This is a genomic window from Novosphingobium aerophilum, from assembly GCF_014230305.1.
Classification (GTDB): domain Bacteria; phylum Pseudomonadota; class Alphaproteobacteria; order Sphingomonadales; family Sphingomonadaceae; genus Novosphingobium; species Novosphingobium aerophilum.
The window spans coordinates 1-54171 of record NZ_JACLAU010000020.1; the positions used below are offsets into that span (position 1 = coordinate 1).

61 protein-coding genes (1 of these 61 only partly in view) are annotated in these 54171 nt (G+C 69.7%); 31 read left to right on the top strand and 30 right to left on the bottom strand.

Annotated elements, in window-relative coordinates; all coding sequences use genetic code 11:
* From H7F49_RS12060 to dksA, 3 genes are all read right to left on the bottom strand, one after another.
* The coding region (locus H7F49_RS12060; protein WP_185683854.1) for an ABC transporter substrate-binding protein at positions 1–1144 on the bottom strand (1144 nt) is incomplete at its 3' end.
* A gap of 170 nt (positions 1145–1314) precedes the next feature.
* Positions 1315–1689, bottom strand: a complete 375-nt coding sequence (locus H7F49_RS12065; RefSeq protein ID WP_185683855.1) for a PilZ domain-containing protein — start codon at positions 1687–1689, stop codon at positions 1315–1317.
* A gap of 163 nt (positions 1690–1852) precedes the next feature.
* The gene (dksA, locus tag H7F49_RS12070; RefSeq protein ID WP_185683856.1) at positions 1853–2311 is read right to left on the bottom strand and encodes an RNA polymerase-binding protein DksA; all 459 of its coding nucleotides are present in this window, start codon (positions 2309–2311) and stop codon (positions 1853–1855) included.
* A gap of 291 nt (positions 2312–2602) precedes the next feature.
* Between dksA and H7F49_RS12075 the strand changes: the two genes are divergently transcribed.
* From H7F49_RS12075 to H7F49_RS12105, 7 genes are all read left to right on the top strand, one after another.
* On the top strand, positions 2603–2941 hold the full coding sequence (locus H7F49_RS12075; RefSeq protein WP_235982120.1) for an SEL1-like repeat protein: 339 nt from the start codon (positions 2603–2605) through the stop codon (positions 2939–2941).
* Between the two features lie 153 nt (positions 2942–3094).
* Positions 3095–4684: a bifunctional phosphoribosylaminoimidazolecarboxamide formyltransferase/IMP cyclohydrolase gene (gene purH, locus H7F49_RS12080; protein WP_185683857.1), complete on the top strand. Its 1590-nt coding sequence runs from the start codon at positions 3095–3097 to the stop codon at positions 4682–4684.
* Between the two features lie 177 nt (positions 4685–4861).
* Complete coding sequence (locus tag H7F49_RS12085) at positions 4862–5020, top strand: hypothetical protein (RefSeq protein WP_185683858.1); 159 nt, start codon at positions 4862–4864, stop codon at positions 5018–5020.
* Between the two features lie 101 nt (positions 5021–5121).
* Positions 5122–5757 carry a peptide-methionine (S)-S-oxide reductase MsrA gene (gene msrA, locus H7F49_RS12090; RefSeq protein WP_328806715.1) on the top strand — a complete coding sequence of 212 codons (636 nt, stop codon included), beginning with the start codon at positions 5122–5124 and terminating at the stop codon, positions 5755–5757.
* A 38-nt stretch (positions 5758–5795) separates the two neighbouring features.
* A complete protein-coding gene (locus tag H7F49_RS12095) occupies positions 5796–6308 on the top strand; it encodes a Fur family transcriptional regulator (protein ID WP_185683859.1) in 513 nt (170 codons plus the stop codon).
* A gap of 10 nt (positions 6309–6318) precedes the next feature.
* Positions 6319–8253, top strand: a complete 1935-nt coding sequence (gene dxs / locus H7F49_RS12100; protein ID WP_185683860.1) for a 1-deoxy-D-xylulose-5-phosphate synthase — start codon at positions 6319–6321, stop codon at positions 8251–8253.
* A complete protein-coding gene (locus H7F49_RS12105; RefSeq protein WP_185683861.1) occupies positions 8253–8570 on the top strand; it encodes a hypothetical protein in 318 nt (105 codons plus the stop codon). Before dxs ends, H7F49_RS12105 begins: the two co-directional genes overlap by 1 nt.
* Before the next feature lie 37 nt (positions 8571–8607).
* On the opposite strand, the gene H7F49_RS12110 is transcribed toward H7F49_RS12105, so the two are convergent.
* Positions 8608–8898: a hypothetical protein gene (locus tag H7F49_RS12110; protein ID WP_185683862.1), complete on the bottom strand. Its 291-nt coding sequence runs from the start codon at positions 8896–8898 to the stop codon at positions 8608–8610.
* A 179-nt stretch (positions 8899–9077) separates the two neighbouring features.
* Here H7F49_RS12110 and H7F49_RS12115 point away from each other — a divergent pair, with 179 nt between their 5' ends.
* From H7F49_RS12115 to H7F49_RS12130, 4 genes are all read left to right on the top strand, one after another.
* Positions 9078–9506 carry a CBS domain-containing protein gene (locus tag H7F49_RS12115; protein WP_185683863.1) on the top strand — a complete coding sequence of 143 codons (429 nt, stop codon included), beginning with the start codon at positions 9078–9080 and terminating at the stop codon, positions 9504–9506.
* An 87-nt stretch (positions 9507–9593) separates the two neighbouring features.
* Positions 9594–9926 (top strand): iron-sulfur cluster insertion protein ErpA, encoded by a 333-nt coding sequence (erpA, locus tag H7F49_RS12120; protein WP_185683864.1) that lies wholly within the window; start codon positions 9594–9596, stop codon positions 9924–9926.
* On the top strand, positions 9926–10717 hold the full coding sequence (gene xth, locus H7F49_RS12125; RefSeq protein WP_235982121.1) for an exodeoxyribonuclease III: 792 nt from the start codon (positions 9926–9928) through the stop codon (positions 10715–10717). Before erpA ends, xth begins: the two co-directional genes overlap by 1 nt.
* A gap of 25 nt (positions 10718–10742) precedes the next feature.
* Positions 10743–11225, top strand: coding sequence for a hypothetical protein (locus tag H7F49_RS12130; protein ID WP_185683865.1), 483 nt, complete (start codon positions 10743–10745; stop codon positions 11223–11225).
* On the opposite strand, the gene H7F49_RS12135 is transcribed toward H7F49_RS12130, so the two are convergent.
* From H7F49_RS12135 to H7F49_RS12175, 10 genes are all read right to left on the bottom strand, one after another.
* Positions 11216–11824, bottom strand: coding sequence for a cell wall hydrolase (locus H7F49_RS12135; protein ID WP_185683866.1), 609 nt, complete (start codon positions 11822–11824; stop codon positions 11216–11218). The two genes, H7F49_RS12130 and H7F49_RS12135, sit on opposite strands and share 10 nt — an antisense overlap.
* A 194-nt stretch (positions 11825–12018) precedes the next feature.
* Complete coding sequence (locus tag H7F49_RS12140) at positions 12019–12378, bottom strand: DUF1491 family protein (RefSeq protein ID WP_185683867.1); 360 nt, start codon at positions 12376–12378, stop codon at positions 12019–12021.
* The gene (locus H7F49_RS12145; RefSeq protein ID WP_185683868.1) at positions 12371–12853 is read right to left on the bottom strand and encodes a PaaI family thioesterase; all 483 of its coding nucleotides are present in this window, start codon (positions 12851–12853) and stop codon (positions 12371–12373) included. Before H7F49_RS12145 ends, H7F49_RS12140 begins: the two co-directional genes overlap by 8 nt.
* A 58-nt stretch (positions 12854–12911) precedes the next feature.
* Positions 12912–13373, bottom strand: coding sequence for a PTS sugar transporter subunit IIA (locus tag H7F49_RS12150; RefSeq protein ID WP_185683869.1), 462 nt, complete (start codon positions 13371–13373; stop codon positions 12912–12914).
* Between the two features lie 152 nt (positions 13374–13525).
* Positions 13526–14092 (bottom strand): ribosome hibernation-promoting factor, HPF/YfiA family, encoded by a 567-nt coding sequence (hpf, locus tag H7F49_RS12155; RefSeq protein ID WP_185683870.1) that lies wholly within the window; start codon positions 14090–14092, stop codon positions 13526–13528.
* An 18-nt stretch (positions 14093–14110) separates the two neighbouring features.
* Positions 14111–14800, bottom strand: a complete 690-nt coding sequence (dnaQ, locus tag H7F49_RS12160; protein WP_185683871.1) for a DNA polymerase III subunit epsilon — start codon at positions 14798–14800, stop codon at positions 14111–14113.
* An 88-nt stretch (positions 14801–14888) separates the two neighbouring features.
* Positions 14889–15479 (bottom strand): dephospho-CoA kinase, encoded by a 591-nt coding sequence (gene coaE / locus H7F49_RS12165; RefSeq protein ID WP_328806705.1) that lies wholly within the window; start codon positions 15477–15479, stop codon positions 14889–14891.
* 46 nt (positions 15480–15525) lie between these two features.
* Positions 15526–16401 carry a shikimate dehydrogenase family protein gene (locus H7F49_RS12170; protein ID WP_328806707.1) on the bottom strand — a complete coding sequence of 292 codons (876 nt, stop codon included), beginning with the start codon at positions 16399–16401 and terminating at the stop codon, positions 15526–15528.
* Positions 16398–16982 (bottom strand): Maf family protein, encoded by a 585-nt coding sequence (locus tag H7F49_RS19565; RefSeq protein ID WP_235982122.1) that lies wholly within the window; start codon positions 16980–16982, stop codon positions 16398–16400. Before H7F49_RS19565 ends, H7F49_RS12170 begins: the two co-directional genes overlap by 4 nt.
* Before the next feature lie 53 nt (positions 16983–17035).
* Positions 17036–17881, bottom strand: coding sequence for a pyruvate, water dikinase regulatory protein (locus H7F49_RS12175; RefSeq protein WP_185683874.1), 846 nt, complete (start codon positions 17879–17881; stop codon positions 17036–17038).
* 341 nt (positions 17882–18222) lie between these two features.
* Here H7F49_RS12175 and hemE point away from each other — a divergent pair, with 341 nt between their 5' ends.
* From hemE to H7F49_RS12230, 11 genes are all read left to right on the top strand, one after another.
* A complete protein-coding gene (gene hemE, locus H7F49_RS12180; protein WP_185683875.1) occupies positions 18223–19251 on the top strand; it encodes a uroporphyrinogen decarboxylase in 1029 nt (342 codons plus the stop codon).
* Positions 19252–19273: 22 nt separating this feature from the next.
* Positions 19274–19504 (top strand): hypothetical protein, encoded by a 231-nt coding sequence (locus tag H7F49_RS12185; RefSeq protein WP_185683876.1) that lies wholly within the window; start codon positions 19274–19276, stop codon positions 19502–19504.
* Positions 19505–19511: 7 nt separating this feature from the next.
* Entirely contained in the window at positions 19512–19955 is a 444-nt protein-coding gene (locus tag H7F49_RS12190) for a CopD family protein (RefSeq protein WP_185683877.1), read from the top strand.
* A gap of 183 nt (positions 19956–20138) precedes the next feature.
* Positions 20139–21395, top strand: a complete 1257-nt coding sequence (gene rho, locus H7F49_RS12195) for a transcription termination factor Rho (RefSeq protein WP_185683878.1) — start codon at positions 20139–20141, stop codon at positions 21393–21395.
* Positions 21396–21401: 6 nt separating this feature from the next.
* A complete protein-coding gene (locus H7F49_RS12200) occupies positions 21402–22532 on the top strand; it encodes an aspartyl/asparaginyl beta-hydroxylase domain-containing protein (RefSeq protein ID WP_185683879.1) in 1131 nt (376 codons plus the stop codon).
* Between the two features lie 96 nt (positions 22533–22628).
* A complete protein-coding gene (locus H7F49_RS12205) occupies positions 22629–22871 on the top strand; it encodes a DUF6489 family protein (protein ID WP_185683880.1) in 243 nt (80 codons plus the stop codon).
* Between the two features lie 39 nt (positions 22872–22910).
* The gene (gene mnmE, locus H7F49_RS12210; RefSeq protein WP_185683881.1) at positions 22911–24179 is read left to right on the top strand and encodes a tRNA uridine-5-carboxymethylaminomethyl(34) synthesis GTPase MnmE; all 1269 of its coding nucleotides are present in this window, start codon (positions 22911–22913) and stop codon (positions 24177–24179) included.
* 87 nt (positions 24180–24266) lie between these two features.
* On the top strand, positions 24267–26114 hold the full coding sequence (gene mnmG / locus H7F49_RS12215) for a tRNA uridine-5-carboxymethylaminomethyl(34) synthesis enzyme MnmG (RefSeq protein ID WP_185683882.1): 1848 nt from the start codon (positions 24267–24269) through the stop codon (positions 26112–26114).
* On the top strand, positions 26111–26770 hold the full coding sequence (gene rsmG, locus H7F49_RS12220; RefSeq protein ID WP_185683883.1) for a 16S rRNA (guanine(527)-N(7))-methyltransferase RsmG: 660 nt from the start codon (positions 26111–26113) through the stop codon (positions 26768–26770). Before mnmG ends, rsmG begins: the two co-directional genes overlap by 4 nt.
* 7 nt (positions 26771–26777) lie before the next feature.
* Positions 26778–27554 carry a ParA family protein gene (locus tag H7F49_RS12225; protein ID WP_185683884.1) on the top strand — a complete coding sequence of 259 codons (777 nt, stop codon included), beginning with the start codon at positions 26778–26780 and terminating at the stop codon, positions 27552–27554.
* Positions 27551–28534 (top strand): ParB/RepB/Spo0J family partition protein, encoded by a 984-nt coding sequence (locus H7F49_RS12230; protein WP_185683885.1) that lies wholly within the window; start codon positions 27551–27553, stop codon positions 28532–28534. Before H7F49_RS12225 ends, H7F49_RS12230 begins: the two co-directional genes overlap by 4 nt.
* Positions 28535–28607: 73 nt before the next feature.
* On the opposite strand, the gene H7F49_RS19340 is transcribed toward H7F49_RS12230, so the two are convergent.
* The gene (locus H7F49_RS19340; RefSeq protein WP_214647794.1) at positions 28608–29330 is read right to left on the bottom strand and encodes a glycine zipper 2TM domain-containing protein; all 723 of its coding nucleotides are present in this window, start codon (positions 29328–29330) and stop codon (positions 28608–28610) included.
* Positions 29331–29490: 160 nt separating this feature from the next.
* Positions 29491–29973, bottom strand: coding sequence for a GAF domain-containing protein (locus H7F49_RS12240; protein ID WP_185683886.1), 483 nt, complete (start codon positions 29971–29973; stop codon positions 29491–29493).
* Positions 29974–30035: 62 nt separating this feature from the next.
* Here H7F49_RS12240 and H7F49_RS12245 point away from each other — a divergent pair, with 62 nt between their 5' ends.
* The gene (locus H7F49_RS12245) at positions 30036–31505 is read left to right on the top strand and encodes a PQQ-dependent sugar dehydrogenase (RefSeq protein ID WP_185683887.1); all 1470 of its coding nucleotides are present in this window, start codon (positions 30036–30038) and stop codon (positions 31503–31505) included.
* Between the two features lie 47 nt (positions 31506–31552).
* On the opposite strand, the gene H7F49_RS12250 is transcribed toward H7F49_RS12245, so the two are convergent.
* Complete coding sequence (locus H7F49_RS12250; RefSeq protein WP_185683888.1) at positions 31553–32395, bottom strand: DUF815 domain-containing protein; 843 nt, start codon at positions 32393–32395, stop codon at positions 31553–31555.
* Positions 32392–34128, bottom strand: coding sequence for an acyl-CoA dehydrogenase (locus H7F49_RS12255; protein WP_185683889.1), 1737 nt, complete (start codon positions 34126–34128; stop codon positions 32392–32394). Before H7F49_RS12255 ends, H7F49_RS12250 begins: the two co-directional genes overlap by 4 nt.
* Positions 34129–34191: 63 nt before the next feature.
* On the opposite strand from H7F49_RS12255, the gene H7F49_RS12260 reads away from it, so the two are divergent.
* Entirely contained in the window at positions 34192–35139 is a 948-nt protein-coding gene (locus tag H7F49_RS12260; protein ID WP_185683890.1) for an L-threonylcarbamoyladenylate synthase, read from the top strand.
* 81 nt (positions 35140–35220) lie between these two features.
* Here the strand turns inward: H7F49_RS12260 and H7F49_RS12265 are convergent, their stop codons facing one another.
* The 4 genes from H7F49_RS12265 to H7F49_RS12280 all read right to left on the bottom strand — a co-directional run bounded on the left by H7F49_RS12265 (position 35221) and on the right by H7F49_RS12280 (position 39500).
* On the bottom strand, positions 35221–35754 hold the full coding sequence (locus H7F49_RS12265; protein WP_185683891.1) for a CarD family transcriptional regulator: 534 nt from the start codon (positions 35752–35754) through the stop codon (positions 35221–35223).
* A 339-nt stretch (positions 35755–36093) separates the two neighbouring features.
* Positions 36094–36432, bottom strand: coding sequence for a ferredoxin FdxA (gene fdxA / locus H7F49_RS12270; RefSeq protein ID WP_185683892.1), 339 nt, complete (start codon positions 36430–36432; stop codon positions 36094–36096).
* Positions 36429–36764, bottom strand: coding sequence for an RNA-binding S4 domain-containing protein (locus H7F49_RS12275; RefSeq protein ID WP_185683893.1), 336 nt, complete (start codon positions 36762–36764; stop codon positions 36429–36431). Before H7F49_RS12275 ends, fdxA begins: the two co-directional genes overlap by 4 nt.
* 6 nt (positions 36765–36770) lie before the next feature.
* A complete protein-coding gene (locus H7F49_RS12280; protein WP_185683894.1) occupies positions 36771–39500 on the bottom strand; it encodes a helicase-related protein in 2730 nt (909 codons plus the stop codon).
* Positions 39501–39680: 180 nt separating this feature from the next.
* On the opposite strand from H7F49_RS12280, the gene H7F49_RS19900 reads away from it, so the two are divergent.
* The 5 genes from H7F49_RS19900 (at position 39681) to H7F49_RS12305 (ending at position 43735) form a co-directional block, all read left to right on the top strand.
* A complete protein-coding gene (locus tag H7F49_RS19900; protein ID WP_185683895.1) occupies positions 39681–41234 on the top strand; it encodes a M23 family metallopeptidase in 1554 nt (517 codons plus the stop codon).
* 61 nt (positions 41235–41295) lie between these two features.
* Complete coding sequence (hemB, locus tag H7F49_RS12290; RefSeq protein WP_185683896.1) at positions 41296–42291, top strand: porphobilinogen synthase; 996 nt, start codon at positions 41296–41298, stop codon at positions 42289–42291.
* Positions 42284–42871, top strand: a complete 588-nt coding sequence (locus H7F49_RS12295) for a GNAT family N-acetyltransferase (RefSeq protein ID WP_185683897.1) — start codon at positions 42284–42286, stop codon at positions 42869–42871. Before hemB ends, H7F49_RS12295 begins: the two co-directional genes overlap by 8 nt.
* Positions 42868–43455, top strand: a complete 588-nt coding sequence (locus tag H7F49_RS12300; protein ID WP_185683898.1) for a gamma carbonic anhydrase family protein — start codon at positions 42868–42870, stop codon at positions 43453–43455. The genes H7F49_RS12295 and H7F49_RS12300 overlap by 4 nt, the downstream gene beginning before the upstream one ends.
* Complete coding sequence (locus H7F49_RS12305) at positions 43436–43735, top strand: DUF167 domain-containing protein (protein ID WP_235982123.1); 300 nt, start codon at positions 43436–43438, stop codon at positions 43733–43735. The genes H7F49_RS12300 and H7F49_RS12305 overlap by 20 nt, the downstream gene beginning before the upstream one ends.
* 45 nt (positions 43736–43780) lie before the next feature.
* Here H7F49_RS12305 and H7F49_RS12310 read toward each other — a convergent pair whose 3' ends face one another.
* Positions 43781–44092 carry a P-II family nitrogen regulator gene (locus H7F49_RS12310; protein WP_185683900.1) on the bottom strand — a complete coding sequence of 104 codons (312 nt, stop codon included), beginning with the start codon at positions 44090–44092 and terminating at the stop codon, positions 43781–43783.
* Between the two features lie 2 nt (positions 44093–44094).
* Entirely contained in the window at positions 44095–45054 is a 960-nt protein-coding gene (locus tag H7F49_RS12315; protein ID WP_185683901.1) for a sodium-dependent bicarbonate transport family permease, read from the bottom strand.
* A 386-nt stretch (positions 45055–45440) separates the two neighbouring features.
* On the opposite strand from H7F49_RS12315, the gene H7F49_RS12320 reads away from it, so the two are divergent.
* Entirely contained in the window at positions 45441–46316 is an 876-nt protein-coding gene (locus H7F49_RS12320; RefSeq protein ID WP_185683902.1) for a nucleotidyltransferase domain-containing protein, read from the top strand.
* Positions 46317–46338: 22 nt separating this feature from the next.
* On the opposite strand, the gene H7F49_RS12325 is transcribed toward H7F49_RS12320, so the two are convergent.
* From H7F49_RS12325 to H7F49_RS12350, 6 genes are all read right to left on the bottom strand, one after another.
* The gene (locus tag H7F49_RS12325) at positions 46339–47010 is read right to left on the bottom strand and encodes a YoaK family protein (RefSeq protein WP_185683903.1); all 672 of its coding nucleotides are present in this window, start codon (positions 47008–47010) and stop codon (positions 46339–46341) included.
* Positions 47011–47091: 81 nt separating this feature from the next.
* A complete protein-coding gene (locus H7F49_RS12330) occupies positions 47092–47499 on the bottom strand; it encodes a group II truncated hemoglobin (protein ID WP_185683918.1) in 408 nt (135 codons plus the stop codon).
* Between the two features lie 68 nt (positions 47500–47567).
* Positions 47568–49166 carry a cisplatin damage response ATP-dependent DNA ligase gene (locus H7F49_RS12335; protein ID WP_185683904.1) on the bottom strand — a complete coding sequence of 533 codons (1599 nt, stop codon included), beginning with the start codon at positions 49164–49166 and terminating at the stop codon, positions 47568–47570.
* 156 nt (positions 49167–49322) lie between these two features.
* Positions 49323–50327: a ligase-associated DNA damage response exonuclease gene (locus tag H7F49_RS12340; protein WP_185683905.1), complete on the bottom strand. Its 1005-nt coding sequence runs from the start codon at positions 50325–50327 to the stop codon at positions 49323–49325.
* A gap of 505 nt (positions 50328–50832) precedes the next feature.
* The gene (gene clpA, locus H7F49_RS12345) at positions 50833–53205 is read right to left on the bottom strand and encodes an ATP-dependent Clp protease ATP-binding subunit ClpA (RefSeq protein ID WP_185683906.1); all 2373 of its coding nucleotides are present in this window, start codon (positions 53203–53205) and stop codon (positions 50833–50835) included.
* Between the two features lie 207 nt (positions 53206–53412).
* On the bottom strand, positions 53413–53643 hold the full coding sequence (locus tag H7F49_RS12350; protein WP_185683907.1) for a DUF1192 domain-containing protein: 231 nt from the start codon (positions 53641–53643) through the stop codon (positions 53413–53415).
* A 167-nt stretch (positions 53644–53810) separates the two neighbouring features.
* On the opposite strand from H7F49_RS12350, the gene H7F49_RS12355 reads away from it, so the two are divergent.
* A protein-coding gene (locus H7F49_RS12355) for an NAD(P)H-quinone oxidoreductase (protein WP_185683908.1) crosses the window boundary here: on the top strand, positions 53811–54171 show its 5' portion. Its footprint extends 638 nt past the window's final position; 361 of the gene's 999 nt are visible here — the first part of the coding sequence; it begins with the start codon at positions 53811–53813; the stop codon falls past the right edge of the window.

Below are 54171 nucleotides of genomic sequence, written 5' to 3' on the forward strand. Positions count from 1 at the left end.
AAGCCTCGGCCCGGCGCGCCTCGAGCGGCCAGCCGGTCCAGACCGGCGGAGCGGCAGTGGGCGGCGGCGCGCCGCCGGTTGAGGCCGCGCCGGCCGCCCCGGCAAGGGCGCCGACGGTCGCCGCCGGAGCGGGCACGATCCGCGCCGCAGCGGTCCAGCCGGCCAGGCCGATCGCCCCGGCCAGGGCATCGCGATCGATCGCCATGCTCAGCGCCTCGCGGAACTCGGGCGCGGCGAGCGGTCCGGTGTCACTGACCACCGCCAGCCCGAACAGTCCCGCCGCCGGATCGATCTGCAAGGCCCGCCGCGACAGTCCGGCCGCCGCCTGACCCAGCGGCAGATCGGCAAACCGTCCGCCCAGGACCACGGCCACATCGCCGCGCGTGAAGGCCTCGGTCGCGGCGCGGGCGGTCAGGGCATGCAGCCGCACCGCGCGGCTGGGCGCGTCCTCGTCACTGAGCGGGGGCAGTCCGAGCCGCCGGGGCGGGATCTCGACCAGCCGGAGGACTCCGGTTCCGGACGGGCGGCCCGAGCCGTCGCCCCGCGTCGCACCCTCTCCGCGCTTGCTATCACTCCCCTGGCCGGGACGGCCCCGGACGATTTCGAACGGGCCGCTCCCCTGCTGGCGCAGGCGCAGCGCAAGTTCCGGCTGGGCCAGCAGCTGGAGCAATTCGGGGACGGGCCGGGCCAGGCGCAGTTCCAGCACCCGGTCGGTCATCACGCGCACCTCGGCGATGTCGGCCAGATCGAGACCCAGGGTGGTGCCTTGCAGGCCGGCCAGGGCCTGGCGCAGCGCGCGGGCGACGTTCTGGCTGTTCAGCGGGGCCCCGCCGGGCCAGGTGCCATCGCGCAGGCGAAAGATGTAGCTGTCGCCATCGTCGGTCACGATCCAGCGATCGGCCAGGGCGGGAACCACCTGGCCCTGGGCATCGAGCGCCACCAGACCCTGGGCCGTGGCGGCCTGGACCAGTTGCGCGGCCGGCCCCAGTCGCCCGCCCTGGTCCAGCAGGGCCGACGGCGCGCCGATCACCGCGACATCGAGCGCGCGATCATCATCGGACTGACAGGCGCCCAGCAGGGCGGCGAGGGACAGCAACGGTCCCATTCGCCGGACGGCACCGCTGAACCCGGGGTGGAAGCGCATGACGCATGGGGTAGGCGGGGGCGCGGCAGGGGGCAAGTCCGAAGCGGCCACGGCAGGGACCAAGCGGTCATGGCGGGGGCGGCGGGCTAGCCGGCTTGGGAACGCGGGAATGGGGAAACGGAGGACCGGGGGAACGGGGGACCGGGGCCGCGCGCGGCCGGACCGTCGGGTCAGATGACCTTGCGCACCGGCCCGCTGGACATCTGCGGCACGCCCGACAGGAGCTTGCGGCGGAAGGCTTCGTCGGGATCGGGCTGGGCCGGAAGCGGGGCGCGCGCTTGGGTGACGTCGATCTCTCGGACAAAGGCCACGCCGAAGCGGTTGCCCTGGACCCAGGCAACCGAGCCATCGACCCAGCCGACCTTGCGCAGGCTGACGCAGATCGCATCGCCACGGCCGACCGGTACGTCGCCTTCGGCCATCATCCCGCCGGAGGACAGATTGCGGACCTTGACCCGGTAATCCACCGGCTGACCCGCCAGGCGCAGGTCTGCCAGGATGAACAGGCTGTCACGCGAGATATGTCGGTTGTCGCCGTCGCCCATCGTACCACTTGCGTCCCATGACCTGATCACGTGTCGATTGCCGACATCGTGCGCATCGTTGTGACGGGAATACTGCTGGAAAGCAAACAAGCGGTTAACGATTGTAGCCGTTTGTACCCGGGCTTTTGCCGCGGCCGGCGGGCCGGATCACCGGCAGGCCGAATCAGTCGTCGCGCGAGATCTTCTCGCGCCGCTCGTGCGCTTCCTGCGCCTCGACGGTCATGGTTGCGATCGGACGGGCGATCAACCGGCCCAGACCGATCGGTTCGCCGGTGACCTCGCAGTAGCCGTATTCGCCCTCCTCGATCCGGCGCAGGGCCGAGTCGATCTTGGCGATCAGCTTGCGCTGGCGGTCGCGGGTGCGCAGTTCGATGCCCCAGTCGGTTTCGCTCGAGGCGCGGTCATTCAGATCGGGCTCGCGAATCGGGCCATCCTGCAATTGCTGCAGGGTATCGGCCGATGATTCGTGGATCGCCTTCTTCCAGGCCTGCAGCAGGCGCCGGAAATAGTCGAGCTGGGCATCGTTCATGTAGGGCTCGTCGGCCTGGGGCGAATAGTCCCCCGCGATCGACCGCTTCGCCTTGACCAGAATGTCGATGTCGTCAGCGACCGAAGTGGGCATGGGAATCGTGTGCTCCAGACCAGAAACCGCGGGCCTGCCGATGGCCCCGGATGCTTCGGACGGGGCCGCCAGCCAAGTTGAGCGCGCCTATAAGAGCCGCGCCCGTTCCGCACAAGCGCAATGATCCCGCCCCGGTGCCGCCCTGCTCCCGCTGGTCTCCCGGCTCGCAGCAACCAGGGGCGGCAGGACATCGATGGTCTTAACCTTTTGTTGACCATCCTCCTTCAGCTTGCCTCCAGAGGGCCGATGATCGGGGGACCGATCGGCCGCAGTTTCTTGGGGGTAATCACTATGGGTGCAAACTGGATCAGGCCGGTCGACGTCGCACCGGCGGTCGTGTCCGTCACACCGGAGGCCGATCTGCTGGTCGCCACCTGCCTCGCCGCGGCTTCGGCCGGCGAGATCAGCGCCTACTTCGATCTGGGCGTGGCCTATTCGACCGGCAGCCACGGGGCCCCGGTCGATCTGGTCGAGGCGCACAAGTGGTTCAACCTGGCGGCCGTGGCCGGCTACGAGGATGCCGCCCAGTGCCGCGCCGACGTGGCCGAGGAAATGACCGCGCGCGAGATCGCCGAGGCCCAGCGCCGGGCCCGCGAGTGGATCGCCGCCGGATCGCGCGCCGCCGCCTGATCCGGCCACCGGCTGATCCGCCTACCAGCCGACAGGCGCCGCCACGGCGGGCGCAATCCGCAGGTTTGACTGCGGACAGGGCGTGGCCAGCTTGGCCTCGCGCCACGATTTCCCTAAGGGGCCCCGGTCGAAACCACCGCAGGGACCCTCCACATGACCGCCATCACCCTTCGCCGCGCGCTGCTCTCCGTTTCGGACAAGGCGGGGCTGGTCGATCTGGGGCGGGCCCTGGCCGCCCGCGGGGTCGAACTCGTGTCGACCGGCGGCACCGCCGGGGCGCTCCGCGAGGCCGGACTGGCGGTCAAGGACATCTCCGAGCTGACCGGCTTTCCCGAGATGATGGACGGCCGGGTCAAGACCCTTCATCCCAAGGTCCACGGCGGGCTGCTGGCCGTGCGCGACAACCCCGAACATGCCGCCGCCATGGCCGAGCACGCGATCGGCGCGATCGATCTGGTGGTGGTGAACCTCTATCCGTTCGAGGCCACCGTGGCCAAGGGCGCCGCCCGTGACGAGATCATCGAGAACATCGACATCGGCGGGCCGAGCATGGTCCGCTCGGCGGCGAAGAACCACGCCTACGTGACAATCGTCACCGATCCGGCCGACTACCCGGCGCTGCTGGCCGAGCTGGAGGCGGGCGACGGTGCGACCGGCTACGACTTCCGCCGCCGCATGGCCGGCAAGGCCTATGCCGCCACGGCCGCTTACGATTCGATGATCTCGCAGTGGTTCGCCTTCGCCGATCAGGGCGAAACCTTCCCCGAGACGCTGGCGATCACCGGCCGCCGGGCGACGACGCTGCGCTATGGCGAGAATCCGCACCAGGCCGCGGCGCTCTACACCCCGGTCGGCCCGCACAGCCGCGGCATCGCCCAGGCCGAACAGGTCCAGGGCAAGGAGCTGTCCTACAACAACTACAACGATGCCGATGCCGCGCTGGAGCTGTGCGCGGAATTCAGGGGCCAGGACCCCGCGGTGGTGATCGTGAAGCACGCCAACCCCTGCGGCGTGGCCCAGGGCGCCAGCCTGCTCGAGGCGTGGCACGGCGCGCTGCAGTGCGATTCGGTCTCGGCCTTCGGCGGCATCGTCGCGGTGAACCGCGAACTGGACGGCGCGACCGCCGCGGCGATCTGCGAGATCTTCACCGAGGTGGTGGTCGCACCCTCGGCCACGCCCGAGGCGCTGGCCGCCTTCGCCCGCAAGAAGAACCTGCGCCTGCTGCTGACCGGCGATCTGCCCGATCCGCGGCGGCCGGGCCTGCAGGTCAAGCCGATCACCGGCGGCCTGCTGGTGCAGACCCGCGACAATGGGGCTATCTCAGCCTCCGATCTCAAGGTCGTCACCCAGCGCGCGCCGACCGAACAGGAACTGAAGGACTGCCTGTTCGCCTGGACCGTGGCGCGCCACGTCAAGTCGAACGCGATCGTCTATGCCAAGGACGGGATCACCGCCGGTATCGGGGCCGGGCAGATGAACCGCCGCGACAGTTCGCGCATCGCGGCGACCAAGGCGGCCGAAGCGGCGCAGACCTATGGCTGGGCGCAATCGCGCACGGTCGGCTCGGCCGTGGCGTCGGACGCCTTCTTCCCCTTTGCCGACGGCCTGCTGGCAGCGGCGGAAGCGGGCGCCACCGCCGTGATCCAGCCGGGCGGATCGATCCGCGACGACGAGGTCATCGCGGCGGCCGATGCGGCGGGCCTGGCGATGGTCTTCACCGGGATGCGCCATTTCCGCCACTGATCCCGCCCCCGGAGCGCGAGGAGGACGCGGGGAGGACGCGGGAAGCAAGCGAGGCCCAACGGTTCGTCGCACCCAACCCGCGCTTCGCCGCAACGCAGCATGGCGGTCACACTCCGGAAACCCTATGTTCCCCACGCGGCGCATTCCCGTTCCGCATCCTCGCGAGTTGCCGCCACCATGGGCCTGTTCCAAGCCGACCTGATCCGCTCCTTCGCCGTGGGCTTTGTCCTGGGCGCCATCGGACTGTTCGTGGCAATGGGATCGGGCGCCGAGGACATGGGCAATGCGATGGTGCCGCATGCCGTGGCGGCCCCCGCCCAGCCCGACCAGCCGTGACGCGCCGGACGGCTCAAACGCCATCCGCTCCCGGGCGCCGCCTGGCTGCCCTGACCACCATCGCTGCCGCCACCGCACCGGCCCTGATCGGACTCGCCCTCATCGCACTGGCCCTGATCGGGGCGCGACCCGCCGCGGCCGAACCCTATGCGCCGGCGGCGCGGGTTGTCGCGGACGAGGGCCCGGGCCTGCAGACCGCGCTGTTCGCCGGCGGATGCTTCTGGGGCATCGAGGCGGTGTTCAGCCATGTCCGCGGCGTACAGAGCGTGGTCTCGGGCTATCACGGCGGCACGGTTCGCGCGCCCGGCTACGAGGACGTGTCGAGCGGACGCACCGGCCATGCCGAAACCGTCAGGGTCCGCTACGATCCGCGGGTGGTCCGCTATGACCAGTTGCTGCGGGTGTTCTTCTCGGTCGGGGCCGATCCGACCCTGCTCAACCGCCAGGGCCCGGACGTGGGCACCCAGTACCGCTCGGCGCTGATCCCGCTCAACGAGGCCCAGCGCCGCATGGCCCAGGCCTATCTCGCCCAGCTGGGCCAGTCCGGCCTGTGGCAGAATCCGATCGTCACCCGGATCGAGCCCTATCGCACGTTCTACCCGGCCGAGGCCTATCATCAGGACTTCGCCGCCGAAAACCCGCTGCACGGCTACATCCGCCGGTGGGACGCGCCCAAGATCGAGGCGCTCAAGCGCCAGTTCCCGCAACTGTACAAGTCGGCCTTCACCCGCGGCTAGGTCGTGACTATCTTGCCGGGATGAAGCATCATCGCGGCATGACGGGACATCATCATCACGAACACTCGGGCACGGGCCTGATCGAGGCCGCCCGCGGCGCCCTGCTGGCGGCCGACGAGCAGTGGACCGACATGCGCGCCGATGTCTTCACGGCGCTGGCCGGGCAGACTCGGCCGGTGTCCGCCTATGACGTGGCGGACCGGGTCACGGCCACGCGGGGCAAGCGGGTGGCGGCCAACAGCGTCTACCGCATCCTCGACCTGTTCGTGCGGACCAACCTGGCCCGCCGGATCGAGAGCGCCAACGCCTATGTCGCCAATCCCCATCCGGGTTGCCGGCACGATTGTATGTTCCTGATCTGCGACGCCTGCGGCAGCGCCACCCATGTCGACGACGACCGGCTGGCCGCCACGCTGCACGAGGCGGCGCAGCGCGCCGGCTTTGCCGAGGTGCGCCCGGTGATCGAGCTGCGCGGCATCTGCGCGCACTGTTCAGGCGAGGGAATCACACCAAGGGTCGAGGCAATCGACTCGCCGGGATCGAGCGTGTAAGCCCCGTTCGATGAATGCCAACTCGTCCCCCGCTCCGGCGACTCCGCTGCTCGATACCGTCACCCTGCCGGAGGATCTGCGCAAGCTCCCCGTCGGCCAGCTCAAGCAGCTTGCCGACGAGTTGCGGGCCGAGATGATCGCCGCCGTCGGCCAGACCGGCGGACACCTCGGTTCGGGCCTGGGCGTGGTCGAGCTGACCGTGGCGATCCACTATGTGTTCGATACGCCGCGCGACCGGCTGATCTGGGACGTCGGCCACCAGGCCTATCCGCACAAGATCCTGACCGGGCGGCGGGACCGCATCCGCACGATCCGCCAGGGCGGCGGCCTGTCCGGCTTCACCAAGCGCAGCGAAAGCGAATACGATCCGTTCGGCACGGCCCATTCGTCCACGTCGATTTCGGCCGCACTGGGCTTTGCCGTGGCCAACAAGCTGGCCGGACAGCCGGGCAAGGGCATCGCCGTGATCGGGGACGGGGCGATGAGCGCGGGCATGGCCTATGAGGCGATGAACAACGCCCATGCCGCGGGCAATCGCCTGATCGTGATCCTGAACGACAACGACATGTCGATCGCCCCGCCGGTGGGTGGGCTGTCCGCCTATCTCGCGCGGCTCGTCTCGTCGCGGCCGTTCCTGGGCCTGCGCGACACGCTGCGGCGCCTGTCGCGGCGCCTGCCCGGACCGCTGCACAAGGCCGCGAAGAAGACCGACGAGTTCGCCCGCGGCATGGCGATGGGCGGCACCCTGTTCGAGGAGCTGGGCTTCTACTACGTCGGCCCCGTGGACGGTCACAATCTGGAGCACCTGATCCCGGTGCTGGAGAACGTGCGCGACGCCGCCGAGGGCCCCTGCCTGATCCACGTGGTGACCAAGAAGGGCAAGGGCTATGCCCCGGCCGAGGCGGCCGCCGACAAGTACCACGGGGTGCAGAAGTTCGATGTCATCACCGGCGAACAGGTGAAGAGCGCCGGCGGCCCGCCGAGCTACACCAACGTCTTCGCCCAGGCCCTGGTCGCCGAGGCCGAGCGCGATCCGACGGTCTGCGCGATCACCGCGGCCATGCCTTCGGGGACCGGGATCGACAAGTTCACCAGCCGCTTCCCCGATCGCAGCTTCGACGTGGGCATCGCCGAGCAGCACGCGGTGACCTTCGCCGCCGGCCTGGCCGCCCAGGGCATGCGGCCGTTCTGCGCGATCTATTCCACCTTCCTGCAGCGCGCCTATGACCAGGTGGTGCATGACGTGGCCATCCAGAACCTGCCGGTGCGCTTCGCGATCGACCGCGCCGGGCTGGTCGGGGCCGACGGTGCGACCCATGCCGGATCGTTCGACGTCACCTACCTCGCCTCGCTCCCCAACATGGTGGTCATGGCCGCGGCCGACGAGGCCGAACTGGTGCACATGACGCATACCGCCGCCCTGCATGACAGCGGCCCGATCGCCTTCCGCTACCCGCGCGGAAACGGGGTGGGGGTGCCGATGCCGGCGGTGCCCGAGCGGCTGGAGATCGGCAAGGGCCGGATTGTCCGCCAGGGCAGCAAGGTGGCGCTGCTGTCGCTCGGCACGCGGCTGGCCGAGGCGCTCAAGGCGGCCGACCAGCTCGATGCCCGCGGGCTGTCGACCACGGTGGCCGACCTGCGCTTTGCCAAGCCGCTCGACGAGGAGCTGATCCGCCGCCTGATGGCCACGCACGAGGTGGTGGTGACGATCGAGGAAGGATCGATCGGCGGGCTCGGGGCCCATGTCCTGACCCTGGCGAGCGACGAGGGGCTGACCGACGCGGGCCTCAAGATCCGCACCATGCGCCTGCCCGACCTGTTCCAGGACCACGACAGCCCCGACAAGCAGTACGACACGGCCCGGCTCAACGCGCCGCACATTGTCGAGACCGTTCTGGCCGCGCTGCGGCACAACAGCGCGGGGGTCGAGGAGGCCCGCGCCTGATGGCGCCGCCCGACCCGGTTGCTCCCGCTTCAACCCCGCCGGTCGGGGCCGCAGCCCGGCCCGTTCTGCCCCACTGGCAGGCCGCGCTGCTGCGCGGGCTGGTCCTGGTCGGCGCGGTCTTTGCCTTCGGCGGGGCGCTGACGCTGTTTTCGCTGGGCTTGCTGGCCAACGGCCGGGGCATTGCGGCCCTCAATTTCAGCTGGACGATGTTCGGCTTCAGCCTGGCCGCCGGGCTGGCCCAGGCCACGCTGTCGTGGCTGGGCTGTCGTTCGGCCTGGCGCTGGATCGGCGAACGGGAAGGGGCGCGGGGCAACTGACCCGGCCGCGCCGCCGCGCGATCAGGCGTGCTCGGGCTCAGGTATCGTCGGAGAGGGGATCGATCACCGCGGCATCGTGCCCGGTCCCGCTCGACAGGAAGACCAGCCCCATCAGGGCAACGGTCAGCATGATGGTGCCACCGATGCCCAGCGCGGTGGCGATGTAGAGGTTGATCGAGACCAGGCCGTTCTCCGCGAACAGCCAGGCCAGGATGACCGCAATCACCGCCAGGGTGATCCACCCGGTCAGCCGCATCATCCGCTTGTAGCGGGCCCAGGCGTGGGCCGCGTTGCGGGGATCGTCGAGCGGGGACGGCGGGATGGTCATGCCTGCGCCAATGGGCCAGCCCGCGGCGCCGTGCAATGCCCCTTTCGGGCCGCGCCGCGCCGGACGCGACGAAGCGGGAGCGGCACCGGTTGGGGGTGGCGCTTTGCCGGGGGCCATGGCATCCTTGCCCGGGCAAGGTCCGGCGGAGCTGCGCCGGATCAACAGGGGGAGAGCTGTCCATGACGATTTCCCGTATCATCAGCGGCCAGACCGGATCGCTGGTTTCCGCCACTCCCGACATGAGCGTCCGCGCGGTGATCGCGCTGCTCGCCGAACGGCGGATCGGTGCCCTGCCGATCATGGAGGGCACCCGCGCCGTGGGGATCTTTTCCGAACGCGACGTGCTCTATTGCCTGGCCCGCGACGGGGCCAGCGTGCTCGACCAGCCGGTGCGCGAGGTGATGACCTCGCCGCCGATCACGGTGACGCCGGATACGGCGATCCTGGCGGCCCTGTCGCTGATGACCCGGCGCCGCATCCGGCACCTGCCGGTGGTCGAAGGGGAGCAGGTGGTCGGCTTCGTGTCGATTGGCGATCTGGTCAAGCACCGGATCGACGCGATCCAGCAGGAGGCCGAGGCCATGCGCAGCTATATCCAGATGGCCTGACGCCCCGGGCTGGGCCGAAGGCGCGCGGGACCTTCCGGGGACGGACGGCGTCTTGTCGCGGTCCGCCCCAGGCCCTACATCGGGAGGATGGACCGCACCCCCCTCACCCTCAGCCCCAGTGCCGCGCAGCGCGTGGCCACCATTGCCGCCAAGCAGGGCAAGCCGGCGATCCTCCGGCTCAGCGTGGAGGGCGGCGGCTGCTCGGGCTTCCACTACAAGTTCGGCCTGGCCGACGCCCCCGAGGGCGACGATCTGGTGGTCGAGACCGACGGGGTGCGCCTGGTGGTCGATCCGATGAGCCACGAATTCATCGCCGGTTGCGTGGTCGATTATGTCGAATCGCTCGGCGGCGCGGCGTTCCGGGTGGAAAATCCCAATGCCGCCGCCTCGTGCGGATGCGGATCGAGCTTCGCCGTCTGATGCCGGGACCGACGCTGCGGCTCGCCTCGTTCAACATCAACGGGATCAAGGCGCGGCTGCCCCGGCTGCTCGAATGGCTCGATGAGACGCGCCCGGCGGTCGCCTGCCTGCAGGAAATCAAGACCGCCGACGAGGGCTTTCCCGCGGCCGAGTTCGAGAAGATCGGCTATGGCGCGATCTGGCACGGGCAGAAGGGCTTCAACGGCGTTGCCATGCTGGCCGATGGCCAGCAGCCGGTCGAGGTCCGGCGCGGTCTGGCCGGCGAGCCCGAGGACGAGCATTCGCGCTATCTGGAAGCCGAGGTGTTCGGCCTGCGGATCGCCGGGATCTACCTGCCCAACGGCAATCCGGTGCCCGGCCCCAAGTTCGATTACAAGCTGCGCTGGATGGAGCGTCTGCGCCGCCGCATGGCCGAGATCGCGGCCGAGGAGGTCCCGGCGGCGGTGCTGGGCGATTTCAACGTGATCCCCGAGGACAAGGATGTCTGGGCACCGGCGGCCATGGCCAGCGACGCCCTGATGCAGCCCGAATCGCGCGATGCCTATGCCCGTCTGCTGGGGGATGGCTGGACCGACGCGCTCGACACGCTCAACCCGCGCGGCGGGGTCTGGACCTTCTGGGACTACCAGGCCGGGGCCTGGCAGCGCGACCACGGCTTCCGGATCGACCACGCCCTGCTCTCGCCCGAACTGGCCGACCGGCTGGTCGCCGCCGGGGTCGACAAGGACCACCGCGGCCGCGAAAAGGCCAGCGACCACGCCCCGGTCTGGGTCGAGGTGCGCGCCGACTAGGGCCTTGCCGCCGGAAGGGGGGACGATGTTCGAGGAAACGCAGCGGTTTTCCGCCGTCCTGATCGGAAGCCTGACGGCCTTCACGGGAGGTCTGAGCCTCACCGTCAATCTGGTGGCAAGCCCGCTTCCCTGGTGGGAAGCCGCAGGCGTCGCTGTCCTGCTGTCCCTTGCCGTGTTGGGGTTGCTCGCCCTGTTCCGGCTGCGGACGGTGGTGGATCACACTGCCATCGACATCCGCTTCCAGCCACTCGGGTTGGGGCGACGGATCGCCCGCGATCAGATCGCGACCGCCGCGCCTATCACCTACCGCGCCCTGGCTGATTTCGGCGGCTGGGGCGTCCGTCTGGGCCGCGAGGGATGGATGTACAACATGCGCGGCAACCGGGCCGTCCGGATCGAGAGTCGGGACGGCACGGTCACCTTCATCGGGTCGGGACAACCCGAGGCGCTGCTGGCTGCCCTGCGGGCCGAGCCGTCACCCGACCCCCGCAGCAGCGATCAGCGATAGAAGATGTGGCTGTCGACCCGGGCCACGCGGGTCAGGTTCCAGCCGGGCGAGACGCGCGCGGCGTGGAAGTAGAGCGCGCCTTCGGCGGCGCTCTGCCAGGTGCCTTCGTGCGCGATGCGCGCCACGGCGGCGGCGGTCTTCCAGCCGCGCGAGGTGCGGCTGACCACCGGCATGGCGTTGCCACGGACGAACGAGAACTGCGCGTGCTGGAACACCACGCCGCAGTACGAGGCGGGGAAGCGGCCCGAGCGGGCGCGGTTGACGATCACCCGGCCGACGGCAAGCTGGCCTTCCAGGGTTTCGCTCTTGGCTTCGAAATAGATCGCGCCGGCCAGGCATTCGAGCTCACGCGGGAGTTCGGCGACCGGCTGTGCGGCGACCAGTTCGGCCAGGGTGTCACGATCGAGTGCGGTATCGGCACCCAGCGGAGCCTCCGCCGTATCGGGTGCGGTGATTTCGGGTTCAGCCGCGAGAGCCTGAGCTGCGATCTGCGGGGTTCGGTCTTGGGCGACCGCGCCGGAACCTTCGGCGCCAATCAGCATGAAGGAAAGGGCCAGCACCGTGCTGAAGGCGCCGGACATGCGAAGCGAATAACTCATCTAACCGTCTTTATCGGCGGTTGACAGACCTGCACGGGCGCGGCGGTGATCTGGTCAGGCCTTGGCCCGATCTGTCCCACCCCGGAAAACCCGCCGGTTGTCCCCCGTCTGCGTGCCAGCCGGTGAGCCCTGTGCCCCCATGGCCGCCTGCGCGTGAAAAGGTCCGGGGCCTTTGATGTTGCAATGCAGCAGTGTCAACCCGTCGCGATAGACGATCCGATGAACCGTTCGCCGTTCGGGATATCCAGTTCAACTATCCACAGGTCCGGATCCTGTTGACGACGCCGATCGAGCCAGTCCGCGAAGTCCTGTCGATTGTCTGTCGACTCCCGCCGCGCAACTGTCCAGACGCGACCGCCATCGGGACTGGGCATTCGCTCCATTGCTTTGGAATCATTGCCTTTATTAGTAAGAACGACCAGCAGGGACCCGCTGTCGGGCTCACCCTTGGCCAGGACTATGGCGAAGCCGCCCTCGGCCTGGACCCGGCGCAGCAGGCCGCTCACCTCGAGCTGGGTGGGCAGGCGCGGCGCCGGTTCGGCCCGATCAGTCAATCCGGTAGCCCGGCAGGCCGGACAGGGCGATGCGGCTGCGCATGAAGGTGCCGGTGCCGCGGCCGATCTCCTCGCCCGTGTGATCGACCAGCCGCGATTCGGCCACGAGCACGCGCCGCCGGCCGCTGATCCAGCGTCCTTCGGCCACGACGCGGCCGGAGCGGACCGGTCGAACGAAGTGGAGGTTGAACGAGGTGGTGAGCAGGAAGCGGTCGGTCACCAGGGTGTTGGCGGCATAGAACGCCGCATCGTCGAGCATCTTGAAATAGATCGTGCCGTGCGCCGCTCCGGCGGCATGATGGACCTGACGATCGATCGTGAAGGCAATCCGGGCCGCGCCCTCGCCCAGCACGGTCAGGCGGGATTCGAACAACTGGTTGATCGGAGCCGAGGCATAGAGGCTTTCCAGCGCCCGCCAGTGCACCGAGGCACCCGGGACCGCCCCACCGGACTCCCCGCCGGACGCCCCGGTCATCGCGCCCGTGGCCTCGTGGTCACGGTCCGGATGATCGCCGTCCGGCTCCGCCCCTGGTTCAGGCGGCGTCGCGATCGATGACATTGCAGAGCAGCCCGTAAAGCGCCTCGGGGCCCGGCGCCTGGATCAGGGCCTGGTGCATCCGTTCGTCGCGCATCATGCGCGAGATCGCCGCCAGCGCGTGGAGATGGGCGGCCCCGGCCTGATCGGGCGAGAGCAGCCCGAACACCAGATCGACCGGCAGACCATCAGCCGCGTCGAAGCCGACCGGGGTCTCCAGCCGGAAGAACACGGCGACCGGCCGGGTCAGCCCGTCGATCCGCGCGTGGGGAATGGCCACGCCGCGCCCGAACCCGGTGCTGCCCAGCCGTTCACGTTCCTCGATACGCTCGAGGACATGGGACTGCGGGAGGTTGTAGACCCCGGCGAAGCGGTCGGCGAGCATGCGCAGAATCGCGGGCTTGTCATCGGCACGAACGGTCGCGACCGCGGTGGGATCAAGGGTGAAGAGAGCCGTCATTGCGTGATCGTGTCGCCTGTCTGCGGTCCCGGGCATCATCGCGATGCCCCGGACAGCCATGGTTGGCCGGCCCGTGGTGAGCCGGTCCTCATCCCCCTAGAAAGTGCCCTGACCCTGCCAAGGTCCCGGGCCAACGGACAACGTGGCGCCCGTCAGGACGGTTCGACCCAGCCGATCGACCCATCGCCGCGGCGGTAAACCATATTATGCCGGCCCGTGCCAGCGTTTTTGAACAGCAGCGCATTGGTGTTGCGCAGGTCAAGCATCATCACCGCGTCCGACACGGTCGCCTCGGGCACGTCGACCCGGGTCTCGGCGATGACCAGCGGGGCATCGACGTGAACCTCCTCTGCCTCCGGCTCGGGCTCGGCGAAGACCACGTAGGCGGCCTCTTCCTCGCGCGCGGCGTGGCTCGCCGGAATGTGGTGATCGTGCAGCCGGCGCTTGTAGCGGCGGATCTGCTTGTCGATCTTCTCGGCCGCCTGATCGAAGGCGACATGGGCATCGGGGGCGATTCCCGCACCCTTCAGGATCAGGCCCTGGGTGACGTGGGTGACGATGTCGCAACGAAACATCGAGGCCGGCGCGCGGTTGAAGGTTACCTGGCTCGACAAGGCCCGACTGAAGTACTTGCCGACAATCGCGGTCAGGCGTTCGGAGGCGTGCGTCTGCAGCGCGGCGCCGGTTTCGACCTGGTGACCCGATACGCGAATGTCCATTTCGTCCTTCTCCTTTGCTTACGCGCCGCCGGTCCACAACGGGGTCTTGATCCCTTCGAGGAACGCGGCATGCGCGGCCAGTTCCGCCTCGCTCGCCGCATGCGGACGGGCGGGACGGTAAACGCGCTCGCGGGTGACCACGGTCACCGCGGCAACGATCGGATCGACGGGGCTGCCGGCCAGTTCGAGGCCGATCTGCCGCCCGCCGGTCAATTCGACATAGACCTGGGCCAGCAATTCGGCATCGAGCAGCGCACCATGACGGGTGCGGTGGCTGCGATCGATACCGTAGCGGGTGCAGAGCGCATCGAGCGAGAGCTTGGCGCCGGGATGGCGCACCCGGGCCAGCTTCACCGTATCGATCATGCGCGTCAGGCAGACCGGGGCAAGCCCGCACAGTTCGAGCTCGGCATTGAGAAAGCCGAAGTCGAACCCGGCGTTGTGCGCGACCAGGGGGCTGTCGCCCAGGAAATCGAGCAGTTCGTCGCACGTGTCGGCAAAGCGCGGCTTGTCGGCCAGGAAAGCGGCAGACAGGCCATGGACCGCCTCGGCCTCGGCCGGCATGTCGCGATCGGGATTGAAATAGGCGTGAAAGACGGCCCCGGTCGGCACCCGGTTGACCATTTCGATGCACCCGATCTCGACCAGCCGGTCCCCCTTGCGAGGGTCTAGCCCGGTGGTCTCGGTATCGAAGATGATCTCACGCATTGCTGTTCATATCGGCCTGCCCGGGCCGCTGCGCAAGTGGGTAGTTGGCGAAAGTCGCGTCGTCGGGAGCCCCGCCCGGCGCGCGCGATCAGGCCGGGCCCGCCGCCCCGCGCAGGCGATGGACCAGGGCCTGGACCGCATGGCGGGTTTCGGCCAGCGAGGTGCCGGTATCGATGATGTGATCGGCCCGGGCGCGCTTGTCCGCATCGGGAAGCTGCAGGGCCAGGATCCGGGCGAACTTCTCCTCGGTCATGCCTGGGCGCGCCAGGACCCGGGCGCGCTGGGCCGCCGCCGGGGCCGAGACCACGACCACGGCATCGACCAGATCGGATCCGCCCTTCTCGAACAGCAGGGGAATGTCGAAGACCACGATGGGCGCCCGGGCATGCTCGGCCAGGAAGGCGCGGCGCAGGCGGGCCACTTCCGGATGGACGATCGCCTCCAGGGCGGCCAGGCGGGCCGGATCGCCGAACACCTGGGCGCCCAGCCGGGCGCGATCGACCCCGTCCGGCCCGGTCGTGCCGGGAAAGGCCGCCTCGATCGCCGGCAGCAGCGCCCCGCCGGGCCCCTGCAGCCGGTGGACCGCGGCATCGGCATCGAAGACCGGCACCCCAAGCCCCTGAAACATGGCGGCAACCGCCGATTTGCCCATGCCGATCGAGCCAGTCAGGCCCAACACGAACGGACGCTCCGATCCGGCCGGCGTGTCGCCGGGAAGCACCCGGTCAGACACCGATGATGCTCTGCCGCAGATCGGCATCCCGATCGCGCGGGGGGCGCTGCCCGAAGAAATGGGCAAAGGCATGGTCGGCCTGCCCGATCAGCATGGCCAGACCGTCGATCGTGGCAAAGCCCGCCGCGCGCGCGTCCTGCAGGAACGGCGTGTCGAGCGGGGCCGTGACGATGTCATAGGCGATGCTCCCCGGGGGGGCATGGCTCCAGTCGAAATGCAACGGCGGTTGGCCCGCCATGCCGAGCATGCTGGCATTGACCACCAGGTCGCAGCAGCCCTTGCGGTCATCGAAGGCGAAATCGGTGGGCTGGGCGAAATGGGCGATATCCACCGCGTGATGATCCCGCCCATCGGGCGCATCGGCCGGTGCCAGTTCGTCAAGCAGGGCGCGGGCCTTGCCCGGATCGCGCCCGGCCAGGACGATGACGAAGCCGTGCCCGGCCAGCCCGGCGACAATGGCCCGGGCCGCGCCGCCCGTGCCCAGCACCCGCGCCATGCGGAACAGGTGGCTCGCCGCCAGCACCGGGGCCAGCGGCTCGAGAAAGCCGGGCACGTCGGTGTTGTGGCCCTCGAGCGCCCCGTCCGGCGCGCGCACCACGGTGTTGACCGCGCCGACGCGCCGCGCCAGCGGGTCGATCCGGTCCAGCAGCGGCATGATCGCCTGCTTGTGCGGCATGGTGACGTTGCAGCCGCGCCAGGCGGGATCGGTCCGCCGGGCGGCCAGGTAATCGGCCAGCCCGGCCGGGACGACATGGGTCTGGCGATAATCCGCCGCGATGCCCAGTTCGGCCAGCCAGAACCCGTGAATCAGCGGCGACTTGGACTGGGCGATGGGATCGCCGATCACCTCGGCATAGGGCCGCGTCACGGCACGAGGATTCCGTGCTGGCGCAGCGCCGAGAGCACCGGCAGCAGCGGCATGCCGAGCACGGTGAAGTGACTGCCGTCGATCGCCTCGAACAGTTGCACCCCCAGCGCCTCGATCCGGAACACCCCGACACAGCCGGCGACGGCGGGCCATTCGCGATCGAGATAGCCGGCCAGGAAGTCCTCGCTCAGCCTCCTGACCACCAGCCCGGCCCGGTCGGCATGATCCCACAGCACCTCGCCATCACGCACCAGCGCAGCGGCGCTGTGCAGCTCCAGGGTCCGCCCGGAAAAGAACCGGAGATGCTCGGCCGCCTCGGCCCGGTCGCGCGGCTTGTCGAAGCGGCGCCCGGCGCAGACCACCAGGCTGTCACTGCCGAGCACCGCAGCGCCGGGCCGCCGGGCAGAGACCGCCGCCGCCTTGGCGCGAGCCAGGGTCAGGGCCACGGTGGCGGGGGCGGAATCGGTCAGCGCGGCCTCGATCGCGCGCTCATCGACGGAGGCAGGCTCGGCCGCGTGCGGCACCCCGGCGGCGTCCAGCATGGCGCGGCGCGAGGCGCTCTGACTCGCCAGAATCAGCATGACGGGATCAGCATGGCAGGATCGGCATCACAACGATGGTCCCCGGTTGGACGTCAGATCGGCTTGGCACCGATGTCGGTGCTTTCGCCCCGCGAGCGGTGTTCCTGGTGAAGCCGGATCACCGCCGCGGCGGTCTCTTCGATCGAACGGCGGGTCACGTCAATCACCGGCCAGCCGTTGTCCGCGAACAGCCGCCGGGCAAATTGCACCTCGCGCGAGACGCGGTCCTCGTCGACATAGTCGGTGGTGGGCGCCTGGCTCAGCGACAGCAGCCGGTTGCGTCGGACCTGGATCAGGCGGTCCGGCGCCGTGGTGAGGCCCACCACCAGCGGGCGACGCAGCGAGAACAGCTCCGGGGGAGGCGGGCTTTCCACCACGATCGGAATGTTGGCAACCTTGTAGCCGCGATTGGCAAGGTAGATGCTGGTCGGGGTCTTGGAGGTGCGCGAGACTCCGGCCAGGACGATGTCGGCGTCCTCCCAGTCCTCCCAGGCGATGCCGTCATCGTGCGCGATGGTGAACTGGATCGCATCAACGCGGGCGAAGTAGGCGTCGTTGAGCATGTGCTGGCGTCCGGGTCGCGCCTTGGCCTGCTGGCCCAGCATGTCCTCGAGCACGGCGGTGACCGCATCCAGCGCGGGCACGGTCGGCAATCCCAGCGCGCGGCAGCGCTCCTCCAGCCGCCGGCGGATCTCGGCATTGACCAGGGTGAACAGGACCAGGCCCGGGTTGGCGGCGATTTCCGCCATGATCCGGTCGAGGTGCTGCTGCGAGCGGACCATCGGCCAGAAGTGGCGGATCACGTCGGCATCGTCGAACTGGGCCAGGGCGGCCTTGGCGATCATCTCCAGCGTCTCGCCGGTCGAATCCGACAGCAGATGGAGATGAAGGCGGGTCATCGGCGGCAAGCGGTCCCTGTGCCGGCCCGACAGGGGGGCCTGTGGATAGCCCGAGGCATAAACCACGGGAGGACAGGGCTGACAATCTCGGGGGTGGATTTCATGCCCGTTGCCGGATCCCCGATGCCCCGCTTGTGGACATGTGGACGGCGTTTCCCACAGGCTGGGGACAAGCGGGATAAGTTCCGCTTGACCGCGCAGTGTCCAGAGTCGTTGACACTTCTCCCCTGTTCAGCCCGGGACAATTCTGGCAAGGCTCGGCTGTCCCCGGTTTCCACAGGGCCAACAGAACTCAGAATCCTTTTAAAAGAATCTCTTTTTTATTGATTGGACCCTTCGCGATGCCCGGTCTGCTGCTCGATACCCTGTCCGGAACCAATGCTCGCCGCCGTCCGGTGTGGCTGATGCGGCAAGCGGGCCGCTATCTTCCCGAGTATCGTGAGCTGCGCGCGCAGAAGGGCGGGTTCCTGCCGCTGGTCTATGATTCCGAGGCCGCGGCCGAGATCACCCTGCAGCCGCTGCGGCGCTTCGGCTTCGACGGGGCGATCCTGTTCTCGGACATCCTGATCGTGCCCTATGCCATGGGCCAGGATCTGCAGTTCCTGGCCGGGGAAGGTCCGGCGCTGTCGCCCAAGCTGGTCGATCATGCGCTGACGGGTCTGGAGGCGGTCCCGGAACGGCTCGATCCGATCTATGAGACCGTCCGCCTGGTTCGCGCCGCCCTCACCCCGGATCAGACCATGCTGGGCTTCGCCGGCAGCCCCTGGACCATCGCCACCTACATGGTGAACGGCGAGGGCAGCCGTGACCAGCATGAGACCCGCGCCTATGCCTATCGCGACCGTGCGGCCTTCCAGGCGATCATCGATGCGATCATCACCGTCACGGTCGACTATCTCGAGGGTCAGGCCCAGGCCGGTGCCGAAGCGGTGCAACTGTTCGATTCGTGGGCCGGCAGCCTGGCTCCGGCCGAGTTCGAACGCTGGGTGATCGCCCCCAATGCCGAGATCGTCCGCCGGCTCAAGGCGCGTTGCCCGGACCTGCCGATCATCGGCTTCCCCAAGGGCTCGGGCGAGAAGCTGGCCGCCTATGCGCGTGAGACCGGGGTCGATGCGGTGGGCATCGACGAGACGATCGACCCGCTGTGGGCTGCGCGCGAGCTGCCGGCGGGCATGCCGGTGCAGGGCAACCTCGATCCCCTGCTGCTGCTGGCCGGTGGAGCCGAACTGGAAACCCAGGCGCGGCGCGTGCTCGATGCTTTCGCCGACCGGCCGCACGTGTTCAACCTGGGCCATGGCATCGGCCAGTTCACCCCGATCGACCATGTCGAATCGCTGTTGGCGGTGGTCCGGGGCTGGCAGCGCGGCTAGCGACCCGGCCGGGCCTGTCGCGATGAAGCGCACCCGGCTCAGCGTCTGCCGGCGCAAGCGGCCCTTCCCCACGCTGGACGACGCCACGCGTGCCGCCCTGGCCGGGGGCTGGGTCCTGCGCCCCTATCGCTGCGACCGTTGCGGCCGGTTCCACCTGACCAGCCGGCGCCGCGGACGGCACACTCCACTGGCGATCCGCCGGGCGCTCTTGCTCCACGATCCGTCTTCCGGCACCGGAGAGACCGTCCTATGATCGTCGCATGCAGCAGGCCCTCGCAATGACCTATCTCTGGCTCAAGGCCGCCCACGTCATCTTCGTGATCTTCTGGATGGCCGGCCTGTTCCTGCTGCCCCGCTACTTCGTCTACCATCAGGAGGCCGAGCCCGGCTCGCCCGAGAACGCGATCTGGACCGATCGCGAGCGCAAGGTGCTCAAGATCATCCTGTGGCCGGCGCTGGTCGTGGTCTGGGTGCTGGGCCTTGTCCTGGCGCTGCAGATCGGGGCTCTTCAGCAAGGCTGGTTCCACGCCAAGCTGGCCTTTGTCCTGGCCCTGACCGCCTACCAGTTCTGGCTGGCCGGTTATCACCAGGCGCTGGCGCAGGGCGTGCGCAAGCTCAGTGGCAAGCGGCTGCGCCTGCTCAACGAGATTCCCGGCATGGCGGCCGCCTTCATCGTCGTCTTCGTGATCGTCAAGCCGTTCTGAACCGGCCGCCGCGGCGGATTGCGCCGACTGGCCTCTTGTCAATTGACGCCCGTCCTGCCCGGGCCTATCTGGCAGGGGTCTCCGGCGTGGGACAGCCGCGTGCTTGCGGCGTCCGGGTCTGCTTTCCCCAAGCCCCTACGACCTTGCCGGCCATCCCAGACGCTCTGATCCGGAACTGACCACATGCATCTCAAGGAACTCAAGAAAAAGACCCCGGCCGAACTGGTCGAGATGGCCGAGGAACTGGGCGTCGAGGGCGCCAGCACCATGCGCCGCCAGGACCTGATGTTCGCGATCCTCAAGGAAGTGGCCGAGGACGGCGAGGAAATCCACGGCATCGGCACGATCGAGGTCCTGCCCGACGGCTTCGGCTTCCTGCGCAGCCCCGAGGCGAACTATCTGGCCGGCCCCGACGACATCTACGTCTCGCCCAACCAGGTCCGCAAGTGGGGCCTGCGCACCGGCGACACCGTGGAAGGCGAGGTCCGCGCCCCCAAGGACGGCGAACGCTATTTCGCGATCACCCGGCTGATCAGCGTCAACTTCGACGATCCCGAGGCGGTCCGTCACCGGGTCAACTTCGACAACCTCACCCCGCTTTATCCCAATGAGCGCCTGCGGCTCGACACGATCGATCCCACGGTCAAGGACAAGTCGGCCCGGGTGATCGATCTGATCAGCCCCCAGGGCAAGGGCCAGCGCGCGCTGATCGTCGCGCCGCCGCGCACCGGCAAGACCGTGCTGCTGCAGAACATCGCCAAGGCCATCACCGATAACCACCCCGAGGTCTTCCTGATCGTCCTGCTGATCGACGAGCGGCCCGAGGAAGTCACCGACATGCAGCGCTCGGTGCGCGGCGAGGTCATCTCCTCGACCTTCGACGAGCCGGCGACCCGGCACGTTCAAGTTGCTGAAATGGTTATCGAAAAGGCCAAGCGTCTGGTCGAGCACAAGAAGGACGTGGTGATCCTGCTCGATTCGATCACCCGCCTCGGCCGCGCCTACAACACCGTGGTGCCCAGCTCGGGCAAGGTGCTCACCGGCGGTGTCGACGCCAATGCCCTGCAGCGCCCGAAGCGCTTCTTCGGCGCGGCGCGCAACATCGAGGAAGGCGGGTCGCTGTCGATCATCGCCACGGCCCTGATCGACACCGGCAGCCGCATGGACGAAGTGATCTTCGAGGAATTCAAGGGCACCGGCAACAGCGAGATCGTGCTCGATCGCAAGGTCTCGGACAAGCGCATCTTCCCGGCGCTGGACGTGGGCAAGAGCGGCACCCGCAAGGAAGAGCTGCTGGTCGAGAAGAGCAATCTGGCCAAGATGTGGGTGCTGCGCCGCATCCTCATGCAGATGGGCACGGTCGACGCGATGGAATTCCTCCTCGATAAGATCAAGGACACCAAGACCAACGAGGACTTCTTCGCCACGATGAACCAGTAACCCGGCATGGCAGGCGCGGCGGATCCCCAGCAGGTGGTCAGGGCGGGTATCGCCGCCCTGCAAGCCGGCGATCCGGCCCGCGGCGCCGCCTTGCTGACCGAGGCGGCGGCCGTTCTGCCGCCCGAGCAGATACCCTGGCTGGCCCTGGGCAATGCGCAACTGGCCCTGGGGCGCAACGATGCGGCCGAGGCCGCGATCGACCAGGCCCTGCTGGTCGACGGTCGTGATGTCGGCGCGCTGCTGTTCAAGGGCCTGCTGCGCGAGCGTGGCGGCGATGCCCGCGCCGCCGCCAGCTTCTTCCAAGCGGCGCTCAACCAGGCCGCGGTGACCGGTTGCCCCCCACCCTTTGCCGATCTGCTCGATTATGCCCGGCGGGCGCTCGCTGCGGCGGAAACGGGCTTTGCCGATCACCTGATGGCCGCGATCGGCGATGACGTCTCGCCGACCATGCGCACGGCGATCGACATGCTGATGGGCCGGACCGAGCCCTATCTGCAGCAACCGTCGCTGTTCTACTATCCGTTCCTGCCGCAAAAGTGGTTCTACGACTGGCGGGACTTCCCGTGGCTCGAGGACATGCTGGCCCTACTCCCGGCTATGCAGGACGAGCTGGCCGCGGTGGAGGACGAGGCCTTCACCCCCTATGTTGTGCGCGTGCCCGGACGACCGGCGCCGAACAACCCGCTGCTCGACGATCCCGCCTGGGGGGCCTTCTATTTCTGGCGCGAGGGATCCCGCAATGAGGCGGCCGCCGCGCGTTGCCCGGCCACGCTGCAGGCCCTGTCGCTCGCGCCCATGCCGCGCATCCCCGGTCGGGCGCCGAACGCGTTGTGGTCCCGCTTGCTGCCGGGAGCGCACATCACGCCGCATGTCGGTCTGCTCAACACCCGGCTGATCTGTCACATCCCGATTCGTCCTGCCCCCGGCTGCACCTTGCGCGTCGGGGGCGAAACCCGGGCGTGGGAGCCCGGGGTGCCGCTGGTCTTCGACGATTCGGTGGAGCATGAGGCGCGCAACGATGGCCCGGAGCCGCGCGTCGTCCTGCTGTTCGAGATCTGGCGCCCGGAGGTTCCGGAGGAGGATCGCGAAACCCTGTCCCGGATCTTCGCGGCCATCAATGGCTACGGCATTGGTTGAGGCCGCTTCCGGGCCAGGGTCCGCCCGGCCGGCGATGGACATTCCCCGGGGCCTGTGCCAGCGTGGCCGGGTCCGTTGCCAGAGAGGAACCGGCCGATGAAGGTCCAAGTCGAGGTTGACTGCACCCCCGAGGAAGCCCGCCGTTTCCTGGGTCTGCCCGATGTCAGCAAGGCCAACGATGCCTATGTCGACGCGGTGGCCAAGGCCATGCAGGGTGTCGGCAATCTGGATCAACTGCAGCAACTGAGCAAGCAGATCGCGCCCATGGGCGAGCTGGGGCTCAAGCTGTTCCAGCAGTTCATCGACGGCTCCGGCATGCGCGGGGCCAAGAAGGACTGACCGCCTTGCCACGGTGATGTGGCGCGGGTGCGAGCGGACATGAGCACGATCTTCGCCTTGTCCAGTGGTGCCCCACCTGCGGCGATTGCCGTCGTCCGGATCAGCGGTGCGAATGCCGCCCTGGCGCTGCGCCAGCTCGCCGGCCGGTTGCCCGTGCCCCGTCGGGCCGTCACCGCCACGCTGCGTGATGACACAGGGCTGGATCTCGACCGGGCCCTGGTCCTGTGGTTGCCCGGGCCCCACACTGCGACCGGGGAGGACTGCGCGGAGCTGCACCTCCATGGCGGTCGGGCCGTGGTGGCGGCGGTCGAGCGGGCCCTTCTGACCATCCCCGGCTTGCGCCGGGCTGAACCGGGTGAGTTCACCCGGCGCGCCTTCCTGAACGGCAAGATCGATCTGGCCGAGGCGGAGGGCCTGGCCGATCTGCTCGCCGCCGAAACCGAGGCCCAGCGTCGGTCGGCGCTGGCCATGGCTGGGGGGGCCTTTTCGCGCCGGGTGGAGGATTGGCGGCTTCGGTTGCTCATGCTGTCGGCCGAGGTCGAGGCGGGGCTCGATTTTGCCGACGATGACGATGTCGCCAGTGCGGACTGTTCCACGTGGAACATCGCCCCCTTGCGCGACGAGCTGGCCGGTTGGCTGATGCGACCGCGTGCGGAAGCCCTGCGCGAAGGATACCGCGTGGTTCTGGCCGGGCCCCCGAACGCCGGTAAGTCAACCCTGTTCAACGCCCTGGTCGAGGCCGAGGCGGCGATCACCTCGCCCCTCGCCGGGACCACCCGCGACGTGGTGTCGCGCCCGGTGGCGATCGCAGGGGTGCCCTTTCTGTTTCTCGACACCGCCGGGTTGCGGGACGACGCGCCGGACCTGGTCGAGCGGGCGGGCGTCACCCGGGCCCGGACCGAGCTGGAGCGGGCAGACTGCGTGCTGTGGCTGGGGGCTCCGGGTGACGGCCCGGCGGGGGCCTGGCAGATCGCGGCGCAGTGCGATCGCCATGACCACAACGGGGTTACCGCGAGGCATCGGGTGTCGGCCCTGACCGGCGAGGGTCTGGACGATTTGCGCGCCGATCTGGTCGCTGCAGCCCGCCAGGCGCTTCCGGTTCCGGGTGAGGCGGCCCTGAGCGAACGGCAACATCGGCTGGTGAGCGACGCCGAGCGCGCTCTGGCCCGGGCCGTGAACATGCGTGACCCGCTGCTGGTCGCGGAGGAGCTCCGTCTGGCGCGTGTGGCCTTCGACTCGCTGCTCGGGCGCACCACCACCGAAGACATGCTCGACGCCTTGTTCGGCCGCTTCTGCATCGGCAAGTGATGGGTCGTGACCGTGTGGCCTGTTCCACGTGGAACACGGGCGCTGGCTGTGGACCATTTCGCGGCGATCCTGTAAGCGGCCAGGCCCATGCAAAGCTTCGATGTCCTGGTGGTTGGCGGAGGTCATGCCGGCTGTGAAGCCGCCGCGGTCGCGGCGCGCATGGGCGCGCGGGTGGGCCTGGTCAGCTTCGATCCCCGGACCATCGGCGCGATGAGCTGCAATCCCGCGATCGGCGGGCTTGGCAAAGGCCATCTGGTGCGTGAGGTCGACGCCTGCGACGGCCTGATCGCACGGGCAGCCGACGCGGCGGCGATCCACTATCGGATGCTCAACCGCAGCAAGGGCAGCGCGGTGCAGGGCCCCCGGATCCAGGCCGACCGCACCCGGTTCAAGGCGGCGATTCACGATCTTCTGGCCCGGCAGGGCCATCTTGCGGTGATCGCCGGCGAGGCCGCCGCGCTGCGCCTGGAGGGCGGCCGGGTTACCGGTCTGGACCTGGCTGACGGCACGGCGCTTGATGCCGCGGCAGTCATTCTCTGCACGGGGACGTTCCTGGGCGGCACCCTGTTCCGCGGTGAGGAACGGCTCGTCGGCGGACGCATCGGCGAGGCTTCCGCTCAACGCCTGGCGGCCCAGATGCGTGAAGCCGCGCTGCCTCTCGCCCGGCTCAAGACCGGCACTCCGCCCCGCCTGGACGGACGCACCATCGATTGGGCTCGGCTGGAGGAACAGGCTTCCGATCCCGAGCCCTGGACCATGTCCAGCCTCACCCGCAGCCGGGTCAACCCGCAGGTGTTCTGCGCGATCACCCGCACCAATCCGGCCAGCCACGACATCATCCGCGCCAACCTGCACCGGTCCCCGCTGTTCACCGGGGCGATCGGCGCGCAGGGCCCGCGGTATTGCCCCTCGATCGAGGACAAAATCCATCGCTTCGCCGACCGCGATGGCCATCAGGTGTTTCTCGAGCCCGAGGGCCTCGACACCCCGCTGGTCTATCCCAACGGGATCAGCACCTCGCTGCCGGCAGACGTCCAATTGGACCTGCTCCGCACGATGGAGGGTCTGGAGCGGGTGGAGATGGTCGTCCCCGGCTATGCGGTCGAGTACGATCACATCGACCCGCGCGCGCTGCGCCGCTCGCTGGAGTTGCGGGCGCTTCCCGGCCTTTACTGCGCCGGGCAACTCAATGGGACAACCGGTTACGAGGAGGCGGCGGCACAAGGGCTGGTCGCGGGCATGCACGCAGCCGCCGCGGTGCTCGGGCGCGAGCCGGCCGCCTTCGACCGGGCCAACAGCTACCTGGCGGTGATGATCGACGACCTCACCCTGCACGGCGTCAGCGAGCCGTACCGGATGCTGACGGCCCGGTCCGAGTATCGCCTGCGGTTGCGCGCCAACAACGCCGCCAGTCGCCTGACGCCACTCGCGCTGGCCTGTGGTGCTGTCGGGGATGAGCGGCGGGCCTGGTTCGAGCGGCGTGAGGCCCAGCGCCTCGCCCTCGACTCCGCGCTCGACGCCACCGCCAGCGCGGCGGAGCTGGCGCGCACCGGCCTGCCCGTGCGCACCGACACCGGCCGGCTTACCCTGCGCGAGTGGCTGCGGTTTGCCGATGTGGACATGGCGGCCCTGCGCCCGTGGCTGGCCGACAGCCTGCCGGATGACCCGGACCTGGTTGCCGAGATCGCCGAGGATGCGGCCTATGCGCCTTACCTGGCCCGACAGGACAGCGAGCTGCGCGAACTGCGGGCCAGCGACGGTCTGCCGCTGGGGGACGGCTTCCCCTACGCGAGCATCGCGGGACTGTCGCGCGAGATGGTCGAACGGCTCGAGCGGGCCCAGCCGGCTACGCTGGCGGAGGCCGGACGGATCCCGGGGATCACTCCGGCAGCACTGGCCGCCCTGCTGGTCCAGGCCCGGCGGAGGGCAGCGTGACGGTCCTGACCTCGGACGACGCGGCCCGGGGCTGGCTGGCCAGCCAGCCGGGGGTCGACGCGGTGGCCAGGGCACGGCTGGAGCGCCTCGTCGCGCTGTTGATCGACGAGAACACGCGCCAGAACCTGGTCTCCGCCGGCAGCCTGGAGCACGTCTGGCTGCGCCATATCGCCGACAGCGCCCAGTTGCTGGTTCATGTTTCCCATGAAACACCGGGCCCGTGGGTCGATCTGGGCAGCGGAGCCGGATTTCCCGGGCTGGTGATTGCGGCCTTGCGACCCGAATGCGAGGTCGTGCTGGTCGAATCGCGCACCCGCCGGATCGAATGGCTCACCCGCGCCGCCGGTGCCCTGGGTCTGGATCGGGTGAAGGTGGCGGGTGCGCGGCTCGAGACGATCGAGCCTTTCCGCGCGGGCGTGATCTCGGCCCGCGCCTTTGCTCCGCTCGATCGCTTGCTCGATCTATCCGCACGGTTTTCCACAAGCGACACGATCTGGCTGTTGCCGAAGGGCCGCTCGGCGCGGGATGAAGTGACTCAGTTGCAGGGGTGGTCGCATACGTTCCACGTGGAACACTCATTGACCGATGCCGAGGCCGGCGTGATTGTCGGTCAGGTGTCCGGTCGGGTTTCGGTCAAGAAGGGTCGCAAGCGGTGAATCGGTCATGATCAAGATTGCGATTGCGAACCAGAAGGGCGGGGTGGGCAAGACCACCACGGCCATCAACATTGCCACGGCCCTTGCGGCGACGGGCTGGAAGACCCTGCTGATCGACCTCGATCCCCAGGGCAATGCCTCCACCGGCATCGGCATCGGCAGCGCCGAGCGCGAACGGTCGTCCTATGACCTGCTGGTCGATGAGGCGGCGCTGGCGGACTGCATTCTGCCCACACGGATTCCCGATCTGGACATCGTTCCGGCCACGGTCGATCTGTCCGGCGCCGAGGTGGAGCTGGTCGGGGTGGAGCACCGGACGGATCGCCTCCGTCATGCCCTGGCGCAGGACAGCGGCCACGATGTGTGCTTCATCGATTGTCCGCCGTCGCTGGGCCTGCTGACCCTCAATGCCCTGGCCGCGGCCGACACGCTGCTGGTGCCGTTGCAGTGCGAGTTCTTCGCGCTCGAGGGACTGAGCCAGTTGCTGCAGACGGTTGAGCGCGTCCAGCAGCGGTTCAATCCGGCGCTGGGGATCATCGGTGTCGCGCTGACCATGTACGATCGGCGCAACCGCCTGACCGATCAGGTGGCCGACGATGTCCGCGCCTGCTTGGGGCAACTGGTGTTCGAATCGGTCATCCCCCGCAACGTCCGGTTGTCCGAGGCGCCGAGCCACGGGCTGCCGGCCCTGGTCTACGATTACAATTGCACGGGGAGCCGCGCCTACATGGCGCTGGCCCGCGAACTGATCGGCCGCATGCCCGAACGAAGGAAAGCCGCATGAGCGACGACGCCGCCCCCAAGGCATCCCCCGCCGCCAGCCTGGCCGATTCGGCCGCCGCGCTGGGCCGGCGCAAGCCCCCGGCGCTGGGCCGCGGTCTGGGCGCCTTGCTGGGCGAGGTGCGGCGCGAGGAGCCTCTGGTTAATGCGGGCGGCGGTGCCGGGGTGGACGCGGCGCTCAACGGGCTCACTACCCTGGCGGTTTCGGCGATCGAACCGCATCCCGAGCAGCCCCGGCGGCATTTCGACGAGACCGCACTGGAAGAGCTGGCCGCGTCGATTGCGGCCCGCGGCGTGATCCAGCCGGTGATCGTCCGGCCACTGGGCAACGGACGCTACCAGCTTGTCGCCGGCGAGCGGCGGTGGCGGGCCTCGCAGCGCGCCCGCCTGCATGAGATCCCCGCGCTGGTGCGCGATCTCAGCGAACGCGAGGTGATGGCTCTCGCCCTGATCGAGAATCTCCAGCGTGAGGATCTGAATCCGATCGAGGAGGCGCGGGCTTACCAGCGGCTGGCCGAGCAGGAGGGCATGACCCAGGCGGATATCGCCAAGATGGTCGACAAATCGCGCAGCCATGTCGCCAACCTCCAGCGCCTGCTGGCCCTCCCCGATCCGGTGATCGCCCTGGTCGAGCAAGGCGCCCTGTCGATGGGCCATGCCCGGGCCCTGATCGGGGCCGACAATGCGGTGCAACTGGCCCAGGCCGCGGTCGAGCGGCAGGTGTCGGTGCGCGAGCTGGAAAAGCAGGTGCGCCGCCAGAACCGGGGCGAGACGCCCAGCCCGCGCCGGGCCCGTGACACGGGGGACTGGACCGGCAATGCCGATATCCTGGCGGTGCAGAATCACCTCGAGGAATTTCTCGGCCTGCCGATCAAGATCGCGATCGATCCGGCCGATCCCGCCTCGGGCACCGTGACGATTCGCTACCGCACGCTCGACCAGCTCGATCTGGTCTGCCAGCGGCTGACCGGCGAGACCATCTGAGCGCTGGCCAGGGGCCTGGCGTGTCGGCTGTTACGCCGTCGACGATATAAGATTCAATAGGTTGCTGCGGCACTCATTTATCGGGAACGATCCGGATCCGCTTGTCCGGCGCGGCCCGGTGGGTGATGATCCGGTGGCGCCGCGGCACGGTCACATAGCGCACCTCCTCGGTGACCACCGTCTCGACGCGCTTCTGGCCCGATCCTTGCGCCGAGGCCTGGCCCGACGCCTGGGCCGGGCCCACGGGAACCATCATCACCGGCACCCACATCATCGGCATGGCATAGCCATAGGCCGCGCCCTGGGGGCCGGGTGCGTAGCCCTGGGGCACCGGGCTGGCGAGCATCGCCTCGCACCGGTCCTGCACCCGGCCCTTGTCCTCGGCCTTGTCGATCGCGGCTCCGGCTACGGCCCCCACCGCGGCGCCGGCGACGGTGCCCAGCACCCGGTTGCCGCGCCCACCGATGACATTGCCGGCCACGCCGCCCAGCACACCGCCGATCACCGCCCCGCCGACCCCGTTGTCGCCCAGGCGGCGGCGGCATTCGCGCAGCCAGGTCTCACGATCGAGGTTCTGCCCGTCATAGCCACCCTGCCACTGGGCGGGCGGCGCCGGCGGCGGGTTGGGCACGTTGACCACCATCTGCGGCTGCCAGCCGCCGTACCACATGCCGAAGGGGCCACCCCAATGCCCGGGGTAAGTCTGGACCTGGGGACCACCCCGGTCGTGGGCCAGGGCTGGCGTGGCGGCAAGGCCGCTCGACAGGAGGGCAAGCAACAGCATTCGGGCGCGCATGGTCGGTTCCCCTGACGAAGGATGGGGCAGTCCCGCCCCCGGGCATTAACCCGGAATTTAGCATCGTCGGCCGCGGCGATCCAAGCCCCAGCCCGGCCCTGTCCCGAATTGGGGCAGGGGCAAAGGCTTTGCCCCTCGGGGGCGCGGCTGGATGGTGGGCTCAGATGTGCGGAGCGATGGCCGCGGCCAGCCGTTCCAGGCCCGCCGCGTCGGTTTCGTCGAAGCGCGCCGGCTCCGGACTGTCGAGATCGATCACCGCGATCACCTGGCCCTCGCGCAGCACCGGCACGACCAGTTCCGACCGGCTTGCCGCGTCGCAGGCGATGTGACCGGGGAAGGCGTGGACATCGGGGACCAACTGGGTGGTCGCGCTCTGCGCCGCAGCGCCGCAGACCCCCTGCCCCAAGGCGATCCGGATGCAGGCGGGCTTGCCGATGAACGGGCCGAGCACCAGACCGCCATCGATCATGCGGTAGAACCCGGACCAGTTGAGCCGGGGCAGGAATTGCCAGATCAAGGCGGCCAGGTTGGCCATGTTCGCCACGGGGTCGGGCTCGTCGGCGACCAGCGCCAGGGCGGCCTGGGTCAGGTCGGCGTACAGCTCTTCGCGGGGCGCGGCGGGATCGGGGGTGAAATCGTACATGGCGCGCAAACTAGCCCGCGCTTCGGTTGCCGCAAGCGCCTTGCCGGCCTATTTTGCCGGTCATGACTGAAACCATGCGCAAAGTGCTCGCCGTCCTCGGCCTTGTCGTCGTCGTGCTGATCGGGGTGGGAGCCTGGGTGCTCCACGGCAACCCGACAGACCGCCCGCTGGCCGCCACCACCGGTCGGGATCCGCGGCTGGTCGATCCCGAACCCGAAAAGTTCCCGACCGTGGGGATCGCCAAGCCGATCGGCTGGCAGCCGGGGGAGGCGCCCGTCGCGGCGGCCGGGCTGCAGGTCAACCGCTTTGCCGAAGGGCTCGATCATCCGCGCGTCATGCTCACCCTGCCCAATGGCGACGTGCTGGTCACCGAGACCAACCGCCCCGCCGGCCAGGGACCGGGCGGGCTCACCGGGCTGGTGATGAAGCTGCTGTTCCGCCGCGCCGGGGCCGGCGGCCCGTCGCCCGATGCGATCGTGCTGCTGCGTGATGCCGATGGCAATGGCGTGGCCGAGCAGCGCTTCGTGCTGCGCCAGGGCCAGGGTCTGGTCTCTCCCTCCGGGCTCGCCTGGCATGACGGCACGCTGTTTGTCGCCAATCACGATGCCGTCCTGGCCTTTGCCTACAAGCTGGGGGACACGGCGCTGGCCGGCACCCCGCGCAAGCTGATGGACCTGCCCCCGGCGGGCAACCACTGGATGCGCAACCTCCAGCTCAGCCCCGATGCGACGAAGCTCTATGTCGCGGTGGGGTCCGCCTCCAACATCGCCGAAAGGGGCATCAAGGCCGAAGAGGGCCGTGCCGCGATCTGGGAGATCGACCTCGCCAGTGGCCGGCCCCGCCCCTATGCCGGAGGCCTGCGCAACCCCAACGGGATGGACTGGAACCCCGCCTCGGGCGAGCTTTGGACCACGGTCAACGAGCGCGACATGCTCGGCGGCGATCTCGTGCCCGATTACCTGACCAATGTCCCGATCGGCGCGCAGTACGGCTGGCCGTGGTTCTACTGGAAGGACAAGCAGGACGATCGGGTCAAGGAACCGATGCCGCCCTACCTCAACGAATATGTCCGCAAGCCCGAATTCGCGCTGGGCGCCCATGTCGCGGCGCTGGGGCTGCGGTTCGCCGCGGCGGGCAACCGGCTGGGGGCGAACTTCGGCAACGGAGCCTTCATTGCCCGGCACGGGTCATGGAACCGCAAGCCCGCTTCGGGCTATGACGTGGTGTTCGTGACCTTCGACGCCAACGGCAACCCGCGCGGGCAGCCGGTGCCGGTGCTGGGGGGCTTCCTGACCCGCGATGGCGAGACGCATGGCCGGCCGACCTGGCTGGCCTTCGATCGCACCGGTGCGCTGCTGGTCACCGATGACACGGCGGGGATCGTGTGGCGCCTGATCGACCCGCGCGCGGCGCCGGCGCCGGGGGTGAAGCCGGTGGTCACCGGCCACATGCCGCCCCAGCGCCAGCTCAACAGCGAAGCCGCCGCGACCTTCCGGGCCGCAGAGGAGGAAGCCGCCGCCGCCGACAAGTGATCGCCCGGGCTCGGGCCCGACCCCCGGCTCCCGGCACTGGCGCGGCTTCAGCCCAGCGCCTTGCCCGCCCGTCCCGCCAGTTCGGTGACATATTGCCAGGCCACCCGGCCGGAACGCCCGCCGCGTCGCTTGGACCATTCCAGCGCATCGCCCGCCTCCCAGGCCAGGCCATGGGCCGCGGCATAGCCCCCGACGATGGCCAGGTAATCGTCCTGGGAACAGGCGTGGAAGCCGATCGACAGGCCGAAGCGGTCGGCCAGGGCGAGCCGATCGTCCACGACGTCGCGCGGGTTGATCGGATCGTCCTGTTCGGACAGGTGGCGCGAGACGATGGCACGGCGGTTTGCCGTCACCGCCAGGCGCACATTGGCCGGCCGAGCCTCGACCCCGCCCTCCAGCCACGAGCGCAACTGCCGCGGTCCGGTGCTGTCGCCGTCCTCGAAGCCCAGATCGTCGACATAGACCAGGAACCGGCGCGGCTGGCCGCCCAGGGCCTGGAACAGCCCGGTCAGGCCCGACAGCGCATCCGGGGCGACCTGGACCAGCGCGATGGCGCCGGGATCGCTCTCCTGGGCGGCGCGGACCGCCGCGCGCAGCAGGGCCGACTTGCCCATCCCGCGCGAACCCCACAGCAGCATGTCGTGCGCGGCATGGCCCCGGGCGTGACGCGCGACATTTCCGACCACCTGGGCCTTCTGCGCATCGATTCCCTGCAGCAGGTCCAGCGCCGGGGCGAGCAGACGCGCCACCGCGCGCGGGCCACCGCGATCCAGCACATAGGCGGGCGCCGCCAGCCAGTCCAAGGCCGCCGCCGGCACCGGGACCAGTTGCTCCAGCGCCCGCGCGATTCGTTCCAGCAAGACCGCCTGGTCGGCCCCGCCCCCGCTCATGCCGTCAGGCTTTCCGCATCCAGCGCATACAGCGGCCCGGCCCCGGCCCGCACCGATCCCGCCAGCCCGATCGCCGGGGCCACCACGTGGTCGATGAAGAAGCGGGCCACCACCGGCTTGGTCGCCGCCAGCGCATGGTCGGTCCCGGCCACCGCCTCGGCCTGGCGCAGCAACTGCCAGCCCGCCACCGCCGTTGCGCACATGGTCAGGAAGGCCACCGATCCGGCCAGCCGGTCGTCCAGGCTGGCCTCGTCGCGCAGCCAGCACGTGGCATCGATGCAGGCGGCGGCGAGCGCGGCCAGGGCCGGCGCCTCGCCCGCGCCGCGCCGCACCTCGTCGAGCAGGCCAAGCAGCACCTCGCCGCCGTCCAGCCCCAGCTTGCGGGTCACCAGATCGGCCGCCTGGATGCCGTTGGTGCCTTCATAGATCGGCAGGATCCGGGCGTCGCGATAGTGCTGGGCGGCGCCGGTTTCCTCGACATAGCCGACCCCGCCGTGAACCTGGATGCCCAGGCTGGCGACCTCGATGCCGATGTCGGTGCCCCAGGCCTTGATCAGCGGCGTCAGGACATCGGCCCGGGTCTGGGCAGCGGCATCGCCCAGGGCGCCGCGATCGACCTGGCCGGCGGTGTAGTAGAGCAGCGCCCGCGCGCCTTCGGTCAGGGCCCGCATGCGCAGCAGCATGCGGCGCACGTCGGGATGCTCGACGATCGCCACCGGGGTCTTGGCCGGGCTGCCGGCACGGGCCGACTGGACCCGGTCGCGGGCGAAGGCGCGGGCGCGTTGCCAGGCGGCCTCGGCCACCTGGACGCCCTGGCTGCCGACATTGATCCGCGCCGCGTTCATCATCGTGAACATCGCGCGCAGGCCTTCGTTGGGCGCGCCGACGATCTCCCCGACGCAGGCCCCTTCGTCGCCGAAGCTCATCACGCAGGTCGGCGAGGCGTGGATGCCAAGCTTGTGCTCGATCGACACCGCGCGCAGGTCGTTGCGCTCACCGGGATTGCCGTCCGCATCGGGCAGGTACTTGGGAACGATGAACAGGCTGATTCCGCGCGTTCCCTCGGGCGCGTCGGGCAGCCGCGCCAGGACCAGGTGAACGATGTTGCCGGAAAGTTCGTGCTCGCCCCATGAGATGAAGATCTTGGTGCCGCGGATCAGGAACTTGCCGGCATGGGGGCCGTGCTCGATCGGCGTCGCGGTGGTGCGCAGGGCGCCCACGTCGGAGCCGGCCTGCGGCTCAGTCAGGTTCATTGTCCCCGACCACTCGCCCGAGATCAGCCTGGGCAGGTAGAGCGCCTGCTGGGCCGGGCTGGCGTGGCGCTCCAGGGCGTCGATCGCCCCGGCGGTCAGCATCGGCAGCAGGGTAAAGCCCAGGTTGGCCGCACCCAGCGTTTCGAGCACGGCCACCGAGAGCGTCCACGGCAGGCCCTGGCCGCCATGGTCCTCGGGCCCGGCGATCGAGTTCCAGCCCTGCTCGACGAAAGCCCGGTAAGCCTCGGCATAGCCGTCCGGCAGGGTCACCACACCGGCCTGGGCCCTGGCGCCGATGCGGTCGCCGGCCTGGGCCAGGGGGGCCCATTCGCCCTCGGCAAAGGCGCCGATCCCCTCGACCACCGCCGCGACCGTGTCGGGGGTGGCGGCCGCGAACCGCGGCTGTTCGGCCAGTTCGCCCAGCCCCGCGCAGACATCGAGCGCCAGCAGCAGGTCCTGGGTGGGGGCAATGTAGGTCATCCAGCAACTCCCGGGATCATCGCGGTTTGGGTTTGCACCGCAAGGCCGCTATAGCGCCGCGCCATGACCGGCAATACCCGCCCTCTTGTTCTGCCGCCCGATGCCGCGGGGCTTGCCCGCGCTGCGGACAGCCTGCGCGCGGGCGTTCCCGTCGCCGTGCCGACCGAGACGGTCTATGGCCTTGCCGCAAGGGCCGACCGGGACGAGGCCGTTGCGGCGATCTATCGCGCCAAGGGGCGCCCCGATTTCAATCCGCTGATCGTCCACGTGCCCGATCTGGCGGGCGCGCGCAGCCTGGCCGAGGTCGACGCGCGCGCCGAACGGCTGGCCGCCGCCTTCTGGCCCGGGCCGTTGACCATGGTGCTGCCGCTGCACCCGGCGGCGGCCGTCGCCCCGGCGGTGACCGCGGGCCTGCCCACCATCGCGCTGCGCTGTCCGGACCATCCGGTGATGCGCGCACTGCTGCTGGCCAGCGGCTTGCCGCTGGCCGCACCCTCGGCCAACCGCAGCGGTGCCGTCAGCCCGACCACGGCCGCGCACGTGGTGGACAGCCTGGGCGATCGCATCGGCCTGGTGCTCGATGGCGGGGCTTGCCCGGCGGGGATCGAATCGACCATTGTCGCGCTGCGGCCCCAGGGCTGGACGATCCTGCGCCCGGGCCCGGTGACCGGCGACCAACTGGCCGCCATGCTTGGCGAAGCAGCCCTGGCGGAACCGTCCGGCGGCGCGATCGAGGCGCCCGGCCAGCTCGCCAGCCATTATGCCCCGGGCAAACCGGTGCGGCTGGGAGCGACCACGGCCGCCGCGGACGAGTTCCTGATCGGGTTCGGCCCGGTGGCGGGGCAGGTCACGCTGTCGTCCGGCGGGGACCTCGCCGAAGCGGCGGCGCGGCTCTATGCCTGCCTGCATGCGGCGGCGGCGGCGCCCGAACCGCGGGTGGCCGTGGCGCCGGTCCCGGACAGCGGAATCGGTGCCGCGATCAACGATCGCCTGCGCCGCGCCGCGGCCTGATCCCCCGCCGCCGTCTGTTGCCAAACGAAAAGGCCGCCTCCCCGGGGGGAGACGGCCTTTCGCAGCCCGCGGGCGATCCGATCACTCGGCCGCAGCGGTCTCGTAGAACTTGGGGGCGTGCTCGTTGAGGATCGCCAGGATCTTCTTGAGCGCGGCCGGTTCGTCGGTCTTTTCCATCGCGGCCAGTTCCCGGGCGAGGCGCGACGAGGCGGCCTCGAAGATCTGGCGCTCCGAATAGGACTGCTCCGGCTGGTCATCGGCGCGGAACAGGTCGCGGGTCACTTCGGCGATCGACACCAGGTCGCCCGAATTGATCTTCGCTTCGTATTCCTGGGCCCGACGCGACCACATGGTGCGCTTGACCTTGGGCTTGCCCTTGAGCGTGTCGAGCGCCTCGCGCAGGGTCTTGTCCGACGACAGCTTGCGCATGCCGATCGCCTCGACCTTGTTCATCGGGACGCGCAGCGTCATGCGCTCCTTCTCGAAGCGGAGCACGTAGAGCTCCAGCTTCATTCCAGCGATTTCCTGCTCCTGCAACTCGATCACACGGCCGACACCGTGCTTCGGGTAAACGACATAGTCTCCAACATCGAAGGCGTGAGCCTTGGCCGCCATGAATCGTCCTTTCGCGTCCAGAATCGCGCGACCCGACGGTCTTGTGGTGTGATGGGAAACGAACCCCGCCCGGCGGAGCGGCGTGTGCCCGATCAACCGTCTGTTGCGATCCTGCCTTTCAAGATGCGTACTGCCGCTGGAACGGTGCGTTCCGTCCGGTCACCGCAATATAGCGAACCTGCAACAAAATTTCCACCCCCTGGGGAAAACGTGTGAAAACCCCGGAGTCCTGCGACTCCGGGGGGCTGGACAGGGGGGCGTGGGCGCACCCGCTACAATGGATTGCCTCGCACCTGCAGCGCGACGAATCGCGCCCGGTGGGGGGCCTGTGCGATGGAATCAGTCGCCCTGGCCAGGCTCGGCCGAGAAGAACTTCTCGAACTTGCCGTCGACGCCCTTGTAGTCGTCGGCATCGGCCGGGGTATCGCGCTTCGAGGTGAGGTTCGGCCACTCGGCCGAATACTTGGCGTTCAGCTCCAGCCACTGCTCCAGCCCGCTTTCGGTATCCGGCAGGATCGCTTCGGCCGGGCATTCCGGCTCGCAGACGCCGCAGTCGATGCATTCGTTGGGGTTGATGACGAGCATGTTCTCGCCCTCGTAGAAGCAATCGACCGGGCAGACCTCCACGCAGTCCATGTACTTGCAGCGGATGCAGGCCTCGGTGACGACATAGCTCATGACGAATGGTTCCCTGTGTGATCGGCCCTGACAGGGTCCGACATCGGCATTGCTGGTTCGGCTGCTATGGGATTTGCGGGAGCCGCGTCAAGCACGCGATAGCAGGCCTGTGCTTCCGGAGCGGGACCGCGCCGGGTGGGCAGGGCCAGAATCTCGATCACCCGGACCCCGGCGGGCAGCGGCAGGACCAGCACGTCCCCCACGCCGACCGGTTGCGCGCTGCGCTCGGCGCGGCGGCCGTTGAGGCGGATGTGGCCGGTCTCGGCCAGGGCCTGGGCCAGGGGCCGGGTGCGGGTGAAGCGCAGGAACCACAGCAGCTTGTCGAGCCGCATCGGCGCTCAGCGGCCCAGCAAGCCGGCCAGTGCGGCGAAGGGATTGCCCGGCGCGGGCGCGGCGGTCGCCGGGGCAGGCTCGGTGCGCGCGGCCTGCGGCCGGCGGGGTCCGGCCCCGCGCTCGCGGCGAGGGCTGTCAGTCTGCTGGTCATGGCTCTGGTGCGGTGGGCGACCCGGCCGTTCCGGGCGCCGCGCGGCCCTGTCCGCTCCCCGGCCGGGGCGTCCCGCCGGGGCAGGATCGTCCCGGCGCAGCGGGCGCCAGCGCCACACGATCGGCGCGGGCGGCCCCTGCACCCCTTCGGCCAGGGCCCGGGGCGAGGACGGGTTGAAGCCTGCCTGGCGCAGCAGGTGAACATGGCCATCGAGCACCAGCCCGGTGGAGCGCGCCAGCGCCGGATTGATCGTGAAGCCCTGCCGTCCGGCGGTGACCCGGCGGGCATGTCCCTCGCGCAGGAGCTTTTCGGCCATGTCGACGCGGATCGCCTGCTGCCCGGCGCGGCGATAGCCCAGCCCCGGGCGTCCGCGCTCGAGCGGCACGACCGGCGGCATTTCGGCAAGGGCCTCGGGCACCCGCCCGCCGGGCCCGCCGTTCTGCAGAATCGCGAGCTGCCGCCAGACCGCCAGCGGAGCCGGCTTGATCGCGGCGGGCACGAACAGGTCGAGCGCGCCGATGCGGACGCCCAACTGCTTGAGGCGGTCGCGCTGCTCGGGGGTGAAGCTGTCCAGGCCGGAACCCTGGCGTTCAAGCACCCCGCCCCGCTCGACCAGCCGGATCAGCAGGGCCCGCAGTTCGGGGCCGCCTTCGGGGGCGCGGGTCGCCGCGTCGATCGCCGCCAGCGGGGCCAGCGGGGCCAGGCGCGTCTCGAGCCAGGCCTCCAGCCCTTCGCGCAAGGCCTTGCGCGGGACAGCGGGAATCGCCTCGAGCGCGGCGTCGAGCTGAAGCTGCGGACTGAGCACGCCCTTGCCCGGCCGCAGCCGCGCCAGGGTCTCGCGCCCGTGGCGGATCACCCCGTCGGCGAGGGCGAGGAGGGCGGGGTCGGCGATGATCGCCCGGGTCAGATGTTCGGCCCGTTCGGCCAGGAGCTGGGGCAGGTGGCGCTCGGCCGCGGCGAACAGCAGCTTGTGATCGCTGTGATGCGCCTGCGGGTCCACCTTGAACCGGAACCCGTCCAGTTCACCGATCGGCTCACCATCCACCAACAGTCTGTCCCCTTCCAACCTGACCGGCAGCAGCGCGGCATCCGCCCCGGTCTTGCGCATCAGCACCGTGGTCCGCCGGTTGACGAACCGTTCGGTCAGCCGCCCGTGCAGGGCATCGGACAGGCGGGCCTCGACCGCCCGGGCCCGGGCGGCCATTTCCTCGCGCGCCAGGACCCAGTCCGGGCGCTGCGCGATATAGGCCCAGGACCGGATCGCCGCGATCCGCCCCTGCAGCGTGTCGATGTCCCCGGCCGGATTGTCGAGTTCGGCAATCCGTGCCGCGACAAAGTCGGTCCCCAGATAGCCGCGCCTCAGGTCCTCCCACAAGCGGGCAACGAAGCGGGCGTGGGTCTCGGCCCCCTGCTGCCGGAAATCGGGGAGCGAGCAGACCTCGCGGAACCGGGCCACCGCCGCCGGCCCGCGCACGGTCGCGGCCACGGCCGGGTCCTCGGCCAGCCGCCGGATCACCGCCAGGTCGATCGCCTCGGGCGCAGGGGCCAGCTCGGGCCGGTCCGGCGGGCACGACAGGTCGGCGATCAGGTGGTCCAGGCTGTCGGTGCGGGGATCGGCATCGCGCCAGAACAGCCGGGTCAGCGGCGGGAAGCTGTGCTGCTCGATCGCCCAGATTTCCTCGGCGCTGAATTCGGCGTCGTGGCTGCCCGTCCCGGCGAGCGTCCCGAAGGTCCCGTCGCGCTGGTGGCGCCCGGCCCGTCCGGCGATCTGCGCCATCTCGGCCACGGTCAACCGGCGCTGGCGAACCCCGTCGAACTTGCTCAGCCCGGCAAAGGCGACATGCCCGACGTCAAGGTTGAGCCCCATGCCGATGGCGTCGGTGGCGACCAGGTAATCCACCTCGCCCGCCTGGAACATCGCCACCTGGCGGTTGCGCGTCTCCGGGCTGAGCGCGCCCATCACCACCGCGGCCCCACCGCGGAAGCGGCGCAGCATCTCGGCCACGGCATAGACCTGCTCGGCGGAGAAGGCGACGATCGCGCTGCGCGGCGGCACGCGGGACAGCTTCTTCGCCCCGGCATGGCTCAGCGTGGAAAAGCGCGGGCGCGACACCACCTCGGCGCGCGGCACCAGGGCCTTGACCAGCGGCTCGAGCGTGGCCGAGCCGAGCAGCATGGTCTCCTCGCGCCCGCGGGCGTGAAGCAGCCGGTCGGTGAAGATGTGGCCACGCTCGCGGTCGGCGCCCAACTGGGCCTCGTCCAGCGCGACGAAGGCCAGGTCGGTCATGTCGCGATAGCCCCGCCGCGGCATGGCCTCGACCGTGCAGAGCAGCCAGCGCGCGCCGGGCGGCTCGATCCGCTCCTCGCCGGTGATCAGGGCGACGCGGTCCCGCCCCTTGATCGCCACGACGCGCTCGTAGACCTCGCGCGCCAGCAGGCGCAGGGGAAAGCCGATCGCGCCGGAGGAATGGCCGCAGAGCCGCTCGATCGCCAGGTGGGTCTTGCCGGTGTTGGTCGGCCCGAGCACGGCCTTGACCGTGCTGTCAGCGTCGCGCGCTGCGGCGGAGTGCGAACCTTGGGGCATCGGCCGTTCCGATGTGGCACCGTGGACCGGCCCCGGCAAGGGCGCCGACCTGGCAATCGGGGCGATTTCGACAGCCCGTTGTCCACCCCCGCCGTCCGCTGCGGGCGGACCCGCGCGAATCGCGGCTTAGCGGGCCGTTAACCCATCCCGGTGCAGGGTGTCCGCGCGATTGGAGGGTTTGTGTTCAGGGCTCAGGACAGCGAGGTTTTCGCCCCTGCGGCGGCCGCGTCCGCGCGGCCGGCCTTCGGCGTGCGCAGTGCCGGGGCACCGATGGGGACCCCGGCGGCCGCGGTGTCCGCAGACCGCGCCGATCCCGCTTCCGGATGGGCGGTGGATCTGGCCCAGGACATCGGCTCGCGCCGCTGGTACCGCGGCATGGCCACGCTGATCCTGCTGATCGGCCTGGCCCTGGCCTGCTGGCCCGATCTGTCCGCGCTCGAAGCCGCACCGGCCAGCCGGGTCGATGCCGTTGCGGCCGGCCAGTTCCGCTCCCTGGGTCTCAGCGCCGCGCGCCCCATGGCCCCGCCGTCCGCCCTCCCCGCCCATCCGGCCCTGCGGCAGGTTGCCTTCGTGGCCGAACGCACGCAGATCGAACGCAGCGCGGAACTGCCCGCGGGCGACAGCATCGGCCGCCTGCTCCAGCGTGCCGGCGTGTCGGGCAGCGATGCCGCCCGGGCCAGCGAACTGATCGCCGGGGCCGTCCCGCTCGACCGGATTGCCCCGGGCACCCGCTTTTCCCTGGTGCTCGGCCCGCGCCCGGCCCCGGGCCAGCCGCGCCAGCTCGAACGGGCCACCCTGCGCGCCCGCATCGATCTGGCGCTGGCGGTCACCCGCAGCGGGGGCGGGCTGACGCTTCAGCGGCAGGCCATCCCGGTCGACACCACCCCGGTCCGAATCCGCGGCCAGGTCGGCAGCAGCCTCTATCGCTCGGCCCGCGCCGCGGGAGTGCCGCCCAGCGCGATCCAGCAGTACCTCGCCGCGCTCGACAGCCACCTCAGCCTGGAAGGCGATATCGGCCCCGATGACGCCTTCGACCTCGTTTTCGCCTACAAGCGCGCCGCCACCGGCGAAAGCGAGGCCGGCGAACTGCTTTACGCCGGGCTCGAACGGGCCACCCCCCAGGGGCGGCGCCCGGTGCTCGAACTGCTGCGCTGGGGCCAGGACGGCGGGTTCTATTCGGCCGAGACGCTCAGCCGGCCCAGCTATGTCCAGACCGGGCCGGGCCTGCTGATGCCGGTCAACGGCCACGTCACCTCGCTTTACGGCCAGCGCTTCCACCCGATCCTGGGTTACACCCGCATGCACGCCGGGGTCGATTTCGGCGCCGCCTGGGGATCGCCGATCGTCGCCACGGCCGACGGCGTGGTGTCCTACGCCGGCTATCACGGCGGGCACGGCATGTATGTGCGGCTGGAGCATGGCGGCAGTCTCGGCACCGGCTATGGCCACATGAGCCGGATCATGGTCTGGCCCGGCCAGCGCGTCCGCGCCGGCGAGGTGATCGGGCTGGTCGGTTCCTCCGGGCTGTCGACCGGTCCGCACCTCCATTACGAGATGTACCGCGATGGCCAGACGGTCGATCCCCTGGGCACCCGCTTCGCCGCGGTGACCCGGCAGGTCGATCCCCGGGAACTGGGCGCCTTCCGGACGCGTCTGGCCCAGCTCAAGGCGCTGCAGCCGGGGGCCCTGCTCGCCTCCGGGGTTCGGGCGGTGTCGCAGCTCGCGATGCGCTGACCTGCCGCCCGTCGCGCGCTGCCGCCTTGATGCCGCGCCGTGAATGCGGCAGACCGCGGGGATGACCGCAAGCTATCCGGCCCTTCGCCTCCGCCGCACCCGCGCCCACGCCTGGAGCCGCGCGCTCCACCGCGAGATCGCGGTCTCCCCCGCCGACCTGATCTGGCCGCTGTTCGTGACCGACGGGGATGGGGTGGAGGAGCCGATCGGCTCGCTGCCCGGCGTCTCGCGCTGGTGCGTCAAGGGCATTGCCGAGCGGGCGAAGGAAGCCGTGGCCCTGGGCATCCCGTGCCTGGCGCTGTTCCCCAACACCCAGCCGGGCCGCCGCGATCCGCTGGGCAAGGAGGCGCTCAACCCCGACAACCTGATGTGCCGCGCGGTCCGGGCGATCCGCGATGCGGTGGGTGGGGACATCGGCGTGCTGACCGATGTCGCGCTCGATCCCTATACCAGCCACGGGCAGGACGGCCTGATCGACGAGGCGGGCTATGTCCTCAACGATGCCACGGCCGAGGTGCTGGTGGGGCAGAGCCTGAACCAGGCCGCCGCGGGGGCCGACATCATCGCCCCGTCCGACATGATGGACGGCCGGGTCGGCCTGATCCGCGCCGCGCTGGAACAGGCCGGGCACCACAACCTGCAGATCATGTCCTATGCCGCCAAGTATGCCTCGGCCTTCTATGGTCCGTTCCGCGACGCGGTCGGCTCGTCGGGGCTGCTCAAGGGCGACAAGAAGACCTACCAGATGGACCCGGCCAATGCCGAAGAGGCGCTGCGCGAGGTCGCGCTGGACCTGGCCGAAGGCGCCGACAGCGTCATGGTCAAGCCGGGCCTGCCCTATCTGGACATCGCGGTGCGGGTGAAGCAGCGCTTCGAGGTGCCGGTCTTCGCTTACCAGGTCTCGGGCGAATACGCGATGATCGAGGCGGCGGTCGCGGCCGGCGCGGCCGATCGCGACGCCATGGTGCTGGAAACGCTCACCGCGTTCAAGCGGGCGGGCTGTTCGGGGGTGCTGACCTATCATGCCCCGCTGGCGGCGCGGCTGATGAATGGCTGAAGCGACGGCCGACTTCCGGCACGAGACCGCGCGGCTGGTGCTGCGCGACTGGCGTGCGGAGGACTGGCCGGCGTTCATCCACCACACCAACACCCCGGCGGTGATGCGCTGGCTGGGCGGGGTGCAGGATGCCGACCACTTCCGCCTGATGGCCGATCGCTTTGCCGAATGCCGCGCCGCGCACGGCCACTGCTTCTGGGTGGTCGAGCGCCGGGCCGATGGCGGCAGCCTGGGCGGCGAATTGCTGGGCTTCTGCGGACTGAAGCGCGGCAATGCCCCGGACTGCAGCTTCATGGGACAATTCGAGATCGGCTGGCGCCTGCGCCAGGATGCCTGGGGCCAGGGCTATGCGGCCGAGGCGGCACGGGCCTCGCTCGACCTGGGCTTCACCCGCTTCGCCGCGCCGGTGATCCACGCCATCACCGTGCCCGGCAACCGGGCGAGCTGGACCCTGATGGAGCGGCTGGGCCTGCGCCGGGCGCCCGCGCTCGACTTCCGCGATTCGCGCTTCACCGGCGAGCTCAACGAGGTGATCGCCTACAGCCTGACCCGCGCCGAATGGGAATCGCGCCTGCCATGACCCACGCTTCTCGCTATCCCGACGTCACGATCCTGCCGTTTGGCGGCAAGGCCCCGCAGATCGCCGACAGCGCCTTCATCGCGCCCGGCTGCCGGATCATCGGCGATGTCACGATCGGGCCGGAGGCCAGCATCTGGTACAACTGCGTGATCCGCGGCGACGTCAACCGGGTGGTGATCGGTGCCCGCAGCAATGTGCAGGACGGCACGGTGATCCACTGCGACAGCCCCGAACCGCGCCGCCCGGATGGCTTTCCCACGCTGATCGGCGCGGACGTGCTGATCGGCCACATGACGATGATCCACGGCTGCACCATCGCCGATCGCGGCTTCGTCGGGCTGGGGGCGATCGTGATGAACGGCTGCCTGATCGAGAGCGACGGGATGCTGGCGGCGGGGGCCATGCTGACCCCGGGCAAGCGGGTCGGTTCGCGCCAGTTGTGGGGCGGCCGCCCGGCGGCCCACATGCGCGACCTCACCGATGCCGCCCTGGCCGACATGCAGGAGGGCGTCGCGCGCTATGTCGAAAACGGCCGCCACCACGCGGCCGAGATCGCCCGGACGCTTGGCCCTGCCCCGTCCTGATCGGCCCCGTCCTGATCGGCCCCCGGCGGCGGAGCTGCGCGCGCTGTGCGATGCCGCCGGGCGGCTGGCGGTGCGCGTCACCCCGGGCGCGCGCGGTGAGGAGATCGCGGTCGTGGACGGCCGGGTGCTGGTGAAGGTCCGCGCCAGGCCCGAGGGTGGCAAGGCGACCGAGGCGGTGCGGAACCTGCTCGCCGAGGCGCTGGACCTGCCGGCCTCCCGCCTCGAACTGTTGCGCGGCGCAACTTCGCGCGAGAAGCTGTTCCGGGTGCGGCCGGGTTAGCGCGGCCGGGCAGGGCCGGCGGGGCGGCAATCCCCTCGTCCGGAACTACAGGAAGCGGTCTCCCCGAAGGACCTCGACGTCGGCCACGTCCATGACAATCTTGTAGTCCGAAAAATGCGGACCGATCCGGTCGATCAGCGCCTCGGCCCGGGTCTCGCTGGTCACGCTCAGGAACAGGCACTTGCCCTGGCCGCCCAGGCCATCGTTCCGCCAGCGGCCATGCACGCCCTTTCCGCCCAAGGTCGGCACGATCGTGAAATGGGTGATGCCAACGGCCTCGGCCTCGTCCGCCAGCCAATCGGCGAACTCGAGATCCGCGATGATCTCCAGTCGTTTGCGGCGGACGAGTTTGGGCATGGTTACCTCGCAAGCGCTGTCGACAGCGCGATGAACAACGGAATGCCGAACAGGATGTTGAACGGAAAGGTGATCGCTAGGCTCAGCGACAGGTAGAGGCCGGGATCCGCCTTGGGCAGGGCGAGCCGCATCGCCGCCGGCACCGCGATATAGGACGCGCTCGCCGCCAGGATGGCAAAGGCGGCGGCACTGCCCGGATCGAGGCCCACGCCCCGCGCCACCAACGCGCCGATGCTGCCATTGATGATCGGCAGGGCCACGGCCAGCATGCCCAGGCGGAGCGTCACGGCCTTGCTGTCGCGCAGCCGGCGAACCGCGATCAGGCCCATGTCGAGCAGGAACAGACACAGGACGCCCGACCACAGGCCGGTGAACATCGGTGCGATGGGCTCATACCTGGCCTTGCCGATAATGGCCCCGATGGCGAACGAGCCAAGGAGAAGCACAACCGAGCCATTGAGCAGAACCTCGCGCCACACATGCCCGCCGGGTCGCCCACGCCCGGGCGTGCCACGCCGGGCCAGCAGCATTCCCGAAACGATCGCCGGGGTTTCCATGATCGCCAGCACGGCCACCATGTACCCGGCGGGCGCCATGCCGCCGCGGGTCAGCGCCTCGCTGGCGGTCGCAAAGGTCACCACGCTCGCCGATCCGTAACAGGCGGCGACGGCACCGGCGTTGAGCCCGTCCAGGCGGCCCCAGCGGCGCAGCAGGAAGAAGGCCAGGAATGGCAAGGCGAAGCTCAGGACCAGGCCAGCCAGCCCGGCCGCAACCATGCCCCCGCTCAACCCGGCGGCGGAAACCTGCACCCCGCCCTTCAGCCCGATGGCCGCCATCAGAAACAGCGACATGGCCTTGGCCATCGATTCGGGGATCGTCAGATCCGAGCGCACGGCCGCAGCCAGAACCCCCAGCACGAAAAACAGGATGACCGGGGAGAGCAGTGTGTCGGCGGGTCCCAAAGTCTACTCCTCAAGCCCGAAGCCACCCAGATCCGGCCTTCGGGCACCCCATTATCTCTGCGGCCCGGGGACCCATGTCGAGCGTTTTTCTGTTGCCCCACACAACCGGCTGGACGCGCGGAACACGCGGGTGTCCAGCAGTCCTGTCAGCCTTCGGGGGTGTCGCAGGCAAGGTCCGGGGCCGGCCAGACCCGGCCCCTCGGATCAGTGACCGCGATCGTCGGCTCCAGAAAGAACCTGCCGATGCTACCCTCCGAAGCAGACCAGCAGAAAAGGGGCGCTTGCTCAACGGCAGGACGTCGCCAAGATCGGAGGTGGCCGACGATTCAGGCTCCGACCCCTGAGCGGACATTGTTTCAGCACCGACAACTTGCGATGTTCATGCGATGAAGCAACTCACAGCGCCGCAAATGGCGATTATCGCGAGAGTCGTGGATGAACTGCGGGGACTGACCGGCGTCGAGGCGATCGTTCTGGGAGGTTCCCACGCTCGCGGTCGGGCCCGGCCTGATTCGGATATTGATATTGGTCTCTACTACAGGCCGGAGTCACCGTTCTCCATAGACGAGGTTCGCCGAATTGCGTCGTGTCTCAACGATATGCCGGACCCTGTCGTGTCGGGGATCCTGGATTGGGGTCGCTGGGTGGATGGTGGCGCTTGGTTGACGATCGAAGGGCAGCGGGTCGATTTGCTTTATCGGTCGCTTGCCATGGTCGAAGCCACGCTGGCCGAGGCGCAAGCCGGGCGCTTCCAGATCGATTACGAACAACAACCGCCCTTCGGGTTTTTCGGCCCCACCTTGCTGGGGGAAGTGGCAATCGCCCAGCCGCTCCATGATCCGCGCCGCATCCTCGCCGACCTCAAGGCAGAGGTATCGCCCATGCCGGAGGCCTTGGCTGACGCCGTGATCCAGAACCGTTTGTGGAGCGTCGAATTCGGCTTGGCCGCCTTCGCAGGGAAGTATGCCGCCAATGGCGACGTCCATGGCGTAGCGGGGTGCGTTTCCCGCTTTGCCCAGGCCCTGGTGCTTACCCTGTTTGCGCTGAACCGCGCTTATCCGTTGAACGACAAGACGACCTTGTCCGAGATCGAAGCGTTCACCATCGGGCCGAAAGGGTTCGGGCCCAGGCTGCGAATGATCCTGGCAAACGTCGGATCGACGCCGGAAACCTTGGCCGCCAGCGTCAATGCGATTGGCGCGTTGTTCGAGGACGTGCGAGCTCTCGCTGGCCCTCGCTATGCGCCGACCTGGCGTGTCTGAAGCCGCCGTGTGGGAGCGCCCCCTAGGTCCCGAACCCTGTCGCTGCCCCCTTCTCCAGCCGCCAGGCCAGGGCCAGCATCAGCATGGCCCAGCCGCTCGCCAGCCACAGGGCCGCTCCGGCGAGGTGCGCGAAGGCCAGGGCGCCCAGCACCGCGCCGCTGGCCAGGCCGCCCCACAGCGCGGCATGGACCGCGCCGTCGCCGCGCGGTTGGCCCAGCAGGCTTGCGGCGATCGCCTGGCCCAGCTTGACCAGCGCCCCGGTCATGTAGGTCAGCCCGACGCTCACCGTGCCGTCACGCAGGAAGGTGTTGTTGAGCGCGCCCATCGCGGTGACCAGCAGCGCCAGCGGTACGAAGCCCGGAGCCGCTCCCTCCAGCGCCGCCTCCCGTAACCCGGCCGCCGCCACCAGCAGCAGCGTGACCAGCCCGAGCACGGCGCGCTTGCGCCGGGGTCCGGCACGGGCGGCGATGATTGCGCCGCCGGCCACTCCGGCGACGAATCCGGTAATCAGCAGCGCCGGCACCACCGCGCGGTCCGGGCGGGTGGCCAGGTCCACGCCCAGCCGCGTGGTGTTGCCCGACATGAACGAGACAAAATAGCCATCGGCCGACAGGAAGCCCACCGCGTCGACAAACCCGGCGAGGCCCGCCAGCCCGATCGCCAGAAGTCTGCGCCGTCGGTCGAATCCGTCCACTGCCCCGCCCTCTGGCCTGCCCCCTCTGGCCTCACCCCCCGGCCCGACCCCGCCCCGGCCCCGGATGCGGGCCCGATCGCGTCAGGGGCGGGTGGCCTGCGCCATCCCGGTGGTCATCCGTTTCAGCACATCCAGCATGGCCCGGGCAATCTCGGGATCGCGCGCCCCCACCGTTTCGTCGATCGCGCGGTGCATGGCCTCCAGCCATTGCCGGGCGGTGTCGGGGGTGATCGCCAGTGGCCGGTGCAGGCTCATCACGCATTTGCCGCCCTGGAACCAGTCGCGCGGCCCGCCCGCCCAGCCGGTGAGGAACCCGGTCAGGCTGTCGCGCATCGGCGTCAGGTCCGGACCGTGCATCGCGCGCAACTCGGCATAGGCCGGGTCCCGGTCCATCAGGTCATAGAAGCGGTCGACGATGGCCCGCAGCACCGCCTGTCCGCCGATGCGCTGATAGGGCGTGGTGGGCGGGGATTCGGTCTGGCTGGCCACGGGGCTCTCCGGCAGGATGATCGCCAGCCTCGCTTGCCCGCGGCGCGCCGTCCGCGCCTTGACCGCGATCAATCGGCGATCAGCGCGCGCAGCGTCTCGATCCGGTCGGCCTCGTGCGCGGGCTTGTCGCTGCGGATGCGGTGGATGCGCGGAAAGCGCATGGCCAGGCCCGACTTGTGGCGCTTGCTGGCATGGATCGAATCGAAGGCCACCTCCAGCACCAGGCTGCGGTCGGTCTCGCGCACCGGGCCGAAGCGGTTCACCGTGTGCTGGCGGACATGGCGATCCAGCCACTTCAGCTCCTCGTCGGTGAAGCCGAAATAGGCCTTACCCACCGGCAGCAGCTCTCCGCCCTGATCGGGATCGCCGGTCCAGCAGCCGAAGGTGAAGTCGGAATAGAACGAGCTGCGCTTGCCGCTGCCGCGCTGGGCATACATCAGCACGCAGTCGGCCAGCAGCGGATCGCGCTTCCACTTGTACCACAGCCCGGTCCGCCGCCCGGCCCCATAGGGACTGTCGCGCCGCTTGAGCATGACCCCCTCGATCGCGGCGTCACGGGCGGCGGCGCGGACCTCGGCCAGTTCGGCAAAGGTGCGCGCCGGGATCAGGGCCGACAGGTCGAACCGATCCGGGTCGAGCCGCGGCACCAGGCCCTCCAGCGCCATGCGACGTCGTTCCCAGGCCAGCGGGCGCAGGTCCTCCCCTTCGGCGATCAGCACATCGTAGAGCCGCACGAAAGCGGGGTAGTCGGCGAGCATCGCCTTCGACACGCTCTTGCGCCCCAGCCGCTGCTGCAGCGCGTTGAAGCTCGCCGCCCCGCCCTCCGCCGCGCCCTGGTAGGACCCGCGGACCAGCAGTTCGCCATCGAGCACGGCCGGAATCGTCAGGGCGGCGGCGATCTCCGGGAAGGTCGCGGAGATGTCGTCCCCCGAACGCGAGTAAACCCGCGTTTCCACCCCGTTGCAGGACACTTGCACCCGGATTCCGTCCCACTTCCATTCGGCGGCATAGTCGGCCAGGTCGGGCTCGGCGGCCGGGTCGAGCGGATGGGCCAGCATGAAGGGGCGGAACAGCGGCAGGTCCTCGCCGCTGGGCGGCGGCGCGCCGTTCGCCGCCCAGTCGAACAGGGGCAGGTAGGGCGGGACCTGGCCGTGCCAGTACTCCTCGACATCCTCCACGCTGACGCCAAACGCCTGGGCGAAGGCCACCTTGGCCAGCCGCGCCGAGATGCCCAGCCGCATCGCCCCGGTCGCCAGCTTGAGCAGGGCATAGCGGCCATTGGCGTCGAGCCGGTCGAGCAGTGCCGCCAGACCCTGCTGCACGCTGGCGCGGGTCATGGCCGACAGCGCGGCGACCGCTTCCCCCACCGTGGGCGGTGGGCCGGGGATCGTGGCGGGTTCGGGCCAGAGCAGGCTCGCGGTCTCGGCGGTATCGCCCACGTAATCGCGCGAAAGCTGGAACAGCACCGGATCGACGCGGTCCATCAGCAGGTTACGGACGGTGGACGCCTTGACCGCCGGAAAGTCGAGCCCGTCGGTCAGCGCGGCCAGCGCCCAGCCGCGGTCCGGATCGGGCGTGGCGCGCAGATAGTCGGCGATCAGGGCCAGCTTGCCGTTGCGGCTGCGGCTGTAGACCAGGGCATCGACCAGGGCGGCGAAGGCGATCATGGGGTGTTCCTCCCCCGCCGGGGGAGGGGGACCACGCGCAGCGTGGTGGAGGGGCACTCTCCTTGGGGCAAAGCTTGACCTGCCCGCGCTGGCTGCCCCTCCACCATCCTGCGGATGGTCCCCCTCCCCGTTTCGGGGAGGCTATTCCACCCCCCCTCAGTCATCCTCGTCCTCGTACCCCACCAGCGCCAGCGCCCGGGCCTTGCGCTGGGTCAGCTCGCACCAGCGCAGCAGGGCATCCTCGCGGCCGTGGGTAATCCAGGTCTCGCCCGGGTCGACCTCTGTGATGGTGCCGGTCAGTTCGTCCCAGTCGGCATGGTCGGAAATGATCAGCGGCAGCTCCACCTGCCGCTGGCGGGCGCGCTGGCGCACCCGCATCCAGCCGCTGGCCATGGCGGTCAGGGGATCGGGCAGGCGCCGGCTCCACCGATCATTGAGCGCGGACGGGGGGCAGACCACGATCTGTCCGGCCAGCGCCGCCGGGGGCAGGCCGGCGACCGGGCGCAGCTCGCCCAGAGCGATGCCCCAGTCCTGGTAGAGCCGGCACATCCGCTCCATCGCCCCATGGAGGTAGATCGGTTCGCCATGGCCGGCGCGGCGCAGTTCGGCGATCACCCGTTGCGCCTTGCCCAGGGCATAGGCACCGACCAGCAGGCAGCGTCCCGGGTGCTCGTCCCGGGCGGCAAGCAGGCGGGTTATTTCCTGTTCGATCGGCGGGTGGCGGAACACCGGCAGGCCGAAGGTCGCCTCGGTGACGAAGACGTCGCAGGGCACGGGCTCGAACGGCGGGCAGGTCGGATCGGGGCGGCGCTTGTAGTCGCCGGTCACGACCACCCGTTCCCCGGCGTGCTCCAGCAGGATCTGCGCCGATCCCAGCACGTGCCCGGCGGGGACGAAGGTGGCGCGCACGCCGCCGGGCAGCGGGATCGATTCGCCATAGTCCACCGGCACCGCGCCCTCCCCCGTGCCATAGCGCAGCGCCATGATCGCCAGGGTGGCCGCCGTCGCCACGGTCCGGCCGTGCCCGCCGCGGGCATGGTCGGCATGGCCATGGGTGATCAGCGCGAGGTCCACCGGACGGGCCGGGTCGATCCAGGCATCGGCGGGCACGATGTAAAGGCCGTGCGCCTCGGGACGCAACCAGGAGAACGGGGCAGCCATCGGCGAGGACAATGGACCGGACCGCCCAGGGGTTCCAGATGGCCGCGGGGGTGGGGGGACTTGCCAAACCCCACGATGCCCTCCGGTCACCCACCTCCCCCAGCGTCATCCTGAACTTGTTTCAGGATCCAGCACCGGGCCAGGCGCCGGTGTCGGGCAAACCGGACCTTGGTGCTGAGCCCTGAGGAGAGCACCGTGCCCAAGGCGGAATGGATCCTGAAACAAGTTCAGGATGACGAAGCGGGGGGATGAGGGGGTACGCTGGCCCCACAAAAAGGCGATTGGGTCGTTTGCAATCGCTACGGTCGAGCCCCCTCCCCGCTGCGACTAGCCCCGCCTGCGGCAGGGCAAGTCTCGCTCCCCTCCCCGTCCTTCGACAAGCTCAGGATGAGCGGAGGGAGGGGATGGGGGTGGGGGTTCCCGGCTTGTGTTTGCAATCGACCCCATCGCCCACAAAAAGGCCCCAAACTTGCGTCGGGGGCCTGTTGTCGTCACCTCTGGGCGCTCACTCCGCCCCGTCCTCGCTCGGCTCGGGCGCAGCGCCGGCCTTGCGCGCGGCCTTCTTGGGCTTGGCCGCCTTCTTGACCAGCTTGGGCGGGGCCGGGGTCAGCTCGAAGGCCAGCTCGGCGCCGCCCTCCTTGACCTTGACGTGGACCTCGCCGCCATGCGCCAGCTTGCCGAACAGCAGCTCCTCGGCGAGCGGCTGCTTGACCTTGTCCTGGATCAGGCGGGCCATCGGCCGGGCGCCATAGAGCTTGTCGTAGCCGCGTTCGCCCAGCCAGCCGCGCGCGTCGCTGTCGAACTGGATGTGGACGTTTTGTTCGGCCAGTTGCAGCTCGAGCTGGAGGATGAACTTGTCCACCACCCGGCTGATCACCGCGGTCGGCAGATAGGCGAAGGGCACGATCGCATCCAGGCGGTTGCGGAATTCCGGCGTGAACATCCGCTTGACCGCCTCGTCCCCGGCATCGGCCTTGCTGACATCACCGAAGCCGATGCCCTGGCGGGCCATGTCGGAGGCGCCGGCATTGGTGGTCATGATCAGGATCACATTGCGGAAATCGACCGTCTTGCCGTGGTGGTCGGTCAGCCGCCCGTTGTCCATCACCTGCAGCAGGATGTTGAACAGGTCGGGGTGGGCCTTCTCGATCTCATCGAGCAGCAGGACGCTGTGCGGCTGCTGGTCGACCGCATCGGTCAGCAGGCCGCCCTGATCGAACCCGACATAGCCCGGAGGCGCGCCGATCAGCCGGCTGACCGAATGGCGCTCCATGTATTCGGACATGTCGAACCGCACCAGCGGGATGCCCATGATGCTCGCCAACTGGCGCGCCACCTCGGTCTTGCCGACGCCGGTCGGGCCGGAGAACAGGAACGAGCCGATCGGCTTGTCCGGATCGCGCAGCCCGGCGCGGCTCAGCTTCATCGCGGTGGAGAGCACCTCGATCGCCTTGTCCTGGCCGAACACGACGCGCTTCAGATCGCGCTCGAGATGCTCGAGCACGGCGCGGTCGTCCTTGCTGACCGACTTGGGCGGGATGCGCGCCATGGTCGCGATCACCTGCTCGATCTCGCGCGCGGTGATGGTCTTCTTGCGCTTGCTGGGCGGCAGCAGCATCTGCATCGCGCCCACCTCGTCGATCACGTCGATCGCCTTGTCGGGCAACTTGCGGTCATTGATGTAGCGCGCCGACAGCTCGACCGCGGTCTTGATCGCCTCGGGCGTGTACTTGACCTTGTGGTGATCCTCGAAGGCGGTGCGCAGGCCCTTCAGGATCTTGATCGTGTCCTCGATCGTCGGTTCGTTGACGTCGATCTTCTGGAACCGGCGCAGCAGCGCGCGGTCCTTCTCGAAGTGGTTGCGGAATTCCTTGTAGGTGGTCGAACCGATGCAGCGGATCGTCCCGCCCGACAGCGCGGGCTTGAGCAGGTTCGAGGCGTCCATCGCCCCGCCGCTGGTCGCCCCCGCGCCGATCACGGTGTGGATCTCGTCGATGAACAGCACCGCGTGGGGCATCTTTTCCAGCTCGGAGACGACCTGCTTCAGCCGCTCCTCGAAATCGCCGCGATAGCGGGTGCCGGCCAGCAGGCTGCCCATGTCGAGCGAATAGATCACCGCTTCGGCCAGGACCTCGGGCACGTCACCCTCGACGATCTTGCGCGCCAGACCTTCGGCGATCGCGGTCTTGCCCACGCCGGGATCGCCCACGTAGAGCGGGTTGTTCTTGCTGCGGCGGCACAGGATCTGGATCGTGCGGTCCACCTCCGGTCCACGCCCGATCAGCGGATCGACCTTGCCCGCCAGCGCCTTCTCGTTGAGGTTGACGCAGAACTGGTCGAGCGCGGTTTCCTTCTTGCCGTCGCCCTTGGCGGCCTTGTCCTCCTGGGCGGGCTGCGCATCCTCGCTGCCCTTGGGGCTGCGATCCTCGATCCGCTTGCCACCCTTGCCGATGCCGTGGCTGATGTAGCTGACCGCATCCAGCCGGCTCATGTCCTGCTGCTGGAGGAAGTAGACCGCATAGGAATCCCGCTCGGAAAACAGCGCGACCAGCACATTGGCCCCGGTGACGGTGTCCTTGCCCGAGGACTGGACGTGCAGGATCGCGCGCTGGATCACCCGCTGGAACCCGGCGGTCGGCGCCGGATCGCCCTTCTCGGCGGTCTTGAGCGACTGGTATTCCTGGTCGAGATACTGCTTCACCACCTCGGACAGATCACCCAGGTCCACCCCGCAGGCGGTCATCACCTGGGCCGCGTCCGGATCGTCGATCAGGGCCAGCAGCAGATGCTCCAGCGTGGCATATTCGTGGCTGCGTTCCGCGGCGTTGGCGAGCGCCGCGTGCAGCGTCTTTTCAAGGCTAGAAGCGAAACTGGGCATCGACGTGGCTTTCGTTGGGGTGGGCTTCGGGATGGTCGCGGCGGTGAACCGGGCGGGCAGGAATCCCGGTGGCCCGGGAGAGGAGAACGGCAGGTGACGACGGCATTCTATGCCGGGTGGCCGGGGCGGCGATGGCACCAACGCCCCCCCGATCATCCGGAACCGGATATGGGGTGCCGCCCCGCGATGGAAAGGGGCGGCCCGCGATCATGACCCGGTAGACTCACTTCGTGGCCGGAAGAAGGCCTCGGCCGCCAGGCGGTGGGCCGCCGCGCGATCACGGTGGGCCCGGACGCGGGCGATTTCGGCCTCCAGCAAAGCGATGCGTTCAGCCAGATCGTCCTGCGAATAGCGGTCAAGGCTCTCGCCAGCGAGTTGGCTTGCGGCTCCGTAGCCCTGGTGGGCCGGGTCGCGACGGAGGGGGAGCTCGTCGTCCACTGCAACGCAACATTGGGCGCGTTGCGCTTCGTGTCAACGGTCTGCATAAAGGTTGCGGGGCGCAACGCGACAAGACACCAGATCCAAGACAGAACCAAAAGACAGGGGCAAGCGGGACGCGGATGGGGACCACGCCACAGGGAACGCCGGCGCAAGCGGCGTCAGACATGATTGCGATCGGCTTCGATGCGCCGGGCGGCCCGGCCGTGCTGCGCCCGGAAACCCTGCCGGTGCCGGTGCCCGGCCCGGGCCAGGTGCTGGTGCGGGTCGCCTATGCCGGGGTCAACGGTCCCGATCTGGCCCAGCGGCGCGGGCACTATCCGCCGCCGCCCGGAGCCTCGCCGATCCCCGGGCTGGAGATCGCGGGCGAAGTCGTGGCGGTCGGCGAGGCGCCGGATGCCGCCGGATCCCGGGCCACCTGGCCGGGCGTGGGCGATCGGGTCTGCGCTCTGGTCACCGGCGGCGGCTATGCCGAATACTGCCTGGCCGAGGCCGATCACTGCCTGCCGGTTCCGGCCGGGCTGCCGC

What these genes read in the sequence shown, in the direction of transcription:
- fdxA (WP_185683892.1), bottom strand. Translation starts at nt 36,432, where the DNA reads ATGAGCTATGTCGTCACCGAGGCCTGCATCCGCTGCAAGTACATGGAC.
- H7F49_RS12200 (WP_185683879.1), top strand. Translation starts at nt 21,402, where the DNA reads ATGGCAGGCGCGGCGGATCCCCAGCAGGTGGTCAGGGCGGGTATCGCC.
- H7F49_RS12275 (WP_185683893.1), bottom strand. Translation starts at nt 36,764, where the DNA reads ATGCGGCTCGACAAGCTGCTGTGGTTCCTGCGCTTCACCCGCACCCGG.
- H7F49_RS12335 (WP_185683904.1), bottom strand. Translation starts at nt 49,166, where the DNA reads ATGATCGCCTTCGCCGCCCTGGTCGATGCCCTGGTCTACAGCCGCAGC.
- H7F49_RS12185 (WP_185683876.1), top strand. Translation starts at nt 19,274, where the DNA reads ATGAAGCGCACCCGGCTCAGCGTCTGCCGGCGCAAGCGGCCCTTCCCC.
- H7F49_RS12245 (WP_185683887.1), top strand. Translation starts at nt 30,036, where the DNA reads ATGACTGAAACCATGCGCAAAGTGCTCGCCGTCCTCGGCCTTGTCGTC.
- hpf (WP_185683870.1), bottom strand. Translation starts at nt 14,092, where the DNA reads ATGGACATTCGCGTATCGGGTCACCAGGTCGAAACCGGCGCCGCGCTG.
- H7F49_RS12205 (WP_185683880.1), top strand. Translation starts at nt 22,629, where the DNA reads ATGAAGGTCCAAGTCGAGGTTGACTGCACCCCCGAGGAAGCCCGCCGT.
- H7F49_RS19565 (WP_235982122.1), bottom strand. Translation starts at nt 16,982, where the DNA reads ATGCTGATTCTGGCGAGTCAGAGCGCCTCGCGCCGCGCCATGCTGGAC.
- mnmG (WP_185683882.1), top strand. Translation starts at nt 24,267, where the DNA reads ATGCAAAGCTTCGATGTCCTGGTGGTTGGCGGAGGTCATGCCGGCTGT.
- H7F49_RS12280 (WP_185683894.1), bottom strand. Translation starts at nt 39,500, where the DNA reads ATGCCCCAAGGTTCGCACTCCGCCGCAGCGCGCGACGCTGACAGCACG.
- H7F49_RS12295 (WP_185683897.1), top strand. Translation starts at nt 42,284, where the DNA reads ATGGCTGAAGCGACGGCCGACTTCCGGCACGAGACCGCGCGGCTGGTG.
- H7F49_RS12250 (WP_185683888.1), bottom strand. Translation starts at nt 32,395, where the DNA reads ATGAGCGGGGGCGGGGCCGACCAGGCGGTCTTGCTGGAACGAATCGCG.
- hemB (WP_185683896.1), top strand. Translation starts at nt 41,296, where the DNA reads ATGACCGCAAGCTATCCGGCCCTTCGCCTCCGCCGCACCCGCGCCCAC.
- rho (WP_185683878.1), top strand. Translation starts at nt 20,139, where the DNA reads ATGCATCTCAAGGAACTCAAGAAAAAGACCCCGGCCGAACTGGTCGAG.
- H7F49_RS12240 (WP_185683886.1), bottom strand. Translation starts at nt 29,973, where the DNA reads ATGTACGATTTCACCCCCGATCCCGCCGCGCCCCGCGAAGAGCTGTAC.
- clpA (WP_185683906.1), bottom strand. Translation starts at nt 53,205, where the DNA reads ATGCCCAGTTTCGCTTCTAGCCTTGAAAAGACGCTGCACGCGGCGCTC.
- hemE (WP_185683875.1), top strand. Translation starts at nt 18,223, where the DNA reads ATGCCCGGTCTGCTGCTCGATACCCTGTCCGGAACCAATGCTCGCCGC.
- H7F49_RS12115 (WP_185683863.1), top strand. Translation starts at nt 9,078, where the DNA reads ATGACGATTTCCCGTATCATCAGCGGCCAGACCGGATCGCTGGTTTCC.
- mnmE (WP_185683881.1), top strand. Translation starts at nt 22,911, where the DNA reads ATGAGCACGATCTTCGCCTTGTCCAGTGGTGCCCCACCTGCGGCGATT.
- H7F49_RS12190 (WP_185683877.1), top strand. Translation starts at nt 19,512, where the DNA reads ATGCAGCAGGCCCTCGCAATGACCTATCTCTGGCTCAAGGCCGCCCAC.
- H7F49_RS12150 (WP_185683869.1), bottom strand. Translation starts at nt 13,373, where the DNA reads ATGACGGCTCTCTTCACCCTTGATCCCACCGCGGTCGCGACCGTTCGT.
- H7F49_RS12230 (WP_185683885.1), top strand. Translation starts at nt 27,551, where the DNA reads ATGAGCGACGACGCCGCCCCCAAGGCATCCCCCGCCGCCAGCCTGGCC.
- H7F49_RS12175 (WP_185683874.1), bottom strand. Translation starts at nt 17,881, where the DNA reads ATGACCCGCCTTCATCTCCATCTGCTGTCGGATTCGACCGGCGAGACG.
- H7F49_RS12075 (WP_235982120.1), top strand. Translation starts at nt 2,603, where the DNA reads ATGGGTGCAAACTGGATCAGGCCGGTCGACGTCGCACCGGCGGTCGTG.
- purH (WP_185683857.1), top strand. Translation starts at nt 3,095, where the DNA reads ATGACCGCCATCACCCTTCGCCGCGCGCTGCTCTCCGTTTCGGACAAG.
- H7F49_RS12085 (WP_185683858.1), top strand. Translation starts at nt 4,862, where the DNA reads ATGGGCCTGTTCCAAGCCGACCTGATCCGCTCCTTCGCCGTGGGCTTT.
- dksA (WP_185683856.1), bottom strand. Translation starts at nt 2,311, where the DNA reads ATGCCCACTTCGGTCGCTGACGACATCGACATTCTGGTCAAGGCGAAG.
- H7F49_RS12065 (WP_185683855.1), bottom strand. Translation starts at nt 1,689, where the DNA reads ATGGGCGACGGCGACAACCGACATATCTCGCGTGACAGCCTGTTCATC.
- H7F49_RS19340 (WP_214647794.1), bottom strand. Translation starts at nt 29,330, where the DNA reads ATGCGCGCCCGAATGCTGTTGCTTGCCCTCCTGTCGAGCGGCCTTGCC.
- dnaQ (WP_185683871.1), bottom strand. Translation starts at nt 14,800, where the DNA reads ATGCGTGAGATCATCTTCGATACCGAGACCACCGGGCTAGACCCTCGC.
- H7F49_RS12265 (WP_185683891.1), bottom strand. Translation starts at nt 35,754, where the DNA reads ATGGCGGCCAAGGCTCACGCCTTCGATGTTGGAGACTATGTCGTTTAC.
- H7F49_RS12225 (WP_185683884.1), top strand. Translation starts at nt 26,778, where the DNA reads ATGATCAAGATTGCGATTGCGAACCAGAAGGGCGGGGTGGGCAAGACC.
- H7F49_RS12130 (WP_185683865.1), top strand. Translation starts at nt 10,743, where the DNA reads ATGTTCGAGGAAACGCAGCGGTTTTCCGCCGTCCTGATCGGAAGCCTG.
- H7F49_RS12105 (WP_185683861.1), top strand. Translation starts at nt 8,253, where the DNA reads ATGGCGCCGCCCGACCCGGTTGCTCCCGCTTCAACCCCGCCGGTCGGG.
- H7F49_RS12340 (WP_185683905.1), bottom strand. Translation starts at nt 50,327, where the DNA reads ATGGCTGCCCCGTTCTCCTGGTTGCGTCCCGAGGCGCACGGCCTTTAC.
- H7F49_RS12300 (WP_185683898.1), top strand. Translation starts at nt 42,868, where the DNA reads ATGACCCACGCTTCTCGCTATCCCGACGTCACGATCCTGCCGTTTGGC.
- xth (WP_235982121.1), top strand. Translation starts at nt 9,926, where the DNA reads ATGCCGGGACCGACGCTGCGGCTCGCCTCGTTCAACATCAACGGGATC.
- H7F49_RS12145 (WP_185683868.1), bottom strand. Translation starts at nt 12,853, where the DNA reads ATGACCGGGGCGTCCGGCGGGGAGTCCGGTGGGGCGGTCCCGGGTGCC.
- H7F49_RS12320 (WP_185683902.1), top strand. Translation starts at nt 45,441, where the DNA reads ATGAAGCAACTCACAGCGCCGCAAATGGCGATTATCGCGAGAGTCGTG.
- H7F49_RS12135 (WP_185683866.1), bottom strand. Translation starts at nt 11,824, where the DNA reads ATGAGTTATTCGCTTCGCATGTCCGGCGCCTTCAGCACGGTGCTGGCC.
- H7F49_RS12095 (WP_185683859.1), top strand. Translation starts at nt 5,796, where the DNA reads ATGACGGGACATCATCATCACGAACACTCGGGCACGGGCCTGATCGAG.
- H7F49_RS12255 (WP_185683889.1), bottom strand. Translation starts at nt 34,128, where the DNA reads ATGACCTACATTGCCCCCACCCAGGACCTGCTGCTGGCGCTCGATGTC.
- dxs (WP_185683860.1), top strand. Translation starts at nt 6,319, where the DNA reads ATGAATGCCAACTCGTCCCCCGCTCCGGCGACTCCGCTGCTCGATACC.
- H7F49_RS12310 (WP_185683900.1), bottom strand. Translation starts at nt 44,092, where the DNA reads ATGCCCAAACTCGTCCGCCGCAAACGACTGGAGATCATCGCGGATCTC.
- H7F49_RS12260 (WP_185683890.1), top strand. Translation starts at nt 34,192, where the DNA reads ATGACCGGCAATACCCGCCCTCTTGTTCTGCCGCCCGATGCCGCGGGG.
- erpA (WP_185683864.1), top strand. Translation starts at nt 9,594, where the DNA reads ATGGACCGCACCCCCCTCACCCTCAGCCCCAGTGCCGCGCAGCGCGTG.
- H7F49_RS12110 (WP_185683862.1), bottom strand. Translation starts at nt 8,898, where the DNA reads ATGACCATCCCGCCGTCCCCGCTCGACGATCCCCGCAACGCGGCCCAC.